50 protein-coding genes and 1 pseudogene (1 of these 51 only partly in view) are annotated in these 57,243 nt (G+C 64.3%); 29 read left to right on the top strand and 22 right to left on the bottom strand.

The features are described from left to right. From NJG22_RS00250 to NJG22_RS00165, 18 genes are all read left to right on the top strand, one after another. Positions 1–529: the 3' end of an IscS subfamily cysteine desulfurase gene (locus NJG22_RS00250; protein WP_217850040.1), read on the top strand. 686 nt of this gene lie to the left of the window's left edge; only the last 529 of its 1,215 coding nucleotides appear in the window; its start codon lies off the left edge, out of view; its stop codon occupies positions 527–529. 46 nt (positions 530–575) lie between these two features. Further along, entirely contained in the window at positions 576–962 is a 387-nt protein-coding gene (iscU, locus tag NJG22_RS00245) for a Fe-S cluster assembly scaffold IscU (protein ID WP_007929523.1), read from the top strand. Positions 963–996: 34 nt separating this feature from the next. Next, positions 997–1,320 (top strand): iron-sulfur cluster assembly protein IscA, encoded by a 324-nt coding sequence (gene iscA, locus NJG22_RS00240; protein WP_023630636.1) that lies wholly within the window; start codon positions 997–999, stop codon positions 1,318–1,320. Between the two features lie 8 nt (positions 1,321–1,328). Next, the gene (gene hscB / locus NJG22_RS00235) at positions 1,329–1,850 is read left to right on the top strand and encodes a co-chaperone HscB (protein WP_253091663.1); all 522 of its coding nucleotides are present in this window, start codon (positions 1,329–1,331) and stop codon (positions 1,848–1,850) included. A gap of 43 nt (positions 1,851–1,893) precedes the next feature. Then, positions 1,894–3,756: a Fe-S protein assembly chaperone HscA gene (hscA, locus tag NJG22_RS00230; protein WP_253091662.1), complete on the top strand. Its 1,863-nt coding sequence runs from the start codon at positions 1,894–1,896 to the stop codon at positions 3,754–3,756. 3 nt (positions 3,757–3,759) lie between these two features. After that, entirely contained in the window at positions 3,760–4,101 is a 342-nt protein-coding gene (fdx, locus tag NJG22_RS00225; RefSeq protein WP_134689986.1) for an ISC system 2Fe-2S type ferredoxin, read from the top strand. Positions 4,102–4,111: 10 nt separating this feature from the next. Then, positions 4,112–4,312: a Fe-S cluster assembly protein IscX gene (iscX, locus tag NJG22_RS00220; protein ID WP_027920277.1), complete on the top strand. Its 201-nt coding sequence runs from the start codon at positions 4,112–4,114 to the stop codon at positions 4,310–4,312. Positions 4,313–4,401: 89 nt separating this feature from the next. Then, positions 4,402–4,827 carry a nucleoside-diphosphate kinase gene (ndk, locus tag NJG22_RS00215; RefSeq protein WP_023630072.1) on the top strand — a complete coding sequence of 142 codons (426 nt, stop codon included), beginning with the start codon at positions 4,402–4,404 and terminating at the stop codon, positions 4,825–4,827. A gap of 28 nt (positions 4,828–4,855) precedes the next feature. Next, the gene (rlmN, locus tag NJG22_RS00210; protein WP_217850035.1) at positions 4,856–5,998 is read left to right on the top strand and encodes a 23S rRNA (adenine(2503)-C(2))-methyltransferase RlmN; all 1,143 of its coding nucleotides are present in this window, start codon (positions 4,856–4,858) and stop codon (positions 5,996–5,998) included. A 13-nt stretch (positions 5,999–6,011) separates the two neighbouring features. After that, positions 6,012–6,773 carry a type IV pilus biogenesis/stability protein PilW gene (gene pilW / locus NJG22_RS00205; protein ID WP_253091661.1) on the top strand — a complete coding sequence of 254 codons (762 nt, stop codon included), beginning with the start codon at positions 6,012–6,014 and terminating at the stop codon, positions 6,771–6,773. After that, positions 6,770–7,798: a RodZ domain-containing protein gene (locus tag NJG22_RS00200; protein ID WP_253091660.1), complete on the top strand. Its 1,029-nt coding sequence runs from the start codon at positions 6,770–6,772 to the stop codon at positions 7,796–7,798. Before pilW ends, NJG22_RS00200 begins: the two co-directional genes overlap by 4 nt. Positions 7,799–7,801: 3 nt before the next feature. Then, entirely contained in the window at positions 7,802–8,911 is a 1,110-nt protein-coding gene (gene ispG / locus NJG22_RS00195; RefSeq protein ID WP_134689982.1) for a flavodoxin-dependent (E)-4-hydroxy-3-methylbut-2-enyl-diphosphate synthase, read from the top strand. Positions 8,912–8,934: 23 nt separating this feature from the next. Beyond that, a complete protein-coding gene (gene hisS, locus NJG22_RS00190; protein WP_253091659.1) occupies positions 8,935–10,224 on the top strand; it encodes a histidine--tRNA ligase in 1,290 nt (429 codons plus the stop codon). A 39-nt stretch (positions 10,225–10,263) separates the two neighbouring features. Next, positions 10,264–10,905, top strand: a complete 642-nt coding sequence (locus tag NJG22_RS00185; protein WP_134689980.1) for a tetratricopeptide repeat protein — start codon at positions 10,264–10,266, stop codon at positions 10,903–10,905. Between the two features lies 1 nt (position 10,906). After that, entirely contained in the window at positions 10,907–12,049 is a 1,143-nt protein-coding gene (gene bamB / locus NJG22_RS00180) for an outer membrane protein assembly factor BamB (RefSeq protein ID WP_253091658.1), read from the top strand. A gap of 116 nt (positions 12,050–12,165) precedes the next feature. Continuing rightward, positions 12,166–13,629 carry a ribosome biogenesis GTPase Der gene (gene der, locus NJG22_RS00175; protein WP_253091657.1) on the top strand — a complete coding sequence of 488 codons (1,464 nt, stop codon included), beginning with the start codon at positions 12,166–12,168 and terminating at the stop codon, positions 13,627–13,629. 273 nt (positions 13,630–13,902) lie between these two features. Beyond that, on the top strand, positions 13,903–15,051 hold the full coding sequence (locus NJG22_RS00170; protein WP_253091656.1) for a pyridoxal phosphate-dependent aminotransferase: 1,149 nt from the start codon (positions 13,903–13,905) through the stop codon (positions 15,049–15,051). Beyond that, positions 15,039–15,830 carry an amidohydrolase gene (locus NJG22_RS00165; protein WP_253091655.1) on the top strand — a complete coding sequence of 264 codons (792 nt, stop codon included), beginning with the start codon at positions 15,039–15,041 and terminating at the stop codon, positions 15,828–15,830. The genes NJG22_RS00170 and NJG22_RS00165 overlap by 13 nt, the downstream gene beginning before the upstream one ends. A gap of 128 nt (positions 15,831–15,958) precedes the next feature. Here the strand turns inward: NJG22_RS00165 and NJG22_RS00160 are convergent, their stop codons facing one another. Further along, positions 15,959–18,514, bottom strand: coding sequence for a sulfite reductase flavoprotein subunit alpha (locus NJG22_RS00160; RefSeq protein WP_253091654.1), 2,556 nt, complete (start codon positions 18,512–18,514; stop codon positions 15,959–15,961). 102 nt (positions 18,515–18,616) lie between these two features. Next, positions 18,617–20,854 (bottom strand): TonB-dependent siderophore receptor, encoded by a 2,238-nt coding sequence (locus NJG22_RS00155; protein WP_253091653.1) that lies wholly within the window; start codon positions 20,852–20,854, stop codon positions 18,617–18,619. Positions 20,855–21,079: 225 nt separating this feature from the next. Between NJG22_RS00155 and NJG22_RS00150 the strand changes: the two genes are divergently transcribed. Together NJG22_RS00150 and NJG22_RS00145 are read left to right on the top strand one after the other, a co-directional pair. After that, positions 21,080–21,760: a Fe2+-dependent dioxygenase gene (locus tag NJG22_RS00150; protein WP_134689973.1), complete on the top strand. Its 681-nt coding sequence runs from the start codon at positions 21,080–21,082 to the stop codon at positions 21,758–21,760. Positions 21,761–21,763: 3 nt separating this feature from the next. After that, a complete protein-coding gene (locus tag NJG22_RS00145; RefSeq protein ID WP_253091652.1) occupies positions 21,764–22,519 on the top strand; it encodes a tetratricopeptide repeat protein in 756 nt (251 codons plus the stop codon). 197 nt (positions 22,520–22,716) lie between these two features. On the opposite strand, the gene NJG22_RS00140 is transcribed toward NJG22_RS00145, so the two are convergent. Continuing rightward, on the bottom strand, positions 22,717–23,880 hold the full coding sequence (locus tag NJG22_RS00140; protein WP_253091651.1) for a type III PLP-dependent enzyme: 1,164 nt from the start codon (positions 23,878–23,880) through the stop codon (positions 22,717–22,719). 642 nt (positions 23,881–24,522) lie between these two features. Here NJG22_RS00140 and NJG22_RS00135 point away from each other — a divergent pair. From NJG22_RS00135 to NJG22_RS00125, 3 genes are all read left to right on the top strand, one after another. Beyond that, on the top strand, positions 24,523–25,008 hold the full coding sequence (locus NJG22_RS00135) for a sigma-70 family RNA polymerase sigma factor (protein WP_253091650.1): 486 nt from the start codon (positions 24,523–24,525) through the stop codon (positions 25,006–25,008). A 17-nt stretch (positions 25,009–25,025) separates the two neighbouring features. Beyond that, entirely contained in the window at positions 25,026–25,979 is a 954-nt protein-coding gene (locus NJG22_RS00130; RefSeq protein ID WP_253091649.1) for a FecR family protein, read from the top strand. Between the two features lie 108 nt (positions 25,980–26,087). Beyond that, on the top strand, positions 26,088–28,505 hold the full coding sequence (locus NJG22_RS00125; protein WP_253091648.1) for a TonB-dependent siderophore receptor: 2,418 nt from the start codon (positions 26,088–26,090) through the stop codon (positions 28,503–28,505). A gap of 249 nt (positions 28,506–28,754) precedes the next feature. Here the strand turns inward: NJG22_RS00125 and NJG22_RS00120 are convergent, their stop codons facing one another. Genes NJG22_RS00120 through NJG22_RS00105 form a run of 4 tightly spaced genes read right to left on the bottom strand, consistent with a single transcriptional unit; the run spans position 28,755 to position 32,197 of the window. After that, entirely contained in the window at positions 28,755–29,912 is a 1,158-nt protein-coding gene (locus NJG22_RS00120) for an ABC transporter ATP-binding protein (protein ID WP_253091647.1), read from the bottom strand. Beyond that, entirely contained in the window at positions 29,909–30,562 is a 654-nt protein-coding gene (locus tag NJG22_RS00115; RefSeq protein ID WP_253091646.1) for an ABC transporter permease, read from the bottom strand. The genes NJG22_RS00120 and NJG22_RS00115 overlap by 4 nt, the downstream gene beginning before the upstream one ends. Continuing rightward, positions 30,559–31,470: a glycine betaine ABC transporter substrate-binding protein gene (locus NJG22_RS00110; protein WP_253091645.1), complete on the bottom strand. Its 912-nt coding sequence runs from the start codon at positions 31,468–31,470 to the stop codon at positions 30,559–30,561. The genes NJG22_RS00115 and NJG22_RS00110 overlap by 4 nt, the downstream gene beginning before the upstream one ends. 13 nt (positions 31,471–31,483) lie before the next feature. Next, on the bottom strand, positions 31,484–32,197 hold the full coding sequence (locus tag NJG22_RS00105; protein WP_217849982.1) for an ABC transporter permease: 714 nt from the start codon (positions 32,195–32,197) through the stop codon (positions 31,484–31,486). A 432-nt stretch (positions 32,198–32,629) separates the two neighbouring features. On the opposite strand from NJG22_RS00105, the pseudogene NJG22_RS24630 reads away from it, so the two are divergent. Beyond that, a pseudogene (locus NJG22_RS24630) lies at positions 32,630–32,773 on the top strand (type II toxin-antitoxin system RelE/ParE family toxin); the annotation flags it as partial. A gap of 96 nt (positions 32,774–32,869) precedes the next feature. Beyond that, complete coding sequence (locus NJG22_RS00100; protein ID WP_253091644.1) at positions 32,870–34,453, top strand: peptide chain release factor 3; 1,584 nt, start codon at positions 32,870–32,872, stop codon at positions 34,451–34,453. 158 nt (positions 34,454–34,611) lie between these two features. On the opposite strand, the gene NJG22_RS00095 is transcribed toward NJG22_RS00100, so the two are convergent. From NJG22_RS00095 to NJG22_RS00035, 13 genes are all read right to left on the bottom strand, one after another. Then, complete coding sequence (locus NJG22_RS00095) at positions 34,612–35,691, bottom strand: polyamine ABC transporter substrate-binding protein (RefSeq protein WP_253091643.1); 1,080 nt, start codon at positions 35,689–35,691, stop codon at positions 34,612–34,614. 52 nt (positions 35,692–35,743) lie between these two features. Beyond that, entirely contained in the window at positions 35,744–36,085 is a 342-nt protein-coding gene (locus NJG22_RS00090; RefSeq protein ID WP_253091642.1) for a cupin domain-containing protein, read from the bottom strand. 33 nt (positions 36,086–36,118) lie between these two features. Then, positions 36,119–37,525, bottom strand: a complete 1,407-nt coding sequence (locus NJG22_RS00085; RefSeq protein WP_253091641.1) for an FAD-binding oxidoreductase — start codon at positions 37,523–37,525, stop codon at positions 36,119–36,121. A gap of 64 nt (positions 37,526–37,589) precedes the next feature. After that, the gene (locus NJG22_RS00080; RefSeq protein ID WP_253091640.1) at positions 37,590–38,399 is read right to left on the bottom strand and encodes a nuclear transport factor 2 family protein; all 810 of its coding nucleotides are present in this window, start codon (positions 38,397–38,399) and stop codon (positions 37,590–37,592) included. Between the two features lie 381 nt (positions 38,400–38,780). Next, positions 38,781–39,749, bottom strand: coding sequence for a peptide ABC transporter ATP-binding protein (locus NJG22_RS00075; protein WP_253091639.1), 969 nt, complete (start codon positions 39,747–39,749; stop codon positions 38,781–38,783). Then, positions 39,749–40,717: an ABC transporter ATP-binding protein gene (locus NJG22_RS00070; RefSeq protein ID WP_217849972.1), complete on the bottom strand. Its 969-nt coding sequence runs from the start codon at positions 40,715–40,717 to the stop codon at positions 39,749–39,751. The genes NJG22_RS00075 and NJG22_RS00070 overlap by 1 nt, the downstream gene beginning before the upstream one ends. Before the next feature lie 10 nt (positions 40,718–40,727). Then, positions 40,728–41,654, bottom strand: coding sequence for an ABC transporter permease subunit (locus NJG22_RS00065; protein WP_134689957.1), 927 nt, complete (start codon positions 41,652–41,654; stop codon positions 40,728–40,730). Positions 41,655–41,664: 10 nt separating this feature from the next. Next, on the bottom strand, positions 41,665–42,675 hold the full coding sequence (locus NJG22_RS00060; RefSeq protein WP_253091638.1) for an ABC transporter permease subunit: 1,011 nt from the start codon (positions 42,673–42,675) through the stop codon (positions 41,665–41,667). A gap of 76 nt (positions 42,676–42,751) precedes the next feature. Beyond that, positions 42,752–44,347 (bottom strand): ABC transporter substrate-binding protein, encoded by a 1,596-nt coding sequence (locus tag NJG22_RS00055; RefSeq protein WP_253091637.1) that lies wholly within the window; start codon positions 44,345–44,347, stop codon positions 42,752–42,754. A gap of 72 nt (positions 44,348–44,419) precedes the next feature. Further along, positions 44,420–45,802, bottom strand: coding sequence for an OprD family porin (locus NJG22_RS00050; protein WP_253091636.1), 1,383 nt, complete (start codon positions 45,800–45,802; stop codon positions 44,420–44,422). A 158-nt stretch (positions 45,803–45,960) separates the two neighbouring features. Further along, complete coding sequence (locus NJG22_RS00045; RefSeq protein ID WP_253091635.1) at positions 45,961–47,553, bottom strand: ABC transporter substrate-binding protein; 1,593 nt, start codon at positions 47,551–47,553, stop codon at positions 45,961–45,963. Positions 47,554–47,767: 214 nt separating this feature from the next. Then, positions 47,768–49,393 (bottom strand): ABC transporter substrate-binding protein, encoded by a 1,626-nt coding sequence (locus NJG22_RS00040; RefSeq protein WP_253091634.1) that lies wholly within the window; start codon positions 49,391–49,393, stop codon positions 47,768–47,770. A 312-nt stretch (positions 49,394–49,705) separates the two neighbouring features. Then, entirely contained in the window at positions 49,706–50,431 is a 726-nt protein-coding gene (locus NJG22_RS00035) for an SIMPL domain-containing protein (protein ID WP_217849963.1), read from the bottom strand. A 195-nt stretch (positions 50,432–50,626) separates the two neighbouring features. Between NJG22_RS00035 and NJG22_RS00030 the strand changes: the two genes are divergently transcribed. Next, positions 50,627–51,886, top strand: a complete 1,260-nt coding sequence (locus NJG22_RS00030) for an ATP-binding protein (protein WP_253091633.1) — start codon at positions 50,627–50,629, stop codon at positions 51,884–51,886. Then, entirely contained in the window at positions 51,883–52,443 is a 561-nt protein-coding gene (locus NJG22_RS00025) for a response regulator transcription factor (RefSeq protein WP_186658669.1), read from the top strand. Before NJG22_RS00030 ends, NJG22_RS00025 begins: the two co-directional genes overlap by 4 nt. Positions 52,444–52,633: 190 nt before the next feature. On the opposite strand, the gene NJG22_RS00020 is transcribed toward NJG22_RS00025, so the two are convergent. Continuing rightward, entirely contained in the window at positions 52,634–52,825 is a 192-nt protein-coding gene (locus NJG22_RS00020; RefSeq protein ID WP_253091632.1) for a hypothetical protein, read from the bottom strand. A gap of 14 nt (positions 52,826–52,839) precedes the next feature. After that, the gene (locus tag NJG22_RS00015) at positions 52,840–54,474 is read right to left on the bottom strand and encodes a phospholipase (RefSeq protein WP_253091631.1); all 1,635 of its coding nucleotides are present in this window, start codon (positions 54,472–54,474) and stop codon (positions 52,840–52,842) included. Positions 54,475–54,664: 190 nt separating this feature from the next. Here NJG22_RS00015 and NJG22_RS00010 point away from each other — a divergent pair, with 190 nt between their 5' ends. Together NJG22_RS00010 and NJG22_RS00005 are read left to right on the top strand one after the other, a co-directional pair. Continuing rightward, entirely contained in the window at positions 54,665–55,606 is a 942-nt protein-coding gene (locus NJG22_RS00010) for an AEC family transporter (protein WP_253091630.1), read from the top strand. Positions 55,607–55,655: 49 nt separating this feature from the next. Next, complete coding sequence (locus NJG22_RS00005; protein WP_253091629.1) at positions 55,656–57,011, top strand: amino acid permease; 1,356 nt, start codon at positions 55,656–55,658, stop codon at positions 57,009–57,011. The last annotated feature ends 232 nt before the right edge of the window (positions 57,012–57,243 follow it).

Genomic DNA, 57,243 nt, shown 5'->3' with positions numbered 1-57,243 from the left:
CATTCACGGCGGTGGCCATGAGCGCGGCATGCGTTCGGGCACCCTGCCGACCCACCAGATCGTCGGCATGGGCGAAGCCTTCGCCATCGCCAAGCAGGAAATGGCCGCGGAAAACGTGCGCATCAAGGCCCTGAGCGACCGCTTCTTCAAGCAGGTTTCCAACCTCGAGGAGCTGTACGTCAACGGCAGCCAGACCCAGCGTGTGCCGCACAACCTGAACCTGAGCTTCAACTACGTCGAAGGCGAGTCGCTGCTGATGTCGCTCAAGGACATCGCCGTTTCGTCCGGTTCGGCCTGCACCTCCGCTTCGCTCGAGCCGTCCTACGTCCTGCGCGCCCTGGGCCGCAACGACGAACTGGCGCACAGCTCGATCCGCTTCTCCTTCGGCCGCTTCACCAGCGAAGAAGAAGTCGACTACGCCGCGCAGGAAGTCTGCAAGGCAGTCAACAAGCTGCGCGAACTCTCGCCGCTGTGGGACATGTACAAAGACGGCGTCGACATCTCCAAGATCGAGTGGGCCGCCCACTAAGCAGTCGCCGGCAAGAGCGGCTCCCTGATGAGGAAGGAATTGCACCATGGCATACAGTGAAAAGGTCATCGACCACTACGAAAACCCACGCAACGTCGGCAAGATGAACGCCGAGGACCCGGATGTCGGGACCGGCATGGTCGGCGCCCCGGCCTGTGGCGACGTGATGCGTCTGCAGATCAAGGTCAACGAGCAAGGCATCATCGAAGACGCCAAGTTCAAGACCTACGGCTGCGGTTCGGCCATCGCCTCCAGCTCCCTGGCCACCGAGTGGATGAAGGGCAAGACCCTGGACGAAGCCGAGACCATCAAGAACACCCAGCTGGCCGAAGAACTGGCGTTGCCGCCGGTCAAGATCCACTGCTCGGTACTCGCCGAAGATGCCATCAAGGCAGCCGTGCGCGATTACAAGCAGAAGAAAGGCTTGATCTGAGTCGACTGACGCAAGGTAGAGGTAAGGAGTTCCGATGGCTATCAGCATGACAGAAGCCGCCGCCAACCACATTCGCCGCTCCCTCGACGGGCGCGGCAAGGGTGAGGGCATTCGCCTGGGCGTGCGCACCACCGGCTGCTCGGGCCTGGCCTACGTGCTGGAGTTCGTCGACGAGCTGGCCGCAGAGGACCAGGTGTTCGAGAACCACGGCGTGAAGGTCATCATCGACCCGAAAAGCCTGGTGTACCTCGATGGCACCGAGCTGGACTTCGTCAAGGAAGGGTTGAACGAAGGCTTCAAGTTCAACAACCCCAACGTGCGCGGTGAGTGTGGCTGCGGCGAAAGCTTCAACGTCTGAGGCTGGCTGTGGGTACTCTTTGCCATTTCGCCCTGTTTGACCTGCAGCCGGGCTTCCGCCTGGACCTCGACCAGCTGGCCGCGCGTTATCGCGAGCTGGCCCGCGAGGTCCATCCGGACCGCTTCGCCGATGCTTCCGAGCGCGAGCAACGCCTCGCCCTGGAACAGTCCGCGGCCCTCAACGACGCCTACCAGACCTTGCGCAGCGCGCCCCGCCGTGCCCGCTACCTGCTGGCCATCGGTGGCCACGAAGTGCCCCAGGAAGTCACCGTGCACGACCCGGACTTCCTGCTGCAGCAGATGCAGTGGCGCGAAGAGCTCGAAGAGCTGCAGGACGAAGCCGACCTCGATGGCGTGGGGGTGTTCAAGAAGCGCCTCAAGGCCGCCCAGGACAAGCTCAACGAGGATTTCGCCGCCTGCTGGGATGTAGCTGCCGAGCGCGACCAGGCCGAGCGCCTGATGCGCCGCATGCAGTTCCTCGACAAGCTCGCCCAAGAAGTGCGCCAACTCGAAGAGCGCCTCGACGATTAACCCCGGCGTCGCCCGTGATGACGCCTAAGGTACTCAGATAAGCATGGCCCTACTGCAGATCGCCGAACCCGGTCAGAGCCCCCAGCCGCACCAGCGCCGCCTGGCGGTGGGTATCGACCTGGGCACCACCAATTCTCTCGTCGCCGCCGTGCGCAGCGGGCGCAGCGAACCGCTGCCCGATGCCCAGGGGCAGTTGATCCTGCCGTCGGCGGTGCGCTACCTCGAAGGCCGCAACGAAGTTGGCCAGGCCGCGCGCGACGCCGCCTCCAGCGACCCGCTGAACACCATCCTGTCGGTCAAGCGCCTGATGGGGCGTGGCCTGGCGGACGTCAAACAACTGGGCGAGCAGCTGCCGTACCGGTTCGTCGGTGGCGAATCGCACATGCCGTTCATCGATACCGTGCAGGGGCCCAAGAGCCCGGTGCAAGTGTCCGCCGATATCCTCAAGGTGCTGCGCCAGCGCGCCGAGGCCACCCTCGGTGGCGAGCTGGTCGGTGCGGTGATCACCGTGCCCGCCTACTTCGACGATGCCCAGCGCCAAGCCACCAAGGACGCTGCGCGCCTGGCCGGCCTGAACGTGCTGCGCCTGCTCAACGAGCCCACCGCAGCGGCCGTGGCCTATGGCCTGGACCAGAACGCCGAAGGCCTTGTGGCGATCTACGACCTGGGTGGCGGTACCTTCGATATTTCCATCCTGCGCCTGACCGGCGGTGTGTTCGAGGTGCTGGCCACCGGCGGCGACACCGCCCTGGGCGGTGATGACTTCGACCATGCCATTGCCGGTTGGATCATCGAGCAGGCCGGGCTGTCCTCGGACCTTGACCCGGCTACCCAGCGCCAGTTGCTGCAGGCCGCCTGCGCCGCCAAAGAAGCCCTGACCGATGCCGATGTAGTCGTCGTCAGCCACGGCGCCTGGCAAGGCGAGCTGAGCCGCGCCGCCTTCGAGGCGATGATCGAGCCGCTGGTGGCCCGTAGCCTCAAGGCCTGCCGCCGCGCCGTACGCGACAGCGGCGTGGAGCTCGAGGAGGTCGGCGCGGTGGTGATGGTCGGCGGTTCGACCCGCGTGCCGCGTGTACGCGAAGCGGTCGGCGCGCTGTTCGGCCGCACCCCGTTGACCTCGATCGACCCGGACCAGGTGGTGGCCATCGGTGCCGCCATCCAGGCCGACACCCTGGCCGGCAACCGCCGCGAAGGGGGCGAACTGCTGCTGCTCGACGTCATCCCGCTGTCCCTGGGCCTTGAGACCATGGGCGGGCTGATGGAGAAGGTGATCCCGCGCAACACCACCATTCCGGTGGCTCGCGCCCAGGAGTTCACCACCTACAAGGATGGCCAGTCGGCCATGATGATCCACGTGCTGCAAGGCGAGCGCGAGCTGATCAGCGACTGCCGTTCGCTGGCGCGCTTCGAGCTGCGCGGCATCCCGGCGATGGTCGCCGGCGCGGCGAAGATCCGCGTCACCTTCCAGGTCGACGCCGACGGCCTGCTCAGCGTGGCAGCCCGCGAACTGGGCTCGGGGGTCGAGTCGAGCATCCAGGTCAAGCCGTCCTATGGCCTGACCGACGGCGAGATCGCGCGCATGCTCAAGGACTCCTTCGAGCACGCAGGTTCCGACAAGCAGGCCCGCCAGTTGCGCGAGCACCAGGTCGATGCCGAGCGTCTGCTCGAAGCGGTGCAGGGCGCCCTCGATGCCGACGGTGAGCGCCTGCTCAGCAGCGACGAGCGCGAGGCCATCGCCTTCCAGATGCAAGAATTGCGTGATTTGCTCAGCGGCACCGATGGCGTCGCCATCGAGCAGCAGACCAAGCGTCTGTCGCAGGTGACCGATGCATTTGCCGCCCGTCGCCTTGATTCGACGGTCAAAGCCGCACTGGCCGGGCGCAACCTGAATGAGATCGAGGAGTAACCGATGCCCCAGGTGATTTTCCTGCCGCACGAAAAGTTCTGCCCGGACGGGCTGGTGGTTGAAGTGGAGCCAGGCACCAATATCCTGGAGCTGGCCCACGAGCATCACATCGAGATGGAAAGCGCCTGTGGCGGTGTGTGCGCCTGCACCACCTGCCACTGCATCGTGCGCGAAGGCTTCGACTCGCTCGAGGAAGCCGACGAGCTCGAGGAAGACATGCTGGACAAGGCCTGGGGCCTGGAAGCGCAATCGCGCCTGGCCTGCCAGGTGATCGTCGGCGACGAGGACCTCACCATCGAGATCCCCAAGTACTCGCTCAACCACGCCGCCGAAGCGCCGCACTGAGGTTTGCCCCATGAGCCTGAAATGGATTGATGTACTTGAGATCGCCATCCAGCTTGCGGAAAGCAAGCCGGACGTCGATCCTAAATATGTGAATTTCGTCGATCTGCACCGTTGGGTGCTGGCCTTGCCAGAGTTCAGCGACGATCCGTCACGCGGCGGTGAGAAAGTGCTCGAGGCCATCCAGGCGGCCTGGATCGAGGAAGCCGACTGAGCGCACGCTGCAGGTTAGGCAATCCCCTGGAACCCGCGTATAATTCGCGGGTTTAATTTTTCGCAATACTCAATATTCTGGAGTTTTCCATGGCTGTTCAACGTACTTTCTCCATCATCAAGCCTGACGCCGTTGCCAAGAACGTCATCGGCGAGATCACCACTCGCTTCGAGAAAGCCGGCCTGCGCGTCGTCGCTTCGAAAATGAAGCAGCTGTCCAAAGCCGAAGCCGAAGGCTTCTACGCCGAGCACAAAGAGCGTGGCTTCTTTGGTGACCTGGTTGCCTTCATGACTTCCGGCCCAGTCGTTGTCCAGGTTCTGGAAGGCGAGAACGCCATTCTGGCCAACCGTGAGCTGATGGGCGCTACCAACCCTAAAGAAGCTGCTGCCGGCACCATCCGTGCCGACTTCGCCGAGTCGATCGACGCCAACGCCGTTCACGGTTCGGACTCCGAAGCCGCCGCTGCTCGCGAAATCGCTTACTTCTTCGCTGCTACCGAGGTAACCACTCGCTAAGCGAAAGCTTACGGGTAAGGGTGAATCCATGACGACATCGACTGACAAGATCAACCTGCTGGGGCTGACCCTGGCGGAAATGGAACAGTTCTTCGACTCAATCGGGGAGAAGCGCTTCCGTGCCGGTCAGGTGATGAAATGGATTCACCATTTTGGCGTTGATGATTTCGCCGCCATGACGAACGTCGGCAAGGTCTTGCGCGAAAAGCTCGAGGCCGTTGCCGAGATTCGTGGTCCGGAGGTGGTCAGTGAAGACATTTCCGCCGACGGTACCCGCAAGTGGGTGGTCCGCGTTGCCTCCGGCAGCTGCGTCGAGACCGTCTACATCCCTACCGACGATCGCGGCACCCTGTGCGTGTCGTCGCAAGCCGGCTGCGCCCTGGACTGCAGTTTCTGCTCCACCGGCAAGCAAGGCTTCAACAGCAACCTCACCGCCGCCGAAGTGATCGGCCAGGTGTGGCTTGCCAACAAATCCTTCGGGACCGTCCCGGCCAAGATCGACCGCGCGATTACCAACGTGGTCATGATGGGCATGGGCGAACCCCTGCTGAATTTCGACAATGTCATCGCCGCCATGAAGATCATGATGGAAGATCTGGGCTATGGCATTTCCAAGCGTCGCGTGACCCTGTCCACCTCGGGCGTGGTGCCGATGATCGACGAGCTGGCCAAGCACATCGACGTGTCGCTGGCCCTGTCGCTGCACGCGCCGAACGACGAACTGCGCAACAAGCTGGTGCCGATCAACAAGAAGTACCCGCTGAAGATGCTGCTGGACTCGTGCATGGGCTACATGTCCACCCTGGGTGGCAAGCGTGTGCTGACCATCGAGTACACCCTGCTCAAGGACGTCAACGACCAGCCTGAGCACGCGGCGCAAATGATCGAACTGCTGCGCGACGTGCCATGCAAGATCAACCTGATCCCGTTCAACCCGTTCCCGCACTCGGGCTACGAACGGCCGAGCAACAACGCCATTCGTCGTTTCCAGGACCTGCTGCACCACGGTGGTTTCAACGTCACCACCCGCACCACCCGCGGTGACGACATCGACGCCGCCTGTGGGCAGTTGGTGGGCCAGGTCAACGACCGCACCCGTCGCAGCGAGCGCTACATCGCCGTGCGCCAGCTGGCCGCCGACGAGCCGCAAGACAGCGCCGCGCGCCCCTGACGAGCACCTGCCCATGACCTTGCGCGCCGCGCTGTCGATCCTGACGCTTTCGCTGCTGGCCGGCTGCGTGTCCGGCGGCGCGGGCGATCCCCTGGCCAGCCGCCAGGGGCGCGAGGACGCGGGTAGGGCCTATGTGCAGTTGGGCCTGGGGTATTTGCAACAAGGCTTGACCGAACAGGCCAAGGCGCCACTGGGCAAGGCCCTGGCCCTCGACAGCCGAGATGCCGATGCCCACGCCGCCCTGGCGCTGGTGTTCCAGGCCGAAGGCGAACCGGCCTTGGCTGGCCAGCACTTTGCCAAGGCGCTGGCGACCCAGCCGAATGACACACGAATCCGTAACAATTACGGCAGTTTCCTATATGCTCAGGGCCGTTTCGGCGAAGCCCAGGCGAACTTTCGCCAGGCCGCCGCCGATACCCTGTATCCTGAGCGGTCCCGGGTGTACGAGAACCTGGGGCTGACCGCCCTGAAGCTGGGGCAGGCGGCGCAAGCGCGCGACTATCTGGAAAAAGCCCTTCGGCTCAATCAGCGGCAACCGAAGGCTTTGCTCGAAATGGCTGAGTTGTCCTACGAAAACAGGCATTATGTGCCGGCCCGGGACTACTACGATCGATTCAGCCAACTGAGCGACCAGAACGCCCGCAGCCTGCTGCTGGGCAGCCGCCTGGCCCGTGCCCTCGACGAACAGGGCGACGCGGCCCGGTTGGGCCAGCAACTACAACGACTTTATCCCGGTACGCCGGAATATCAGCAATACCTGTCGGAGCAACGATGAAAGCCGCGCACACCGAAGTAGCAGCAGCGACTGGCCAGAACCCCGGTGACGTCTTGCGCCAGGCCCGCGAAAAGCGGGACTGGAGCCAGGCCGAGGTCGCTCGAAAGCTCAACCTCACGGTATCTTCGCTGAACAACCTGGAAAACGGCGCCTTCGACAAGCTGCCGGGGCACACCTTCGCCCGTGGCTACATTCGCGCCTATGCCAAGTTGATGGACATGGACCAGGCGCCGCTGGTCGAGGCTTTCGACCAGATCACCGGGAGCCACGCCAAGGGCAGCGAAGTGCATGCGCTGGGCCGTATCGAAGAGCCGGTGCGCCTGTCCCACAACATCCTGCGGGTGGTCAGCCTGCTGCTGCTGGTGGCCGTGGTCGGCGGTGGTTTCTTCTGGTGGCAGGACCAGAGCAGCCAGCGGGGCAAGGATCTGGCCAAGATCGCCCTGGAGCACGTCGAGGTCGAGAGCGCCGACGGCACCACCCAGATCCACCCGCTGGACGAGCCGGAAGACCAGGCCGTGAGCGAGGGCCAGCAAGCCGAGGGCCAGGCCCTGCCGCTGGAGCCCGCCAGCCCTGACGCGGCACCGGCCGAGGCTGCGCAAGCCCCGGCGGCGCCCGCCAGCGCTACCGCACCGGCCGCCCCTGTGGCGCCGAGCGCGCCGCTCGCCAGTGCCCCGGCCCCGGCCGTCGCCGGCACGCAGGCTGCCCCGGTCGCCCCCGTGGTGCCCGCTGCCCCCGTGGCCGCAGCGCCGGCGCCGGTCAGCGAGGCCGCTCCGGCCGCCGCCGGTGGCGCCAATGTACACATCCAGTTCACCGCCGATTGCTGGACCCAGGTCACCGACGGCAACGGCAAGGTGCTGTTCAGCGCCATCAAGCGCAAGGGCGACAGCCTGGAACTGACCGGCAAGCCACCGTTCGCGGTGCGCCTGGGCTTCGCCCGCGGCGCCCAGGTGAGCTACAACGGCCAGGCGGTCGATGTCGCCCCGTTCACCAGTGGCGAAACCGCTCGCCTGAAGTTGGGACAGTAAGTCATGCACGGCGAATCTCCGATCAAACGTCGCGAATCCCGCAAAATCTGGGTCGGCAATGTGCCGGTGGGTGGCGATGCCCCCATCGCGGTGCAGAGCATGACCAACACCGACACCAACGACGTGGCCGCCACCGTGGCGCAGATCCAGCGCCTGGTCGATGCCGGCGTGGATATCGTCCGCGTGTCGGTGCCGGACATGGACGCCGCCGAGGCGTTCGGCCGTATCAAGCAGCTGGTCAGCGTGCCGCTGGTCGCCGACATTCACTTCGACTACAAGATCGCCCTGCGCGTGGCTGAGCTGGGTGTCGACTGCCTGCGCATCAACCCGGGCAACATCGGCCGCGAAGACCGCGTGCGCGCGGTGGTCGATGCCGCCCGCGACCGTGGCATCCCGATTCGTATCGGGGTCAACGCCGGCTCCCTGGAAAAAGACCTGCAGAAGAAGTACGGCGAGCCGACCCCGGCCGCGCTGGTCGAATCGGCGCTGCGCCATGTCGAGCACCTCGACCGCCTCGACTTCCAGGACTTCAAGGTCAGCGTCAAGGCCTCGGACGTGTTCATGGCCGTCGAAGCCTACCGCCTGCTGGCCAAGCAGATCATCCAGCCGCTGCATCTGGGCATCACCGAAGCCGGTGGCCTGCGCTCGGGGACGGTGAAATCCGCCGTCGGCCTCGGTATGCTGCTGGCCGAAGGCATCGGCGACACCATTCGCATTTCGCTGGCGGCCGACCCGGTCGAGGAAGTGAAGGTCGGCTACGACATCCTCAAGTCGCTGCACCTGCGCTCGCGCGGCATCAACTTCATCGCCTGCCCGAGCTGCTCGCGGCAGAACTTCGATGTGGTCAAGACCATGAACGAGCTGGAAGGGCGCCTGGAAGACCTGCTGGTGCCGCTGGACGTGGCGGTGATCGGCTGCGTGGTCAACGGCCCGGGCGAAGCCAAGGAGTCGCACGTGGGCCTGACCGGTGGCACGCCGAACCTGGTGTACATCGATGGCAAGCCGTCGCAGAAACTGAACAACGACAACCTGGTCGACGAGCTGGAAAAGCTCATCCGCCAGAAAGCGGCCGAGAAGGCCGAGGCCGACGCGGCGCTGATCGCCCGCGGCTGAGCACAGATTCGTAAGGACTATTCGTGAGCAAATCGCTGCAAGCCATCCGTGGCATGAACGACATCCTGCCCGACCAGTCGCCGCTGTGGCGCTACTTCGAGGGCACCGTGGCCGGCTTGCTGGACAGCTACGGCTACAGCCAGATCCGCACGCCGATCGTCGAGTTCACCGAGCTGTTCAAGCGCTCGATTGGTGAAGTGACCGACATCGTCGAAAAAGAGATGTACACCTTCGAGGACCGCAACGGCGATTCGCTCACCCTGCGCCCCGAGGGCACCGCCGCCTGCGTGCGCGCCGTGCTCGAGCACGGCATCACCGGCAACGGCCAGGTGCAGAAACTCTGGTACATCGGCCAGATGTTCCGCCACGAGCGCCCGCAGAAAGGCCGCTACCGCCAGTTCCACCAGATCGGCGTGGAGGTGTTCAACCTCGACGGCCCGGACGTCGATGCCGAGCTGATCATGCTGACCTGGCGCCTGTGGGGCCTGCTCGGCATCCAGGATGCCGTCCAACTGCAGCTCAACAGCCTGGGCACCAGTGAAGCCCGCGCGCGCTACCGCGACGCGCTGGTCGACTACCTCAGCGCCCGCCTCGAGCAACTGGACGAAGACAGCCAGCGCCGCCTGAAGAGCAACCCACTGCGCATCCTCGACAGCAAGGACCAGAACACCCAGGCGGTGCTGGTCGGCGCGCCGAAGCTGGAAGACTACCTGGACGAAGCATCCCGCGTGCACTTCGAGGGCCTCAAGGCCCGTCTCGACGCCGCCGGCATTCCGTTCGTGATCAACACCAAGCTGGTGCGCGGCCTGGATTACTACAGCAAGACCGTGTTCGAGTGGGTCACCGATAAGCTCGGCGCCCAGGGCACCGTCTGCGCCGGTGGCCGCTATGACGGCCTGGTCGAGCAGATGGGCGGCAAGCCGACCCCGGGCGTTGGTTTCGCCATGGGCATCGAGCGCCTGATCCTGCTGCTGGAGACCCTGGGCAAGGTGCCCGAGTCGCTCAGCCGCACCCTCGATGTGTACTTGTGTGCCTTCGGTGAACAAGCCGAGCTGGCCGCCCTGCGCCTGAGCGAAGGCCTGCGCGATCGCCTGCCGGGCCTGCGCCTGGCGGTCAACGCCGGTGCAGGCAGCTTCAAGAGCCAGTTCAAGAAAGCCGACAAGAGCGGCGCCTTGTTCGCCTTGATCCTGGGTGACGACGAACTGGCCAAGCAAGAAATCGGCCTCAAGCCCCTGCGTGGCCAGGGCGACCAACAGAACATTGCCTGGGCTGCTCTGGCTGAGCACCTGGAAACCGCGATCGCGCAAGCGTAACGCGGTTCAACAAGCGAATAGGCGAAAAGGAGTATTGGGGTGTCGAGTACCGATGATGATGATCTGGCAGGGATCAAGGACTGGTGGAACCGCAACGGCAAGCCGCTGCTGACCGGTGCCTTGCTGGCCGGCGTGGTGGTGATGGGCTGGCAGACCTGGCACAAGTACCAGGCCAACCAGTCGCAGGGTGCCTCGGCGCTGTACCAGGCCTTGCTGGAAACCTCGCTGACCCCTGACGGCAAGCCGGATGCGACCAAGGTCGCCGAGCTGTCGAGCAAGCTCAAGAGCGAGTTTGGCGGCAGCGCCTATGCCCAGTACGGCAGCCTGTTCGTGGCCAAGGTCGCGGTCGAGAGCGGCAAGCTGGACGATGCTGCCAGCGAGCTCAAGGGCGTGATGGAAAAGCCGGCCGATGCCACCCTGGGCGAGATCGCCCGCCAGCGCCTGGCCCGCGTGCTCGCGGCCCAGGACAAGGCCGAGGACGCGCTCAAGCTGCTCGACGGTGATACCGACAAGGCCTTCCAGGCCAGCCGTGAAGAACTCAAGGGCGACCTGCTGGTACAGCTGGGGCGTGCCGACGACGCGCACAGCGCCTACGAAAAAGCCAAGGCCGCGCTGTCCGACGACGCCGCGATCGGTGGCCTGCAACTGAAGCTGGATGACCTGGCCAAAGGGGACGCCTGAAGTGAAGGGTTGGAAAACAGCAGCTGTGCTCACCCTCGCCGTACTGGCCGCGGGTTGCAGCAGCAACAGCAAGAAGGAACTGCCCCCGGCCGAGCTGACCAAGTTCACCGAGGAAGTGGTGCTCAAGAAGCAGTGGAGCCGTTCGATCGGTGATGGCCAGGGCGAAACCTACAACACCCTGGTACCGGCCATCGAGAACGATCGCATCTACGCGGCAGACGTCACCGGCAAGGTGTTCGCCCTCAACCGCGTCAACGGCGACGTGGTGTGGAAGCAGGACCTGGAGCTGCCGGTATCCGGCGCGGTCGGCGTCGGCTATGGCCTGGTCATGCTCGGCACCCTCAAGGGTGAAGTGGTTGCCCTGGACGCCAGCACCGGTGAGGAACGCTGGCGCGCCCGGGTCACCAGCGAAGTGCTGGCACCGCCGGCCAACAATGGCGACGTGGTGGTGGTACAGACCCAGGACGACCGCCTGATCGGCCTGGACGCCGCCACCGGCGACCGCCGCTGGATCTACGAGAGCAGCCCGGCGGTACTGACCCTGCGCGGCACCGGTGCCCCGGTGGTGACCAACCGCCTGGCCATCGCTGGCCTGTCCACCGGCAAGGTGGCGGCGGTGGACATCAGCAACGGCGTGCCAGTGTGGGAAAGCCGCGTGGCCATCCCGCAGGGCCGTTCCGAGCTGGACCGGGTGGTCGACATCGACGGCGGCCTGCTGCTGTCCGGCGGCACCCTGTACGTCAGCACCTATCAAGGCCGCGTCGCCGGCCTGGACGTGGACAGCGGCCGCGTGCTTTGGCAGCGCGATGCCAGCAGCTATGTCGGTGTCGCCCAGGGCTTCGGCAACGTCTACGTGAGCCTGGCTTCGGGCACCGTCGAGGGTGTCGATGAACGTTCCTCCAGCGCGCTGTGGAGCAACGACAGCATGGCCCGCCGGCAGCTGTCGGCGCCGGAAGTGTTCTCCAGCTACGTGGCGGTGGGGGACTTCGAGGGTTACCTGCACCTGCTCAGCCAGGTCGATGGTCGCTTCGTCGGCCGTGAGCGTATCGACAGCGATGGCCTGCGCGCCCGGCCCCTGGTGGTCGGCGACACCATCTACGTCTTTGGCAACAGCGGCAAGCTCGAGGCACTGACCATCCGCTGAAGCTAAGCTTGGGGCTCTGACCGGCCCCGGGCTGTGGCGCACGATGCGCCCCCGAATACCGGCCGCTGCCTTGCAGCGGCCTTTGCATTTTCAAGAATTCAAGAGTGGAGAGCCGCATGGTTCCCGTAATCGCCCTGGTGGGCCGGCCGAACGTCGGCAAATCCACCATGTTCAACCGCCTGACCAAGACCCGCGATGCCATCGTCGGCGACCTGTCGGGCCTGACCCGTGACCGCCAGTACGGCGATGCCAGCTGGCAGGGTCGTTCCTACATCCTCATCGACACCGGCGGTATCACCGGTGACGAAGTGGGCATGGACGAGAAAATGGCCGAGCAGTCGCTGATGGCCATCGAGGAAGCCGACTACGTGTTGTTCCTGGTCGATGCCCGCGCCGGCATGACCGCGGCTGACCAGATGATCGCCGACCACCTGCGCAAGCGGAACAAGGAAGCGGTGCTGGTCGCCAACAAGATCGACAACATCGACCCCGATATCGCCCGCGCCGAGTTCTCGCCGCTGGGCATGGGCAACGCCATCCCGGTGGCCGGATCCCAGGGCCGCGGCATCAACGCCCTGATGGAGTCGCTGCTCGGCCATATCCCGCGCGACCCTGAGGAAGAAGCCCTCGACGAGGACGTCGCCGAAGGCGAGGAAGCTACGCGCATTCCAGGCCCGAGCGAGAAGGATGGCATCAAGATCGCCATCATCGGCCGCCCCAACGTCGGCAAGTCGACCTTGGTCAACCGCATGCTCGGCGAAGAGCGCGTGGTGGTATACGACCAGCCGGGCACCACCCGCGACAGTATCTACATCCCGTTCGAGCGTGATGGCGAGAAGTACACCTTCATCGACACCGCCGGCGTGCGCAAGCGCGGCAAGATCCACGAGGAAGTCGAGAAGTTCTCGGTGGTCAAGACGTTGCAGGCGATCAAGGACGCCAACGTGGTGATCTTCGTCATGGACGCCCGCGAAGGCGTGGTCGACCATGACCTGAACCTGCTGGGCTTCGCCCTGGACGCCGGCCGTGCCGTGGTCATCGCCCTGAACAAGTGGGATGGCATGGAGCCGGGCGAGCGCGACTACGTGAAGACCGAGCTGGAGCGCCGGCTGTTCTTCGTCGACTTCGCCGACATCCACTTCATTTCTGCGCTGCATGGCACCGGCGTGGGCCACCTGTACAAGTCGGTGCAGGCCGCGTTCAAGTCGGCGGTCACCCGCTGGCCGACCAGCCGCCTGACGCAGATTCTCGAAGACGCCATCAGCGTGCACCAGCCGCCGCTGGTCAACGGCCGCCGGATCAAGCTGCGCTATGCCCACCTCGGTGGCGCCAACCCGCCGCTGATCGTGATCCACGGCAACCAGACCGACAAGATCCCCAACTCCTACTCGCGTTACCTGGAGAACACCTACCGCCGGGTGCTCAAGCTGGTCGGCACGCCGATCCGCATCGAGTACAAGGGGGGGGACAACCCGTACGAGGGCAAGAAGAACACCCTCACCGATCGCCAGGTCAACAAGAAGCGCCGCTTGATGTCGCACCACAAGAAAGCCGAGAAGAAGCGCCGCGACAAGCGCTGATAAGCGCGCGCAATCTTTGTAGGAGCGGCCTTGTGTCGCGAAAGGGCTGCATGGCAGCCCCGGCTATCTTGCGGTCCTGCTGAACCCTGGGGCTGCTGCGCAGCCCTTTCGCGACGCAAGGCCGCTCCTACAGGGAAGCGCGTGGACATTCATCTCCCGGCTACGCGTTGACCCAGCGCAATCCCCCTATTGTTTCAACCTTTTTCCTGACTGCTCGATCCGCTATGCTCGGATTCCACCCCGTGCCGGACCAACCCCAGGAAAGAGGGCTTCATGATCCGCAGCAAACTGCCGAACGTCGGCACGACCATCTTCACCACCATGTCGCAACTGGCCATGCAAACCGGTGCGCTGAATCTTTCCCAGGGCTTCCCTGACTTCAACGGCCCCCAGGCCTTGCTCGATGCCGTTGGCCGCCACGTGGCCGCCGGGCACAACCAGTACTCGCCGATGACCGGCTTGCCGGCCCTGCGCCAGCAGGTGGCGGCGAAGATCGCCCGGTTGTATGGCGCGCAGGTGGACGCCGACCAGGAAGTGACCATCACCCCAGGTGCCACCGAGGCGATCTTCTGCGCGATCCAGGCGGTGATCCACCCCGGCGACGAGGTGATCGTCTTCGACCCCAGCTACGACAGCTACGAACCCTCGGTAGAGCTGGCGGGCGGGCGCTGCGTGCATGTGCCACTGCGCGACGGCAGCTTCAGCATCGACTGGCAGCGTTTCAGCGACGCCCTCAGCCCGCGCACGCGCATGGTCATCCTCAACTCGCCGCACAACCCCAGTGGCGCGCTGATCAGCCGCGACGACCTGGACCAGCTGGCGCGGCTGATCGAGGACCGCGACATCTACCTGGTCAGCGACGAGGTGTACGAGCACCTGATCTACGACGGCGTGCGCCACGCCAGCGTGCTGGCCCACGCGCAACTGTACGCCCGCGCCTTCGTCATCAGCTCGTTCGGCAAGACCTACCACGTCACCGGCTGGAAGACCGGCTACGTGGTCGCGCCGCCGGCCCTGAGTGCCGAGCTGCGCAAGGTGCACCAGTACGTCAACTTCTGCGGCGTCACGCCGTTGCAGTGCGCCCTGGCCGACTTCATGGCCGAGCACCCCGAGCATATCGATGAACTGCCGGGCTTCTACCAGGCCAAGCGCGACTTGTTCTGCGACTTGCTGCAAGGCTCGCGTTTCACCTTCACCCGCACCCCGGGTACCTATTTTCAACTGGTCGACTATTCGCAGATCCGCCCCGACCTCAACGATGTCGACATGGCCCTGTGGCTGACCCGCGAGCATGGCGTGGCCAGCATCCCGGTGTCGGTGTTCTACCAGCAACCCATCCCCGAGCAACGCCTGGTACGCCTGTGCTTTGCCAAACGTGAGGAGACGCTGCGACAGGCGGCGGAACGACTATGCGCGATCTGAGCGAACTAGCGAACCTGAAAATCGCCCTGGTGCAGACCACCCTGGCCTGGCACGACCGCGAAGCGAACTACGCGCATTTCGAGGAGATGATCGCGCAGGCCGGCGAGGTCGACCTGGTGATCCTGCCAGAGATGTTCACCACCGGTTTTTCGATGGACTCCGAGCAGCTCGCCGAGCCGGAGAACGGCCCCACCTACAAGTGGCTCAAGGCCCAGGCGAAAAAGGCCAATGCGGTGATCACCGGCAGCGTGATCATCCAGGCCGCCGACGGCAGCCACCGCAACCGCCTGCTGTGGGCGCGGCCCGATGGCGAAATCCTGCACTACGACAAGCGCCACCTGTTCCGCATGGCCGGCGAACACAAGCACTACACCCCAGGCGAGCGCCAGGTGCAGTTCGAGCTCAAGGGCTGGCGCATCCGGCCGCTGATCTGCTACGACCTGCGTTTCCCGGTGTGGAGCCGCGACGCCCAGGACACCGACTTGCTGCTGTACACCGCCAACTGGCCGGCGGCGCGCCGTCTGCACTGGAACCGCCTGTTGCCGGCGCGGGGCATCGAGAACCTGTGCTTCGTGGCGGCGGTGAACCGGGTGGGCACCGATGGCAAGGGCTTTGCCTATTCAGGCGACAGCCAGGTGCTCGACTTCCAGGGCGAGAGCCTGTTGAGCGCGGGCGAGGCCGATGGTGTGTTCACCGTGGTGCTGCGCGCGGCGGAGCTGGCGGCGTACCGCGCGCGCTTCCCGGCCAACCTGGATGCCGATACCTTCGAATTGCATTGAGCTTCTGTGGGAGCGGCCTTGCGTCGCGATGGGCCGCGTAGCGACCCCAGCAACTTTGAATGCTTGCAATATCCTGGGGCTGCTTCGCAGCCCATCGCGACACAAGGCCGCTCCTACAGGGCCTGTGGTCAGTAGACATCCCGCCGATACCGCCCATCCTCGATCAACTGCTGCACGACCGTTTCACCGAGGATCCCCTGCAACGCCGCATCCACCCCCGCGGCCATCCCTTGCAGGCTGCCGCAGACGTACACGCACGCGCCAGCGTCGATCCAGCGCTTGAGCTCGGCGGCCTGCTGCAACAGCACATCCTGCACATAGATCTTCTCGGCCTGGTCGCGGGAGAACGCCAGGTCCAGTCGTTGCAGGTCGCCGCGCTCCAGCCAGGCGTGCAACTCGTCGCCACACAGCAGATCGTGGGCGCGGTTGCGTTCGCCGAACAGCAGCCAGTTGCGCTGCTCGCCGGCAGCGATGCGCGCCTTGAGCAGGCTGCGCAGACCAGCCAGGCCGGTGCCGTTGCCGATCAGCACCAAGGGCGCCGACTCGGCGGGCAAGTGGAAGCCGCTATTGCGACGCAAGCGTGCGCTGACACTGCGTTCCAATGGTAGGTACTCGGTCAGCCAGCCGGAGCCCAGGCCCAGGTTGCCATCGGCGTGACGCTCCTGGCGCACGATCAGCTCCAGCACGCCATCGCTGGCGATGGAGGCAATCGAGTATTCACGGGCACTCAGCGGGATCAGGGCGTCGACCAGGGCCTGGGCATGCAGGCCGATCAGGTGTTCGCGGCTGACCGGCAACTGACGGCTGGCCAGGGCCTGCGCCAGGGTTTCCTGCAGGCCGTCGAGTTGCACCGGGCTGCGTGGATCAAGGCCCAGGCCGGCAAGGAAGGCATCGACGCGGGGCTGGCCGTTGCGTGGCAGGATCTCGATCAGGTCACCGGCATCCCACGCGCAGGGTGTTTCGGCTTGCAGGCCCAGCAGGTAGACCGCTGCGCCCTGACTGCCAGGGTTGAGTAGGTCACGGCTTGCCAGGCGCCAGTTGCCGAAGCTAGGCGGTTGCCAGGCGGCGACCGGGCGGGCGCCGGTCAGTTGCGCCAGTTCTTGTTGCCACAGCTGCAGCGCGGCGGGATCGGCGTTGTCCACCTCCACCGGGCTGAAGGCGCTGCTGGCGCCACGTTCGCCGAGCCAGGCCTGGAGCCGCCGGGCGAAGCCGCAGAAGTGCGGGTACTGGCGGTCGCCCAGGGCCAGCAGGGCGTAGTTGAGGTGTTCCAGCGCCCAGGGTTGGCCCAGTACCTTGCGTTCAAAGCCACGAGCGCTGTCCGGCGCTTCGCCGTCGCCGAAGGTGCTGACCACGAACAAGGCGCGCTTGGCCTGGCGCAACTCGGGCTCGCCCAGTTCGGCCAGTGGACGCACCTGGACCGGCAAGCCTGCGGCCTGCAACTGGCCAGCGCTCTGCCAGGCCAGTTGCTCGGCCAGCCCGCTCTGGCTGGCGAAGCCGATCAGCCAGCTGTCGCCAGTGCTGGCCGTGCTCCCCACCGCGCCGCGGGCGGCACGGACCTGGCGTTTCTTGCGGCGGCGGTCGAGGTACAGCAGCCAGCCGGTGACGAAGAACAACGGCATGGTCAGGCTGGCCAGGGTGACGATGATGCGCCCCGGCAGGCCGAAGTAGCTGCCCACGTGCAGGGCGTAGACGCTCTGCAGCAACTGGGCCTTGAACGATTTGTCGGTATAGCGCTCGTGGCGCTTGATCACGCCGGTGGCCGGATCAAGGGTGAGGGTGTTGAAGGCCCGCTCATGCTCGGCGCCTTGCAGCAGGTAGAACAGGGTCGCCGGTTGGCCGCCAACCGGCGGCAGGCGCAGGTTATAGCTGGCAAGGTTCGGGCCGGCGGCCTCCTTGAGGTTTGCCCAGATGGCGTCGTAGTCGACCAGCAACGGCGGCGCGTTCTTGTCCGCCTTGGGTGGCCCATGGCGTCCGCCACGGCCTTCACCGCGTTTCTGTGCCCCGGCGGTTGGCTGGTCGGCCAGCAGGCGGTTCAGGCCTTCGCGGTACCACTCGTAGGACCAGAACAGCCCGGTCAAGGCGAACAGCAGGTAGAACAGCAGGCACCAGGTGCCGAACACCGCATGCAGGTCCCAGTTGAACGCGCGGCCTTTCTTGGCCCAGTCCAGGGTCAGCCAGGTGCGCCAGTTCAAGGCCTTGCGCGGCCAGCGCAGGTACAGGCCGGACAGGCAGAAGAAGATCAGCATCAGGGTGCAGGCGCCGGTGATCTGGCGGCCGCTGTCGCCCATCGCCAGGAAACGGTGCAGGTTGAGCATGAGGTTGAAGAAACCCAGCCCGGCGACTTCGCCCTTGAGCTCGCCGGTGTACGGGTCGGCATAGCGCAGCTGGCCGCGGCGCTCGCCGGGCGCGGGCATGAAGAAGATCCGCGCGGCGTTGCCTTCGCGGGTATCGACCCAGAGCATCGACACCTTGTCGCCTTCGGCGGCCTCGACCCGGCGTACCAGCTCGGCCGGTGGCAGCACGCCTTGCTCGCGCACCTCGACCTTGAGCACTTCGGCGTTGAACGCGCGCAGCAGCTCTTCCTGGAACGACCAGATGGCCCCGGTGATGCCCATCAGCGCCAGCACCAGGCCGGCGCTGATGCCAAAGAACCAGTGCAGTTGGAACAGTGTCTTCTTCACCACGTCGATTACCTTGTCTGGCCGCCAGCTACCGCGCGGCGTGCATTATGCCTTGATATGCGAAAGCCCCGTTCATGGGAATGAACGGGGCTTTTTGTCACACCATCAGAAGTGGAAGTTGGCGCTCATGAGTGCTGTACGACCCGCTGCAACGTGTGCGTAGTGGGTGGAAAACACTTGGTCGAAGTAGCGTTTGTCCGTAAGGTTTTGCAGATTCAACTGCAGGTCGACGTTCTTGGTCAGACGATAGGTTGCCATCGCGTCATAACGCCAGTAGGACGGCACCTCGACAGAGTTGGCCTCATCCCCGAAGCGTGAATCGACGAAGGTGGCGCCGGCGCCGACAGTCAGTTGAGGAACAATGTCGTAGGTTGACCAGAAGGTGAAGTTGTTCCGCGGCGTGCTTGGCATGTGGTTGCCTTGGTTTGCAGCGGTGGTGGTCTTGACGATTTCACTTTCCATGTAGGTGTAGCCGCCATAGACCTTCCATTTGCTGGTCAGATTGCCGGCATAGGTCAGTTCCAACCCTTGGACGCGTTGTTCTCCGTCCAGTACCTGGTAGGTGGCGTTGTCTGGGTCGGTCACGCGTGCGTTGGTCTTGTCGGTCCGGAACAGCGCTGCTGTCAGCGAGAGGTTCTCGTCGAAGAAGTCCCACTTGGTTCCGATCTCATAGTTGCGGTTGCGTTCTGGATCGAGGTTGCTGTTGTTGGCCGCGAGTTCTAAGCCGCCATTGCCGCTGGTCTCACCCGATGGGTTGCTGGAGGTCGACCAGGCTGCGTAGATGCTGCCATTGGGCAGCGGTTTGTAGACTACACCCAGTTGGTAGTTCCACAGGTGCGCATTGTTCTCACGGGAGAAGTCACCGGCCACTGAGCCGCGTCCGCCGGTGCTGTAACCGCTGGATTTGGTCTGGTAATCGTCATAGCGCAGACCAAGGTTCAGCGACCACTGCTCATTGAATGTCAGCGTATCGAAAACGTAAGCGGCGCGGGTTTTGGTGTCGGTGTCGGTATAGGCCGGGCTGTCGGTAATGGTGCCCGACCAACCGTCCTTCGGAGACGGATCGTACAGGCTGGTGCAGTCACCTGAACCTAGCAGAGCAGGGTTGCAGGTTGTGCCTGTACCGGCACTGGAGGTGATTACATAGCCACGGTTGTGTGTGTCGCTGTAGGTGAACTCCAGGCCTGTAACCAGGCTGTGTTCGATGAACCCGGTGTTGAATTTGGCGCTGAGGTCGGTCTGGTTGACCCAGCCCTTAGAGGTGGAGTTGCGGTTCTTGGTGGACCGATAGACGGTGCCGTTGGCAACGTTGCCCTTGCTGTCATCAGGGTTGGTCACGATGTAGTCGAGCGTCGAGCGCGACATCCGGAAGCTATTGGACAGCGTCAAGTTGTCGTTCAGATCGTGCTCGATCCGGATGGTCCCGCTGTCGTTGCTGGTCTTGCGGTAGTCACGGCTGTTGAGACCGTAGAAGTTGTCACGGTCGACATGCGCGGGCTTGTCCACGTTGTATTTGCTGCGCGTGGCGCTGCGCGTCAGTGGGATACCGTAGTCCGGCATATCGTCGGTCTTGAGGTGGTAGTAGCCTACCGTCACGCGGGTATCGGTACCCAGGCCAAAGGCGAAAGACGGGGCAACACCCCAACGGCTTACATCCACGCCATCGCGACCCGCGACGTTGGCTTCGTGCTTCATCAGGTTCAAGCGAAATGCCGAACTGTCGGTTATTTGCTTGTTCAGATCCAGCGTGGTGCGCTTGGTTTGATCGCTACCCCAGGTGAACCCACCGTTATAAGCATCACCCAGCTTTGCTGTTTTGGTGACCAGGTTCAGGCTGCCACCTGTGGAGCCCGCGCCAGTGAAGGCCGAACCAGGACCTTTACTGACTTCGACCGATTCGACGTTGAAGATTTCCCGGCTTTGCGAGGCGACGTCTCGCATGCCGTCGACGAAAACGTCGCTCTCGGCGTTGAAGCCACGGATGATCGGGCGGTCGCCGGCAGGGTTGCCGCCTTCGCCAGCGCCGAAGGTGATGCCTGGCGTCGTACGCAGCGCATCTACCAAGGTGGTTGCGCCGGTATCACGAATCACTTGTTGCGGAATTACGGTGACACTCTTTGGGGTTTCGCGCAGTGGCGCCGTGTACTTTTTCGAGCTGGCAGTATCGGCCTTGTAGCTGGTGGTGTCCTGCGTCGCGTTCACGCTGGTCGCATCTAGCGAAATGGCAGCATCGTTGGCTTGCGCGGCGGATGCAACCTGAGCCGCAGCGGCGGTGGTAACGGCGACGCCAATGGCGGAAACGAGCAGGCGTGGTGAACTCACAGCGGTTGGCACGTGGCGCATGGTGATGGACCTTCCCCAAGGTATGAAGGCCGCGGATGATAATGTAAGCGAATGTAAGGAACAATTGAGAAGCGTTACCATTCGCTAGAAATTTACATTCTTTACAATTTCACCTTACGGTTTTTGCGGGGTCATACGTCGTGGATCAATGCCGGGGGCTTGTCCTGCGTAAAAGGTAATCAATATCATTGCGCCCTTACTCCATGCCCATCAGGTGCCGTTGCCATGCTGCTTCATATTCCCGGGCTGTTCGATGCCGACGAAATCTTGCGTATCCGCCAGGCCCTGGAGCAGGCCGACTGGGCCGATGGCAAGGTCACCGCGGGCTATCAGTCGGCCAAGGCCAAGCACAACCTGCAACTGCCCGAGGGCCATGCGCTGGCCAAGGAGATCGGCGGCGCGTTGATCGACCGCCTGTGGCGCAACCCGCTGTTCATGTCGGCGGCGCTGCCGCACAAGGTGTTCCCGCCGTTGATCAATTGCTATCGCGAGGGCGGCAGCTTCGATTTTCATATCGACAATGCCCTGCGCCAGCCCAAGGGCAGTGCCGAGCGGGTGCGCACCGACCTGTCCTCGACGCTGTTCCTGAGCGACCCGCACAGCTACGACGGCGGCGAACTGGTGATCCAGGACACCTATGGCGTGCGCGAGGTCAAGTTGGCCGCCGGCGACCTGGTACTGTACCCCGGCACCAGCCTGCACAAGGTCAACCCGGTGACCCGGGGCGCGCGCTATGCCGCGTTCTTCTGGACCCAGAGCCTGGTTCGCGAGGACAGCCAGCGCACCTTGCTGTTCGAGATGGACAATGCTATCCGCCAGCTCGGCGCCGATGTGCCCGAGCACCCCTCGCTGCTGCAGCTGACTGGCACCTACCACAACCTGCTGCGCCGCTGGGCCGAGGTCTGAATCGTGTCTTATCAATTGCGCCGTGAACAGGTGGTGGACGCGGCCGGGCTGCGGACAATGCTCGAGCACAGCCCGGGCCAGGCGGCCCAGGCGATCCTCGCCGCAGCCGGGCAGGGAGTGCTCGAGGCCCAGCTGTTGCTGGGGCAGATCCTGCTCGATGGGCAAGGCATCGAAGCTGATGAAGTGGTCGCCCGGCGCTGGTTCGGCATTGCCGCCCAGGGCGGCAGCGCCATGGCCCACAACATGCTCGGGCGTTGCCTGGAGCACGGCTGGGGCGGCGAGGTGAACCTGGCGCAGGCCGCTATTCACTACGCCCACGCGGCGGATGCCGGGCTGGACTGGGGCATGTACAACCTGGGCAACCTGCTGGCTACCGGACGTGGCGTGCCGGCCAACCAGGCCCAGGCGCTGGGCTGCTACGAACAGGCGGCCCAGTTGGGGCATGCCAAGTCGATGAACCTGTATGGGCGTTACCTGGAGCAGGGCATTGCCACCACCGCGAGCCCGGCGCGGGCGGTGCGCTGGTATCGCCGTTCAGCCGAGGCGGGGGATTTTCGCGGGATGTTCAGCCTGGCGCTGGTGCTGGTCGAGCGCGGCGAGGTTGCCGAAGCCGGGCCGTGGCTGGAGCGGGCGCGGGTCGAGGGTAACCTGAACTTCCTGCGTAGCGCGCTGGTGACGTTGCAGGGCGCGGGGCCGGTGCTGGAGGCCTTTGCGGCGCGGTATGCCGAGGAGATCGAGCAGCGCAGATTTCAGGACTGACGCAATCCCTGTAGGAGCGGCCTCGTGTCGCGAAAGGGCCGTGCAGCGGCCCCAGGATTTCATTGCTGATGCAAAGATCGCCGGGGCCGCTCTGCGGCCCTTTCCGACCGGTCCGACGCCTCGGCAAGGCCGCTCCTACAGGGGGCGAGGTAGTTTGAAACGGCAAAAGAAACGGGGCCTTGCGACCCCGTCGTGCATTACAGGTAGTAGGCCTTCAAGGGCGGGAAGCCATTGAACTCCACCGCACTGTAGCTGGTGGTGTAGGCACCGGTGGACAGCCAGTACAGGCGGTCGCCGATGGCCAGGTTCAGCGGCAGGCCGTACTTGTAGTTCTCGTACATGATGTCGGCGCTGTCGCAGGTCGGGCCGGCGATCACCACTTCCTCGGTTTCACCTTTCTTCTCGGTCCAGATCGGGAACTTGATCGCCTCGTCCATGGTTTCGATCAGGCCGGAGAACTTGCCCACGTCGGTGTAGATCCAGCGCTCGACGGCGGTGCGCGACTTGCGCGCCACCAGCACCACTTCGCTGACCAGGATACCGGCGTTGGCGATCAGCGAGCGGCCTGGCTCGAGGATGATTTCCGGCAGGTCGTCGCCGAAGTCTTCCTTGAGGAAGCGGATGATTTCCTCGGCGTAGGTTTCCAGGCTGTTGGTGCGGGTGATGTAGTTGGCCGGGAAGCCACCGCCCATGTTGATCAGCTTCAGCTCGATTCCGTCTTCTTGCTTGAGGCGCTCGAAGATCACCTTGACCTTGGCGATGGCCGCGTCCCAGACGCTGATGTCACGCTGCTGGGAGCCGACGTGGAAGGAGATGCCGTATGGCACCAGGCCCAGGTCGCGGGCGAGGATCAGCAGGTCCATGGCCATGTCGGTCTGGCAGCCGAACTTGCGCGACAGCGGCCAGTCGGCGGTGGTGGAGCCTTCGGTGAGGATGCGCACATAGACTTTCGAGCCCGGCGCGGCCTTGGCGATGTTGCGCAGGTCGGCTTCGGAGTCGGTGGCGTACAGGCGCACGCCCTTGTCATAGAAGTAGCGGATGTCCTTGGACTTCTTGATGGTATTGCCATAGCTGATGCGCTCGGCGCTGACACCACGGCCGAGGACCTTGTCCAGCTCGTAGATCGAGGCGATGTCGAAGCTCGAACCTTTCTCTTTGAGCAGGTCGATGATTTCCACGGCCGGGTTGGCCTTGACCGCGTAGTAGACCTTGGCGAATTCGAAACCTGCGCGCAGGTCGTCATAGGCCTGGCTGATCATCTGGGTATCGATGAGTACGAACGGGGTTTCCTGCTTGTCGGCGAACGCCTTCATCTTCTGGAAGGTGTCACGCGCGAAATAGTCTTCGACCTGGATCGACATGCTCGAGGGCTCCATGGGCAAACTGAAAAGGTAAGTGGCAGCAAACTGAACGTCCTCCGTATCCCCACTTTGGTTCGCCTACTTCCCAAGGCATGTCGCCGAAAGCAAAAAGGTCAACCGTGCCGGAAAGGGCGGCGGGTGACCTTGCTGTCTCGTCGTCAGTACTTGAGCCGGATGGATCGTTTCCAGCATGGACGTTCGGCGCGCACTTTAGGACGTGAAACCGGCAAGATCAACAGCCGAGGAGGGGGGGTTGGCCTGGTTTGGCCACCCTGTGCCTGCAATAACCGACCAGCCTGGGGCGCTGATGTTCCTTGGCGGTGGCAAAGCGTAAAAAATTGTGGAACAGGTGGCGATCTGGCTGCGATTGGCTGGAAGCTCCGTTCTTTGCACGATGGCTTGGGTTTCGCTGCGAAAGCCCATCAGAATGGCTCGGTAACCGTTGGTCGGGGGGCGCTCACTGGTTGTGTTCGCCAGGCGGGTGTTCATATTTATGACCACATTGCGTAACGCGGTTTTTTTCTCAAATCAGCGATAAATTTTTTGTTACTGGCCCACTGGGTCGCTAGCGGATTGGGGTGGATTGCTGTCCTTTATGAGAAATATTACTATTCGCGCCCCTGCCTCCCTGACGAACCGACCGTGTCCGGACACAAAGGCTTCCTCGACCACTACCACGAGCTGATCGGCACCTGGACGCGCAAGTTGCGCAGTCGTCAGCAGGCCGAGGACCTCACCCACGATGCGTTCGTCCGCGTGCTGGAAAACCCGCGCGAACAGGTCGAGCAGCCGCGCGCCTACCTGCACCAGACCGCGCGCAATATCGCCGTGGACGGCTATCGCCGCGAGGACCGGCGCCAGGCCCTGGCGCTGGAGGCCTTCACGCAACCCGCCGAGGCTTGCGACCCGGAAGCCTACATGCACGCCCTGGAGCTGGCCGACCGCGTCGAGCGGGCGCTGGCCGAGCTGCCGTTGAACTGCCGGCGGGTGTTCATCTGGCAGAAACTGGAGGGGCTGACCCAGGCGGAGATCGCCGAGCGCATGGGTTTGACCAAGAACATGGTCGAAAAGTATATGATCCGCACGCTCCGACATCTGCGTGAGCACCTGGATGTGTCGGCCGGATGAGTCAGGAGACCCCATTGATGAAACAGCACCCCGTGGGCGAGCAGGCGGCCGCCTGGTTCGCCCGGGTCCAGGATGCGCCACAGGACCCGGCCTTGCGCCTGGCCTTGGAGCAGTGGCTGGCGCAGGACCCTCGGCACGCCGAGGAGTATGCGCGCCTGGACCGCTTGTGGCGGGCGGCCGGCTTGATTCCGCGCCAGCGCCTGGCTGCGCTGTGTCAGGCGCAGCCGGTGCGCCAGTTGCCGCGTCGGCGGCTGTTGCGCCAGGCCCTGGCGGCGGGTGTCGCGCTGGCGGCGTTGGGGCTGGGCTGGAGTGGTTGGCAGTACCGGCAGCTCAATCACCACGACAACTTGAGCACCGCGCTGGGTGAACGCCGCCGGGTCGAGTTGCCCGACGGTTCGCAGCTGGAACTCAACAGCGCCACCCAACTGCAGGTGGCGTTCTCGGCTGGCCGTCGCCATGTGCAACTGAGCCAGGGCGAGGCGATGTTCATCGTCGCCCATGACAGCAGTCGGCCATTCGTGGTCAGTACCGCGCAAGGCCAGGTGATCGTTACCGGGACTCGCTTCGACGTGCGCCAGGATGCGCACAGCACCCGGGTGGCGGTTGAGCAGGGCTCGGTGCAGGTGCAGGGCGCCGGAGCCTCGCGGGCACGACTGACGGCGGGCCAGGGGTCGCATATCGACCCGCAGGGCGAGGTCGCCGCGCCCTATGCCATCGATGCCAATGCGCTGACCGCCTGGCGCCACGGCAAGCTGGTGTTCGACAACGCCCCGCTTGGCGAAGTGGTGGCCGAAGTGTCGCGCTACCGCGCCCAGCCACTGCGGGTGGCGCCGGGCAAGGTGGCCGACCTGCGCCTGTCGAGCACCTTCAGCAGCGATGACCCGGATGCCTTGTTGCGGGCCCTGCCGAACATTCTGCCGGTGGCTGTGCGCCAGCACGCGGACGGCTCCAGCGAAATAATCGCAAAATAGATTCAGGTTTTTATCCGTTCGTTCGTCTTCCCCGCCAGCTGCAACTGCCAAGCATTTACATTCGCATGCAGTTGGCGTTCATCCCGACTCTCAGGACCCCTCGAAGACGTGAACAACAATAAGCCCCTTCTCCCGCTGCGCCGCCTGGCGCTGGCCCTGGCGGTCAGTGCCGCGGCAGGCAACAGCTATGCCGATACCTTGCAGATCGCGGCCCAGCCACTGGCTGGCGCCTTGCAGCAACTCGGCCAGCAGACCCACCTGCAACTGTTCTTCAGCCCGCAACTGGTGGCCGGCAAGCAGGCCCCGGCGGTGTCGGGCGAGTGGGCGCCGGAACAGGCGCTGCAGCAACTGCTGCAAGGCAGCGGGCTGACCTTCGAGCAATCCGCCGACACCGTGGTGCTCAAGCCTGCCGAAAGCGTCGGCGCCCAGGCCACCGGCAGCCTGGAGCTGGCGCCTACCGACATCAAGGTGGTGGGTGACTGGCTGGGCGATGCCGACCAGAGCGTGGTGCAGAACCACCCTGGCGCGCGCACCGTGGTCCGGCGCGAGGCGATGGTCGAGCAGGGCGCGATGAACGTACGCGATGTGCTGCGCGGCATTCCGGGCGTGCAGGTGCAGGACTCCAACGGCACCGGCGGCAGCGACCTGTCGCTGAACGTGGGGGTGCGTGGCCTGACCTCGCGCCTGTCGCCACGCTCCACGGTGCTGATCGACGGCATCCCGGCGGCCTTCGCCCCCTATGGCCAGCCGCAGTTGTCGATGGCGCCGATCTCCTCGGGCAACCTCGACAGCATCGATGTGGTACGCGGCGCCGGGTCCGTGCGCTATGGCCCGCAGAACGTCGGTGGGGTGATCAACTTCGTCACGCGGGCGATTCCCGAGAAGGCCACCGGCGAGCTGTCGACCAGCGTGGAAACCTCGCGCCACGGTGGCTGGAAGCACACCGAGTCGGCCTTCGTCGGTGGCACCGCCGACAACGGCATGGGCGTGGCCCTGCTGTACACCGGGGTCAACGGCAATGGCTATCGCGAGCGCAACAACGGCAATGACATCGACGACGTGATGCTCAAGACCCACTGGGCACCGACCGATGTCGACGAGTTCTGGCTCAATTTTCACTACTACGATGGCCGCGCCGACATGCCCGGCGGCCTGACCCAGGCCCAGAACGACCATAACCCCTACCAGTCGCTGCGCGACTACGACTACTTCAGTGGCCGGCGCAAGGATGTGTCGTTCAAGTGGCTGCGGCAGATCGACGACGCCACCCAGTTCGAGGTACTGACCTACTACACCGACAGTTTCCGCGGCAGCGCCATCGCCGCGCGCGACATGAAGACCCTGTCGGCGTATCCGCGCAACTACCATACCTTCGCCATCGAGCCGCGGCTGTCGCGGATCTTCTTCGTCGGCCCGACCACCCAGGAAGTCAGCGTCGGCTATCGCTACCTGAAGGAAGCGATGCGCGAGCAGTCCACCCGCCTGGCGCTGATCGACAATGTGCCGACCGCGACCCCGAGCTCCGATGGCCATGTGTTCCAGGACCGCAGCGGCGGCACCGAGGCCAGTGCCTACTACATCGACGACAAGATCGACGTGGGCAACTGGACCATCACCCCGGGCATACGCTTCGAGCACATCAACACCGACTGGCGCGATCGCCCGGTGCTGGACGCCAACCAGCGCCCGGTGGCGGAGAAGAACCGCAGCATCACCAGCAACGAGCCGCTGCCGGCATTGAGCGTGATGTACCACCTGTCCGACGCCTGGAAGCTGTTCGCCAACTACGAGACCTCGTTCGGCAGCCTGCAGTATTTCCAGCTCGGCCAGGGCGGCAGCGGCGACAGCACTGCCAACGGCCTGGAGCCGGAGAAGGCCAAGACCTATGAGATCGGCACGCGCTATGACAACGGCCATTGGGCGGGTGAACTGACTGCGTTCTACATCGATTTCGACGATGAGTTGCAGTACATCAGCAACGATGTCGGCTGGACCAACCTCGGCGCCACCAAGCACCAGGGCATCGAGGCTTCGGCGCGCTACGACCTGTCCGGCCTGGACCCGCGCCTGCAAGGGATGTCGGTGAATGCCGGGTACACCTATACCCGTGCCACCTACGAAGGCGAGATTCCCGGGTTCAAGGGCCGCGACCTGCCGTTCTATTCGCGCCAGGTGGCCACCGCCGGGTTGCGCTACCAGGTCAACCGCTGGACCTGGAACCTGGATGCCTACGCCCAGTCGAAGCAGCGCGCGCCGGGCACCGGGATGAACGCCAATGGCAGCTTCAACGGCAACTACATCACCGAGCCGAGCGCCGACGGGCAGTATGGCGATATTCCGGGGTACGTGACCTGGCATGCCCGTGGCGGGTATGAATTCGGCCCGCAGCTGTCGAACCTGAAGCTGGCGGCGGGGGTGAAGAACCTGTTCGACAAGCAGTATTTCACCCGCTCCAGCGACAACAATGCCGGCATCTATGTGGGTGAGCCGCGCACGTTCTATGTGCAGGCCAGTGTAGGGTTCTGATTCACGATTGCCGGGGGCGCTTTGCGCCCCTTTCGCGACACAAGGCCGCTCCTACAGGTACGGCATCAGCCTTCAGGGCGGCGCCGCGTTTGTGGGCGGGGGCTGATTTGCTATTGCCGGGGGCGCTTTGCGCCCCTTTCGCGACACAAGGTGCGCTCCTACAGGTACGGCATCAGCCTTCAGGGCGGCGCAGTGCCTGTGGGAGCGGCCTTGTGTCGCGATGGGCCGCACAGCGGCCCCGGCTTTCTATCAGGAGGTCACGGCTTCGGCAGGCGACACGATACTGGTCTTCGCCCCCCGCGAGCGCCCCGAACTCAGGTACGCCGCAATCGACTCCTGCGTCACCTCGCCGAGGAACACCTGTTCGGCATCCAGCACCGGCAACCAGGCCCGGTTGAACTCGTACATCCGCGACAACAGGATGCGCAGGTGCTCGTCATGGGCTGCGGTGGCATTGAACGGACGCAGGAAATCGCCGCAGGTCCCCTGCTGGCGGTGCATGTCGCGCCGGCGCACATAGCCCAGCGCCTTGTTCTGCCCATCGGTGACCACCACGTAGCGGCGGTCATGCTCGTCCAACAGTTCCAGCGCATCGCTCACCGGGGTTTGCGGGCTCACCGATGGCGCGTTGTCCGCAGCATCCTCGGCCCGCACCAGCAACAGGCGCTTCAACGTGCTGTCCTGGCCGACGAAATTGCTGACGAAATCATCCACTGGGTGCGCCAGCAGGGTGTCCGGATGGTCCAGCTGCAACAGTCGGCCCGCGCGGAAGATGGCGATCTTGTCGCCGAGCTTGATCGCCTCGTCGATGTCGTGGCTGACCATGATCACGGTCTTGTTCAGTGCCCGCTGCATCTCGAAGAATTCGTTCTGGATCATCTCGCGGTTGATCGGGTCGACCGCACCGAACGGCTCGTCCATCAGCAGCACCGGCGCTTCGGCAGCCAGGGCGCGGATCACGCCGATGCGTTGCTGCTGGCCGCCGGACAACTCGCGTGGGTAGCGTTGCAGGTACTGCTTGGGCTCGAGCTTGATCATGCTCATCAGCTCGCGGGCGCGGTCGTGGCAACGCTGCTTGTCCCAGCCCAGCAGGCGCGGCACCACGGTGATGTTCTCCTCGATGGTCATGTTGGGGAACAGGCCGATCTGCTGGATCACATAACCGATGTGCCGGCGCAGCGTCACCTCGTCCAGGCCGGTGGTGTCCTCGCCGTTGATGAACACCTGGCCGCTGGTTGGCGTGATCAGGCGGTTGATCATCTTCAGCGTGGTGCTCTTGCCACAGCCCGAGGGGCCGAGGAACACGCAGATCTCACCTTCGTTGACGGTGAGGCTAACCGAGTCGACGGCTTTGACGTCCTTGCCGTTGACGTTGAAGGTCTTGCTGAGGTTCTTCAATTCGATCATGAGCGCAGTCCTTCCGGAGTCAGGGCACGTTGCAGGGTTTGCAGAAGCAGGTCGGCGATGATCGCCAGCAGGCTGACCAGCACGGCGCCGACCAGCAGCATCGACATGTCGCTGCGGCTGATGGCGGTGAGGATGAGCACGCCCAGGCCACCGGCGCCGATGGTGGCGGCGATGGTCATCACGCCGATGTTCATCACCACGGCGGTGCGCACCCCGGCGAGGATCACCGGCACCGCGATGGGCAGCTCGACCATGCGCAGGCGCTGGCCGAAGGTCATGCCGATGCCGCGGGCGGCTTCGCGGATGCCAGGCTCGACGTTGGTCAGGGCCAGGTAGGTGTTGCGCAGGATCGGCAGCAGCGAATACAGGAACACCGCGGTGATCGCCGGCAGCGGGCCGAGGCCCTGGCCGAACTTGGAGTAGAACGGCAGCAGCAGGCCGAACAGGGCGATCGAGGGGATGGTCAGCAGCACCGTGGCGCTGGCCTGCAGGGGCCCGGCGAACACAGGGAAGCGGGTCATCAGGATGCCCAGCGGCACGCCGACGACGATGGCCAGGCCCACGGCGATGCCGACCAGGGTAACGTGCTGGCCGGTCAGTTGCAGGACCTGGGTCCAGTCGAGGTGGGCGAAGGTGTCGAGCAGGTTCATGGCTGCACCTCGCTGAGTGAATGCTCGCGCAGGAAGGCGGCGGCTACCCGGGTCGGGCTCTGGTGCTCGACATCGACCTGGGCGTTGAGCTGGCGCATGGTCTGGTCGTCCAGTCGTTCGGCCAGCGGCTTGAGCAGCCCGGCCAGCTGCGGGTGGGCGTCGAGCACGGCCTTGCGCACGACCGGGGCGGCGGTGTAGTCGGGGAAGTAGTGCTTGTCGTCTTCCAGCAGCTTGAGCTCGAAGGCGTTCAGGCGGCCGTCGGTGGTGTACACCAGCCCGGCGAATACCTGGTTGTTGCGCATGGCGGTGTACACCAGGCCGCCGTCCATCTGGCGGATGTTGCGGCGGTCCAGCGGCAGGCCGTACAGCTCGCGCAGGCCGACCAGGCCATCGGGGCGGTTGGCGAACTCGGTGTCCAGCGCCACCAGGTGGGGGCGCTGGTGTTCGTCACGCAGCACCTGGTTGAGGTCGCTGATCGAGTTGATCTGCGGGTAGGCGGCGGCGACCGCTTTGGGCAGGCCCAGGGCATAGGTGTTGCTGAAGCGCGACGGAGCCAGCCAGATGAGGCCCTTCTGCGCATCCAGGGCCTTGACCCGGGCATAGGTGGCTTCGGCGTCGGGCATGCGCTCGTCGATATGGTTGTACGACACCAGCGAGACGCCGGTGTATTCCCACATCAGGTCGAGCTGGCCGGTCTCCTGGGCCTGGCGTGCGATGTTGCTGCCAAGGCCGCTGGTCACGCGCACGTCGAAGCCATTGGCGCGCAGGTATTGGGCGGTGATTTCGGCGAGCACGGTCTGTTCGGTGAACACCCGCGCGCCGATGCGTACCAGCGGTTTCTCCGCTGCCTGGGCAAATCCTGCGTATAGCAGGGCCGCGCCCAGCAGCAAGGCGATGATTCTTTTCATGGGTTCCCTCTTGTTATCCGGCCAGGCCGCGTTCCAGCCAGCGCTTGCTGGAGAAGCTCACCAGGGCATCCAGCACCAGGGCCAGCAGCGCTGTGCACGCGGCGCCGAGCAACAGTTGCGGCTGGTTGTTCAGGGCGATGCCGGGGAAGATCAGGCTGCCCAGGCTGTTGGCGCCGATCAGGAATGCCAGGGGCGCGGTGCCGACGTTAAGTGCCAGGGCCACGCGCACGCCGCCGACGATGATCGGCACGGCATTGGGCAGTTCCACCTGCCACAGCTGCTGGCGCGGGGTCATGCCGATGCCGGTGGCGGCTTCCTTGAGCGCGGCGGGGACGTTCTTCAGGCCTTCGTAGGTGTTGCGCACGATGGGCAGCAGGGAGGCGAGGAACAGCGCGAAGATCGCCGGGCCTGCGCCGATGCCCAGGATACTCAGGGCGATGGCCAGGACGGCCAGGGGAGGGATGGTGTTGCCTACGTTGAAAAACTGCATGAAGCGTTCGGCTTTGTCGACCCGCTGCGGTCGACTCAAGGCAATGCCGGCGGGGATGCCCACGGCCAGCGCCGCCGCCATCGAAGCCAGCACCAGGACCAGGTGCGCTTGCAGGTAGAAACCAAGATCGTCGCGATAGCGCGCGATCGTGTCGATGCCGATCCAGTGGACCAGCAGGGCCAGGATGACGAGCACGGCGGCCCATCCCAACAGCCCTTTTCCGTAGCGTGCAGCCACAGGCGGACTCCTTTTTTATAGTCGGCGATCACACCCCCGTGCGGCCGGCCATTCCTGGCGGCGGGCAGCGTGGTCGCGAGTAGCAGCGCGATGCGTGGCATCAGGCCATGAGCCGAACCCCGTCGGGCTCGTGAAGCAGGTGAAACCAGCCCTGAACCGAAGCGGGTTGCAGGGGAGTGGACGTCTCCGTGGGCGTAAAGGTTCCCATCTGGGGCGGCATTTGGCCAGTGCTAATCACTGGGTTGTAGGAATTTTCACGCGAAAAACAAGCGTAGATATTACGTTGGGGCGTTGAAGCACCTGCTATCGAGGCGTTTCACAGGTGTTCAGAATTTCTTCTCGAATCATCTGGGTATGCGCTTGAGGGAATATTCCCTTGGAGGTGTTTTAATGCGGTGGTCAATTGGAATGTGCCGAGAGTTCAGCGCCTAACTGCAAGCGCTGACCGAGGTAGTCCAGGATGAACTGCTGGCTCAGCTTCATCTGCTCAAGCATTTTGGCCCCGCATTGGGTCGTCCACATGTGGACACGCTGAAGGGCTCGAGGCATTCGAACATGAAAGAGTTGAGGTTCAACGCAGATAGCGGGGAGCCGTTGGGGCTTGTTTTGGCCTGTCGCCCGACTTCAGGTATGATATCGCCCCTTTTTGAATCCCCAGTCAGGCGATTTCCCATGACCAACCAGGCCGCCGAAGTCGCGAAGCGCCGCACTTTCGCAATCATTTCCCACCCCGACGCCGGTAAGACCACCATCACCGAGAAGCTCCTGCTGATGGGCAAGGCGATCTCCGTCGCGGGTACCGTGAAGTCGCGCAAGTCCGACCGCCACGCCACCTCCGACTGGATGGAAATGGAGAAGCAGCGCGGCATCTCCATCACCACCTCGGTGATGCAGTTCCCCTACCGCGAGCACATGATCAACCTGCTCGACACCCCCGGCCACGAGGACTTCTCGGAAGACACCTACCGCACCCTGACCGCGGTGGACTCGGCGCTGATGGTGCTCGACGGCGGTAAGGGCGTAGAGCCGCGGACCATCGCCCTGATGGACGTGTGCCGCCTGCGCGACACGCCGATCGTCAGCTTCATCAACAAACTCGACCGTGACATCCGCGACCCGATCGAACTGCTCGACGAAATCGAGGCGGTATTGAAGATCAAGGCCGCGCCGATCACCTGGCCGATCGGTTGCTACCGCGACTTCAAGGGTGTCTACCACCTCACCGGCGACTACATCATCGTCTACACCCCGGGCCACGGCCACGAGCGCACCGAAGCCAAGATCATCCAGAAGCTGGATTCCGACGAGGCCCGCGCGCACCTGGGCGACCAGTACGACAGCTTCGTCGAGCAGCTCGAGCTGGTGCAGGGCGCTTGCCACGAGTTCGACCAGGACGAGTTCATCCACGGCCAGCTGACCCCGGTGTTCTTCGGTACCGCCCTGGGCAACTTCGGTGTCGACCACGTGCTCGACGCGGTCGTCGACTGGGCGCCGCGCCCGCTGGGCCGTGTCGCCCACGAGCGGACCGTGGAGCCTGTTGAAGAGAAATTCACCGGCTTCGTGTTCAAGATCCAGGCGAACATGGACCCGAAACACCGCGACCGCATCGCCTTCATGCGTATCTGCTCGGGCAAGTACGAGAAGGGCATGAAGATGCGCCATGTGCGCCTGAACAAGGACCTGCGCATCGGTGATGCGCTGACGTTCTTCTCCTCCGAGCGTGAGCAGCTGGAAGAGGCCTTTGCCGGCGACATCATCGGCTTGCACAACCACGGCACCATCCAGATCGGCGACACCTTCACCGAAGGCGAGGCGCTGGGCTTCACCGGTATCCCGCACTTCGCCCCGGAGCTGTTCCGCCGCGTGCGCCTGAAGGACCCGCTCAAATCCAAGCAGCTGCGCCAGGGCCTGCAGCAGCTGGCCGAAGAGGGCGCCACCCAGGTGTTCTTCCCCGAGCGCAGCAACGACATCATCCTGGGTGCGGTCGGTGTGCTGCAGTTCGACGTGGTCGCCAGCCGCCTGAAGGAAGAGTACAAGGTCGAGTGCGCCTATGAGCCGATCACCGTGTGGTCGGCGCGCTGGATCGCCTGCGACGACAAGAAGAAGCTCGAGGAATTCCAGAACAAGGCCATGGAGAACCTGGCTATCGACGGTGGCGGTCACCTGACCTACCTGGCCCCGACCCGGGTCAACCTGTCGCTGATGGAAGAGCGCTGGCCGGATGTGAAATTCCGCGCGACTCGCGAGCACCACTGATTCCGCAGGCCTGTACTTGACCCTGTAGGAGCGGCCTCGTGTCGCGAAAGGGTCGTGTAGCGGCCCCAGGGTTCAGTGTTAGACAAAGATTCTGGGGCCGCTTTGCGGCCCTTTCGCGACGCAAGGCCGCTCCTACAGGGGCCGCGTAATGCCTGCAATCAATTCCCGGCCTTGATACTGGTCCAGATGCGTGTGCGAATGCGGTCGATCTTCGCCGGCATCGCCTCCAGGGCATACAGCTTGCCCATCACATCCGCGCTTGGGTAAATCATCGTGTTGCCCTTGAGTGCCGGGTCCACCAGGGCATCGGCCTGCTGGTTGCCGTTGGCGTACTGCACGAAGTTGCTGATCTGCGCCATCACCTCGGGCTGCAACAAGTAGTTCATGTAGGCATACCCGGCCTTCTCGTTGGGCGCATCGGCCGGCATGGCGACCATGTCGAACCACATCGGCGCGCCTTCCTTCGGGATCGAGTAGCCCACCCTCACCCCGTTGTTCGCCTCCTCGGCACGGTTCTTCGCCTGCAGCACGTCACCCGAGAAACCCACCACCACGCACACATCGCCATTGGCCAGGTCGCCGGTGTACTTCGAGGAATGGAAGTAGCTGATGTACGGGCGTACCTGCATCAGCAACGCCTTGGCCTTGTCGTAGTCCGCCGGGTCCTGGCTATGGTGCGGCAGGCCCAGGTAGTGCAGGGCGATCGGCAGCAGTTCGGGGCCGTTGTCCAGCACCGCCACGCCGCAGCTCTTGAGCTTGGCGAGGTATTCGGGCTTGAAGAACAGGTCCCACGAGTCGATGGGCGCATGGTCGCCGAGCACCGCCTTGACCTTGTCGATGTTGTAGCCGATGCCGGTGCTGCCCCACAGGTAGGGGAAGCCGTACTGGTTGCCCGGGTCGTTGACCTCCAGCGCCTTGAGCAGTACCGGGTTGAGGTTCTTCCAGTTCGGCAATTGCGCCTTGTCGAGTTTCTTCAGGGCCTTGCCCTGGATCTGCCGGGCCATGAAATGGTTGGAGGGAAACACCACGTCGTAGCCGGAATTGCCGGTCATCAGCTTGCCGTCGAGGGTTTCGTTGCTGTCGAACACGTCGTAGGTAGGCACGATGCCCGTGGCCTGCTGGAACTGCTTGAGGGTATCGGGGGCGATGTAGCTCGACCAGTTGTAGATCTTCACCGAGTCGGCGGCGCTGGCAACGCTTGCGGCCAGCATCATGGGGACGATCAGGACGGTGCGCATGTCGGGGTTACCTTGCTTTGTCTGTTGTTATCGAAGGCAGGCGATCAGCGGATCAGAAAATGAGGACGTAGGTCTTGCGCACGGTCTCCTGGATATCCCAGGTGCCGAGGCTGTTGGCCGGTAGCATCAGTGCGTCTCCGGCTTCTATGATCAGGGGCTCGCCACCGTCGGGAGTGAAGGTGCAGCGGCCCTTGATGAAGTGGCAGAACTCCTGCTGCACGATCTGCCGCCGCCAGCGTCCCGGGGTGCATTCCCAGATACCGGTCTCGACGCCGTCGCTGCGCTCGACGCAGCTGACCGAGGTGATCGCGACCGGCTCGCCGAGGGGCACGGCGACCGGGCTGGAGGTGGTCAGGGGAGCGCTGTCGGTGCGCTTGAACTGGGTGATGCTCATGACCGGTGGATCCTCTGTGATGGTGAAGGGAAATCAGTGCATGAAACCTTCCATGAGGTCGGCCAGCCCGCTGGCCAGGCGTCGCCGCCAGGGCGCGCTGGCGGGGTTGGCGAGGGTCCGGTCCTCGTGCACGAAGCTCTGGATGATCGCGTTGTAGCCCAGCCAGCGGCAGGGCTCGGGGGGCCAGCTGGCCAGGCTCGACAGCGGGCGGTTGTCGTGCACCCAGGGCTGCGCGGTCAGTTCGTTGTGCTGGCCGAGGATCAGCGCGGCGAGGGTGCGTCCACCGAGGTTGCTGGCGCCGACACCCTCGCCGCCATAACCGCCGGCCAGGGCGATGCCGCGCTGGCGGTCGCACAGCATGTGCGGGCGAAAGCGCCGGGCCATGCCCAGGTTGCCCCCCCACGAGTGGGTGATGCGCACGTGCTTGAGCTGCGGGAACAGCTCGCCGAACAGGTAGCGGCGCAGTTCGATTTCGTTGCCGCTGAGGCTGAAGTCTTCGCGCAGGCGGCCGCCGAAGCGGTAGCCGCCACGGGCGCCGAACACCAGGCGGTTGTCGGCGCTGCGCTGGCCATAGGTGACCTGGCGGCTGCTTTCGCTGAAGGCCTGGCCCTGGCTCAGGCCGATCTGTTCCCAGGTCGACTCCGGCAGCGGCTCGGTGGCCACCAGCAGGCTCTGCACCGGCAGCTGATGCCGCCCGAGCGGTGGCAGGCTGGCGGCGTAGCCTTCCACGGCCGGGACCAGCCAATGGCTGCGGATGCGTGCCAACGGCGTGCGCACCTCGCCGGTCTGCCAGTCGATGGCCGGGGTGTTCTCATAGATCGGCACACCCATGGCCTCGACCGTCCGTGCCAGGCCGCGCACCAGCTTGGCCGGTTGAATCGTGGCGACGTGCGGGCTGTAGAGGGCGCCGTAGGGGGTGCTGACCTTCAGTTGGGCATCCAGCTGTTCCGGGCGCAGCCAGCGGTAGTCGTCTTCATTCATGCCCTGGCGATAGAGGTCGTCGAGCCAGGCGCGCAGGCTGCGTTCCTGTTCCGGGTAGCGGGCGGCGCAGTAGAGCACGCCGCCTTTGCGGTAGTCGCAGGCGATGCCTTCGCGCAGGAGCACATCGTGGACTTCGTCGGGGATGCCGTGCAGCAGGTCGATGCTGGCGCGCCGTTGTTGCGGCGACAGGCTGGCAAGCAGGCGGTCCTCGCCCAGCAGGTTGCCCATCAGCCAGCCGCCGTTGCGCCCGGAAGCGCCGTAACCGGCGATATTCGCCTCGATGATGGCGATGTTCAGCTGCGGCGCCTGGCGCTTGAGGGAGTAGGCCGTCCACAAGCCGGTGTAGCCGGCGCCGATGATGCACACATCGACGTCCAGGTCCTGGCGCAGGGCCGGGCGGGCACACAGCGGCTCGTCGAGCTGGTCCATCCACAGGCTGATGGTGCGTGGGGGTTGCATCGGGTCTTGCTCCACATCCGTCAAGGTCTGTGGGCGATGCTAGTGGTGTCGGTCCGCGCCTGTCCTACGTGCGTGCACGCAGGGAAATTTGCTTGAGATAGGCCTTGGGGGTAAGGCCGGTGTGTTCGCGAAAGCACTTGTAGAACGCCGAGAGCGAGTTGAAGCCGGCGTTGAACGCCAGGTCGTCGATCGGCGCCTGGACGCTGTCGTCGTCGAGGCTGGCCATCAGGTGGTGCAGCCGCGCCTGGTTGACGTAACGGTAGAAGCTTTGCCCGAGCACCTGGTTGAGCAGGTAGGAAATCTGGTTGCGACTGTAGCCGCTGGCGTCGGCCACCTGTTGCAGGTCCAGTTCCGGGTCGAGGTAGGGGCGCTGGCGCTGGAAGTAATGCTCCAGGTCCTGGGCCATGGTCGACAGTTGCCGTGGCGACAGGCCCAGGCGGCTGGTGGCCGGGCGTGGGCCGCCGCTGACTTGGCCTTTGTCGTTCTGGCGAACCAGGGTGGCGTATTCGTTGACCCGCCAGATCAGGCCGTCCCTGACCGTGATCGCTTCGCTGGACTGGAACGCCACCAGCCCGTCGCCGCCCTGCACGGTGACCTGGTACTGGATGAACGCGGTACAGCCATCGACGCGGATGCGGTCGCTGTGGACGATGTCCTCACCGGCTTCATGGGGCAGGCAGGCGCGCACGTAGTCGCGCAGCTCGACATAGCCGAGCACGCGGTTTTGGAAGAAGTCGTGGTACTGGATGTGCGGGTGGTATAGCGCCATGACCCCGTCCAGGTCGCGATGCTTCCAGCACAGGTGGTAGCGCATGACGGTGTCGGCGGTGAGCGGGGTTTGCTCGCAGCCGTCGGGGAGGGTGGTGGCGGTCATGGGGTCGATAGTGCATTGCAGAACACCCACGTGCAAGGGTGGGGATCTGGCAATTTGCACGGTTTTGGCAAGCGGCTCAGGGGGTAAGCCGTTGATTCATATAAGGGTATTTTTTTGATACGAGTGGCATGGGCGATGCACCTGTCTTGTCACCCTCGAACAAGGAGAAAGGCCATGCGCTCGATACTGCTTTGGATGATTGGGGTGCCGATTCCGGTGATTATCCTGATCTGGTTCTTTATGCATTGAGATTGCCGGGGCTGCTTTGCGCCCTTTCCGACCGGTCCGACGCCTCGGCAAGGCCGCTCCTACAAGGGACCGCGATGTAGGAGCGGCCTCGTGTCGCGAAAGGGCTGCGCAGCAGCCCCAGCGATCTAGAACCTAGAGAAACTGCTCGGCATAGTGACAAGCCACCTGCCGCGTACTCACCTGCCGTAATGCCGGCACTTCCTTGGCGCAGCGCTCGGTCGCATACGGGCAGCGCTTGTGGAACGCACACCCATCTGGTGGATTCAGCGGGTTGGGCAGCTCCCCGGCAATGCGGATCTTCGGCTTCAGCGGGTCTGGATGAATCGCCGGGGTCGCCGACAGCAGCGCCTGGGTATACGGATGCAACGGTTTGTCGTAAATGTCCTGCTTCGGCCCCATCTCGGCCGGCCGGCCCAAGTACATCACCAGCACCTGGTCCGCCACATGGCGCACCACCGCCAGGTTGTGCGAGATGAACACGTAGGCGGTGTTGAACTCTTTTTGCAGGTCCATGAACAGGTTCAGCACCTGGGCCTGGATCGACACGTCCAGCGCCGAGGTCGGCTCGTCCGCCACCAGCACCTTGGGTTGCAGCATCATCGCCCGGGCCAGGGCGATGCGCTGGCGCTGGCCGCCGGAGAACATGTGCGGGTAACGCTGGTAGTGCTCCGGGCGCAGGCCCACCTGCTCCATCATCTTCTGCACTTTGGCGCGGCGCTCGGCCTTGCTCAGCGAGGTATTGATCAACAGCGGCTCGGCCAGCTGGTCGCCGATCTTCTGCCGTGGGTTGAGCGAGGCGTAGGGGCTCTGGAACACCATCTGCACGTCGCGGCGCAACTGCTTGCGCTGCTCCTTGCTGGCGCCGTTGACCTCGTGGCCGGCGATCTGCAGCGAACCGGAGGAGGGGTCTTCGATCAGGGTCAAGGCGCGGGCCAGGGTGGACTTGCCACAACCGGACTCGCCAACCACGGCCAGGGTCTTGCCGGCCTCCAGCTCGAACGACACGCCATTGAGCGCGCGTACCAGCGCATGCCCCTTGAACAGGCCGCGGGAGACTTCGTAGTGGCGGGTCAGTTCGCGGGCGGAAAGTACGACGGCCATCACGCCACCTCCTGGTTCAGCGGATAGAAGCAACGCACCAGGCTATGGGCCTGGGGATCGAGGGCCGGGCGCTGCCGCCGGCAGTTTTCCTGCACATAGGGGCAGCGCGGCGACAGTAGGCAACCTTGTGGCCGGTCATAGCGGCCAGGCACGATGCCCGGCAGCGTGGCCAGACGCTCGGCGCCGATGCTGTGCTCGGGGATGGCCGCCAACAGCGCTTCGCTGTAGGGATGGGCGGGGATGTCGAACAGCTCCGGCACCTGGCCGACCTCGACCGCCTGCCCTGCGTACATCACGCACACGCGCTTGGCGGTCTCGGCGACCACGGCCAGGTCGTGGGTGATCAGGATGAGCGCCATGTTGCGCTCCTTCTGCAGGTTGACCAGCAGCTCCATGATCTGCGCCTGGATGGTCACGTCCAGCGCGGTGGTCGGTTCGTCGGCGATCAGCAGCTTGGGCTCGCCGGCAATCGCCATGGCGATGGCGACGCGTTGGCTCATGCCGCCGGACAGCTGGTGCGGGTAGGCATCCAGGCGGCTTTCGGCGGCGGGGATCTCGACCTTCTTCAGCAGCTCCAGCGCGCGCTGGCGCGCCGCTTTACCTTTGAGGCCCAGGTGCTGGCGCAGCACTTCCTCGATCTGGTAGCCGACGGTGTAGCTGGGGTTGAGCGCGGTCATCGGGTCCTGGAAGACCATGGCGATGTCCTTGCCCACCACCTTGCGCCGTTGCCGGCCGCTGAGCTTGAGCATGTCGATGCCGTCGAAGTTGAGCACGTCGGCGGTGATGCGCCCGGGGGCGTCGATCAGGCCCATCAGGGCCATCATGGTGACCGACTTGCCGGAGCCGGACTCGCCGACGATGGCGAGGATCTCGCCGGCGTCCACCGCAAGCTCCAGGCCGTCGACCACGGGCACGGCATTGGCGTCGCCGAAGCGCACGTTCAGGTTGTTGATCTGCAACAGTGACATGGCGGTCTCCTCAGGCGGCATTCTTGAGTTTCGGGTCCAGCGCGTCGCGCAGCCCGTCGCCCATCAGGTTGATTGCCAGCACACTGAGCAAAATGGTCAGGCCCGGCAGGCTCACTACCCACCAGGCGCGTTCGATGTAGTCGCGGGCCGAGGCCAGCATGGTGCCCCACTCGGGGGTCGGCGGTTGCACGCCGAGGCCGAGGAAGCCCAGGGCGGCGGCGTCGAGGATCGCCGAGGAGAAGCTCAAGGTGGCCTGGACGATCAGCGGCGCCATGCAGTTGGGCAGCACGGTGACGAACATCAGCCGCGGCAGGCCGGCACCGGCCAGGCGCGCGGCGGTGACGTAGTCGCGGTTCAGCTCGCCCATCACCGCGGCGCGGGTCAGGCGCACGTAGGACGGCAGCGAGACGATGGCGATGGCGATCACGGTGTTGATCAGGCCAGGGCCGAGGATGGCGACGATGGCCACGGCCAGCAGCAGCGAGGGCAGGGCCAGCATCACGTCCATCAGGCGCATGATCGACGGGCCGAGGATCTGCGGGAAGAACCCGGCCAGCAGGCCCAGGAGGATGCCCGGGATCAGCGACATCACCACCGACGACAGGCCGATCAGCAGCGACAGGCGTGAGCCCTGGATCAACCGTGACAGCAGGTCGCGGCCCAGTTCGTCGGTGCCGAGGATGAATTGCCAGGTGCCGCCTTCGAGCCACACCGGCGGGGTCAGCAGGAAGTCGCGGTACTGCTCGCTGGGGTTGTGTGGCGCCACCCAGGGGGCGAACAGCGCACAGAACACGATCAGGCACATGAAGGCCAGGCCGGCCACCGCGCCCTTGTTGCGCGAGAAGGCCTGCCAGAACTCTTTGTATGGCGAGGGGTAGAGCAAGCTTTGGTCAACCGCGCTGGTCGGTGTGACGGATTTCGGAATCGGGCTGGTCATGATGGAATCCTCAGCGCTGGTGACGGATGCGTGGGTTGGCCAGGCCGTAGAGGATGTCCACGACGAAGTTGACCAGGATCACCAGGCAGGCGATCAACAGGATGCCGTTCTGCACCACGGGGTAGTCACGGGCGCCGATGGCCTCGATCAGCCATTTGCCGATGCCCGGCCAGGAGAAGATGGTCTCGGTGAGCACGGCGCCTGCCAGCAGCGTGCCGACCTGCAGGCCGAACACGGTCAGTACCGGAATCAGCGCGTTGCGCAGGCCATGGATGAACACCACGCGCGACGGCGACAGGCCCTTGGCGCGGGCGGTGCGGATGTAGTCCTCGCGCAGCACCTCGAGCATCGAGGAGCGGGTCATGCGGGCGATCACCGCCAGCGGGATGGTACCCAGCACGATGGCCGGCAGGATCAGGTGCATGACCGCGTCCTTGAAGGCGCCTTTCTCGTCGCTGAGCAGGGTGTCGATGAGCATGAAGCCGGTTTTCGGCTCGATGTCGTAGAGCAGGTCGATGCGCCCGGAAACCGGGGTCCAGCCCAGGCTCACGGAGAAGAACATGATCAGGATCAGGCCCCACCAGAAGATCGGCATCGAGTAGCCGGCCAGGGAGATGCCCATCACCCCGTGGTCGAACAGCGAGCCGCGCTTGAGCGCGGCGATCACCCCGGCCAGCAGGCCGATCACCCCGGCGAACAGCAGGGCGGCCATGGCCAGCTCCAGCGTGGCGGGGAACAGGGTGAGGAATTCGTTCCACACGCTCTCGCGGGTGCGCAGCGACTCGCCCAGGTCACCCTGGGCGAGCTTGCCGACGTAGTCCAGGTACTGGACCGGCAAGGGCTTGTTCAGGCCCAGGCGCTCCATGGCCTGGGCGTGCATCTCGGGGTCGACCCTGCGCTCGCCCATCATCACTTCCACCGGGTCGCCGGGGATCAGGCGTATGAGCGCGAAGGTCAGCAGGGTGATACCGAAGAAGGTCGGGATCAGCAGGCCCAGGCGCCGGGCAATAAAACTCAACATGTTCGTGGGTACCTCATCCAGCCGGTAAAGGCAGTGCCGCCGGCTCCCGTACAGGCTGCCGGCGGTCGTTGTTGTTCTACTTCACCTTGGTGGTGGCGAAGTTGTTGTTGGTCAGTGGGTTGATGACATAGCCCTCGACGTTCTCGCGCATGGCGGTGAACATCTTCGGATGGGCCATGCTGATCCACGGTTGGTCCTCATCGTACACCGCCAGGGCCTCGCTATAGAGCTTGGCGCGTTCGTCGTTGTCGATGATCTCGCGGGCGCGGGTGATCAGCTCCTGGAATTTCGGGTTGCACCAACGGGCGTAGTTCTCGCCGCTCTTCACTGCGTCGCAGCTGAGCATCGGCGTAAGGAAATTGTCCGGGTCGCCGTTGTCGCCGGCCCAGCCGGCCGAGACCAGGTCGGCCTCGCCCTTCTTGGCGCGGCGCAGCATTTCGGCCCATTCCAGCACCCGGATATCGAGCTTGATGCCGATCTTGGCCAGGTCGGCTTGCAGCATTTCGGCGGACAGGCGTGGGTTGGGGTTGGTCGGGCCACCGCCATTGCGGGTGAACAGGGTGATCACCGTGCCCTCCGGCACACCGGCTTCCTTGAGCAGGGCGCGGGCCTTGTCCAGGTCGTGGGGCGGGTTCTTGTTGTCGGTGTTGTAGCCGATCATGGTCGGCGGGTAGGGATTGATCCCGACCAGCGCGTTGCCCTTGCCGAACAACTGGTCGACGTGGGTCTGGCGGTCGAAGGCCATGTTGATCGCCTTGCGCACGCGCACGTCGCTCAGGTACTTGTGCTGGGTGTTCATGGAGATATAGCCGGTGACCAGGGCCTCGATCTCGGCGACCTTGAGCTTGGGATCGGTCTTGATGCCCGGCACGTCGTCAGGCTTGGGGTACAGGGCGATCTGGCATTCGTTGGCGCGCAGTTTCTGCAGGCGCACGTTGCTGTCGGTGGCGATGGCGAAGATCAGGGCGTCGGCTGGTGGCTTGCCGCGGAAGTAGTCCGGGTTGGGCTTGTAGCGAACCTGGGCGTCCTTGTTGTAGCGCTGGAACACGAACGGGCCGGTGCCGATCGGCTTGCTGTTGAGATCGCCGGTCTTGCCGGCCTTGAGCAACTGGTCGCCGTATTCGGCGGAGTAGATCGAGGTGAAGGCCATGGCCAGGTCGCGCAGGAAGGGGGCTTCCGGGCGGGTCAGGGTGATCACCACGGTGTGCTGGTCGGTTTTTTCCACCGACTTGAGCAGGTCCTTGAAGGCCATGCTCTCGAAATAGGGGTAGCCGACGCTGGTCTTGTCGTGCCACGGATGATCTTTGTGCAACTGGCGGTTCAGGCTCCACAGCACGTCGTCGGCGTTGAAGTCGCGGGTGGGCTTGAAGTAGTCGGTGGTGTGGAACTTGACGCCTTCGCGCAGGTGGAAGGTGTAGACCAGGCCATCGGCGCTGACCTCCCAGCGTTCGGCCAGGGCCGGCTGGATCTCGGTGGTGCCGGGCTTGAAGTCGACCAGGCGGTTGAAGATGGCCTCGGCCGTGGCGTCGGCGGTGACCGCGGTGGTGTACTGGACGATGTCGAAGCCTTCCGGGCTGGCCTCGGTGCATACCACCAGCGGCTTGGCCGCCAGGTTCGATGCGGCGCCCAGGATGACCGCTGCCAGGGCAGCGCGTAACGGTAGCGATTTCATGGAACCTCCCTGCAGTGCTAGTTCCAGCCTAGCCGCCACGGCCCGTGGGGAGTCGGGCCGTGGCGGCGACGGTCAGAGGATGTTGAACGGAATGGTGGTCACGATCCGCAGCTCGTCCAGGCTGCCATCGGCTTGTGCCTTGCTGGCGCGGTGGGCGGTGTAGGTGGCACGGATGGTGGTGTCCTTGAGCATGCCGCTCTGTACCGCATAGCTGGTGCCGATGCCCCACTCATAATGGTTTTCACCGTCCATGCCGCGCACGTCATAGGCGACACCTTTGTAATGGGTGCCGTCGATGCCCCAGCCGCGGGCGTTGTACAGGTTGAACTTCAGGCCTGGCACGCCGTAGGGCGCCATGTTCAGCACATAGCTGATCTGCAGCGACTTTTCGTTCGGGCCGTTGAAGTCCGACAGCAGGGAGTTGGCCAGGTAGATGCCGTTGGTTTCGTGCAGGTAGTCGAAGTACTCGTTGCCGTTGACCTGCTGCCAGGAGGCACTGAGCGTGTGGGCCTGGTGGGTCAGGCCGAACGACAGGCTGTAGGTGTCGTTGTCGATCTCGCCCATTTTCTTGCTGCCGGCGTCGACGGTCTTGTAGTAGTTCAGGCCGGTGCTCAGGCTCAGCACCGCGCTGTCGCCCAGCACATGGTTGGCGCCGAAGTAGTACTGGTTCCAGAAGTCATCGACCTTGGTGGCGTAGAGACTGGTGGTCAGGCTCTTGAACGGCTGGTAGTTGATACCGGCGGTGCTGGCGCGGTCGGTCTCGACCCCCTCGGCGCCATACTCGCTGCGGAACTTGCTCAGGCTCTGCTCGGTACGCGGCGAGACGCGGTCGAAGGTGCCCAGGTCGAACGACAGGTTGTCGAACTCGGCGCTGTGCAGGAACGCGCCCTGGAAGCTCGACGGCAACGCACGGTTGCCAATGTAGGCGATCATCGGCGTGTCCACCGACTGGCGACCCAGGGTCAGGGTGGTGTTGGACATCCGCGCCTTGACGTTGCCCAGGCCCATCTTGCTCCACTGGCCGATCGGATCACCGTCGCTGTGGGTCAGGGTACGGTTGTTCGGCCCCGCCACCGCAGCGCGTCCGCGCTCCAGGGCGATGGCGTTGTAGGCCGCGGCCTCGACGGCGAAGCCCACGGTGCCTTCGGTGAAGCCCGAGCTGTAGTTGAGGATGGTGCCCTGCACCCAGTTGTCACGGCTGTGGGTGGCGCGGCGAGTGCCGTCGCTCTTGGTGTATTTCCACAGCGGCGCGCGGGTGGCACGTTCGCGGGCATACCAGTTGCGGGTGCTGCCGGACAGGCTCTGGCCGTCGATGAAGCCTTTGGCCTCGGCCTGTTCACTGCTGGACTTGAGCGTGATCGGCACATAGTCCTGGCTGGCGGGTTCGGCCTGGGCGAGGGCGCAGAAGGCGCCGACGGACAAGGCCAATGCGGTGGTTGCGGTACGTCTCGACATGAAAGCTCCCTTTCTTTTTTTTAGTTATCACCCGGCTTCGTGGGCCGGGCTTGTCACGGTGACGCGGTACTGCGGGTATCTGCCTGGGGGTTGCCAGGCAAATCCGGGCTGCACGCGGTCGCGGGAGTGGGTTGCACCCCCGGCCTGACGTTGCAGGGTCAATCGATACTGACGCCGGAGAAAACGTTGCGTCCGAAGGGGCTGACCTTGAAGTCTTTCACGCTGATGCTCAGTGGCTGGTTGACCGTCGAGTGCGCCACTGGGGTGATCGGTACCTGTTGCTTGAGGCGTTGTTGGGCTTGCTGATACAGGCTGGTGCGCTGTTCGCGGTCGGTGACTTGCTTGGCTTTTTTCACCAGCGCGTCGTACTGCGTATCGCACCACAAGGAGTAGTTGTTGCTGCCGATGGCGTCGCAGCTGAACAGGGTGCCGAGCCAGTTGTCCGGGTCACCGTTGTCGCCGGTCCAGCCGATCAGGGCGATGTCATGCTCGCCGTTCTTCATGCGCTTGAGGTACTCGCCCCATTCGTAGCTGACGATGCGCACCTTGAAGCCCAGCTTGCTCCAGTCGGCCTGGAGCATTTCGGCCATCAGCTTGGCGTTGGGGTTGTAGGGGCGCTGCACCGGCATGGCCCAGAGGGTGATCTCGGTGCCGTCCTTGACCCCGGCCTGCTTGAGCAGGTGCTTGGCCTTTTGCGGGTCGAAGGGGGCGTCCTTGAGCGACGTGTCGTAAGACCACTGGGTCGGCGGCATGGCGTTGACCGCCGGCTGGCCGGCGTCCTGGTACACGGCCTGGATGATCGCCTGCTTGTTCACCGCCATGTCCATGGCCTGGCGCACCTCGAGGCGGTCGAACGGCGGGTGCTGGGTGTTGTAGGCGATGTAGCCGAGGTTGAAGCCCGGTTGGGTCATGACCTGCAGCTTGTCATCCTGCTTGAGCGCCGGCAGGTCGGCGGGGCGCGGGTGCAAGGTGACCTGGCATTCGTTCTTGCGCAGCTTCTGGATGCGTACCGACGGGTCGACGTTGATGGAGAAGATCAGGTTGTCGATCTTCACCCGCTCCGGCGCCCAGTAGTCCTTGTTGCCCTTGAAGCGGATCTGCGAGTCCTTTTGGTAACGCTGGAACACGAACGGCCCGGTGCCGATCGGCTTCTGGTTGATGTCGCTGGGCTTGCCGCTGGCCAGCAGGTGTTCGGCGTATTCGGCGGAGAGGATCGAGGCGAAGGCCATGGCGATGTTCTGGATGAACGCGGCATCGACGCTGTTGAGGGTGAAGACCACGGTCAGCGGGTCGGTCTTCTCGACCTTGGCGATGTTCTTGTCCAGGCCCATGCTGACGAAGTAGGGGAACTCGGTGGGGTAGGCCTGGCGGAACGGCTGCTGCTTGTCGAGCATGCGGTTGAAGGTAAACAGCACGTCGTCGGCGTTGAAGTCGCGGCTGGGCTTGAAGTCCTTGTTGCTGTGGAACTTCACCCCGGGGCGCAGGTGAAAGGTGTATTTCAGGCCGTCCTCGGATACCTGCCAGTCGGTGGCCAGGCCGGGTTGCACGGCGGTGCCGCCGCGCTCGAACTCGACCAGGCGGTTGTAGATGGGTTCGGCGGCGTCGTTGTCGGTGGCCGCGGTGTACTGGGCGGTGTCGAAGCCCGCCGGGCTGCCCTCGGAGCAGAACACCAGGTTGCTGGCCAGGCTGGTCGATGCCTGGCCCAGCAGGCCAAGGGCGATCAGGGTGGAACTGAGCAGGGTGAGGCGCATGGCAGATCCTTTGTCCGTGTAGTTTTGGCCGCGCAGGCAATATGCGGCTGTGACGTCCCGGTCCTGACGATAGAGGCGTCAGGATGCGGGAGCCAGGGATCAGAGACTGGTATGGGGGCGGGACGGTTCTGGCGAGCGTGCGGGAATAGCCCTACGTATCGCCAAGTCGCGTGATCGCCCTGTCGCCACTACGGCAACAGGGCGATCACGGCCGTTACTTGTCCACGCTGACCCCGTAGAAGGAGTTCAGGCCGAAGGGGCTGATCTTGAAGTCCTTCACTTTCGCGCTCATGGGCTGATACACGGTGGAGTGGGCGATCGGGGTGATCGGCACCTGTTCCTTGAGGATATGTTGCGCCTGCTTGTACAGCTCGGTGCGCTTGGCCTGGTCGGAGGTCGCCTTGGCTTGCTTGATCAGGTCGTCGTAGGGCTTGTAGCACCACTTGGAGAAGTTGTTGCCGTCCATGGCATCGCAGCCATAGAGGGTGCCCAGCCAGTTGTCCGGGTCACCATTGTCGCCACTCCAGCCAATCAGCATGGCGCCCTGCTCGCCGCCCTTGGAGCGCTTGATGTACTCGCCCCATTCGTAGCTGACGATCTTGGCCTTGATGCCGATCTTGGCCCAGTCGGACTGGAGCATCTCGGCCATCAGCTTGGCGTTGGGGTTGTAGGGGCGCTGCACCGGCATGGCCCACAGGGTGATCTCGGTGCCTTCCTTGACGCCGGCTTCCTTGAGCAGTTGCTTGGCCTTCTCTGGGTCGTACGCGGCGTCCTTGATGGTGTCGTCATAGGACCATTGGGTGGGTGGCATGGCGTTGACCGCCAGCTGGCCTGCGCCCTGATACACCGATTCGATGATCTGTTTTTTGTTGACCGCCATGTCCAGGGCCTGGCGGACCTTGAGCTGGGACAGGGGGTTTGCTTGGTTGCTGCCCTTGACCTTGTCCATCACGTTGTAGGCGATGTAGCCGAGGTTGAAACCGGCCTGGTCGGGCATCTGCAGCTTCTTGTCCGCCTTCAGCGGCTCGATGTCGGCAGGGCGCGGGAACAAGGTGACCTGGCACTCGTTCTTCTTGAGCTTTTGCATGCGCACCGAAGCGTCGGTGCTGATGGCGAAGATCAGGTTGTCGATCTTCACGTCCTCAGGATTCCAGTAGCTCTTGTTGCCGGTAAAGCGAATGTTCGAGTCTTTCTGATAGCTCTTGAACACGAACGGCCCGGTGCCGATCGGCTTCTGGTTGATGTCGGCGGGCTTGCCCTGCTTGAGCAGCTGGTCGGCGTATTCGGCCGACTGGATCGAGGCGAAGTGCATGGCCATGTTCTGGATGAACGCGGCGTCGACTTGCGCGAGGGTGAACTTCACCGTGTGGTCGTCGAGCTTCTCCACCTGGGTGATGTTCTTGTCCATGCCCATGTCGGTGAAGTACGGGAACTCGGTGGGGTAGGCCTTGCGGAAGGGCTGGTCCTTGTCGAGCATGCGGTTGAAGGTGAACAGCACGTCGTCGGCGTTGAAGTCGCGGCTGGGCTTGAAGTAATCGGTGGTATGGAACTTGACGCCTTCACGCAGGTGGAAGGTGTAGGTCTTGCCGTCATCGGAGACGTCCCAACGGGTGGCCAGGCCGGGGATGACCTTGGTGCCACCGCGTTCGAATTGCGTCAGGCGGTTGAAGATGGTCTCGGCGGAGGCGTCGAAGTCGGTTCCGGTGGTGTATTGCCCCGGGTCGAAACCGGCCGGGCTGCCTTCGGAGCAGAACACCAGGTTGGACGCGGCGTGGGCGATCGGTGCGCCGGCTAGCAAGCCTGCGCCTACCAGGAACGGAATGACTGCGTGTTTGAGCATGGTGGCCTCATTGTTGTCATTTTTCGAATTGAGGCGGCCTCGTGAGCCGACCTGCGGATACTTATGCAGGGGGTATTCCCAATGCAACACTCAGCAGGATGGTTGACGGCAAAAACGTGGTACGGACGTACATGGATGTCGCATCCGTATAACTTTGGCGAATGTTGATCGTTTGCGTCGTCAAACGAAGCGAAATTTTCAGGATATTTCGCACTTTATGTGACAAGCGGATGCACCCGTTTGGTGCGTAGGAAGGGTCTGAAACAGTTGTCCGAGACGGTTTTGACCGCCTCGGATATTCAAATGGAGTGTTCAGGGCACCTGGACTTCGATCAGGCCGTCGGCGCTCATGCTGACTTCGCTGGTACCGGCCTCGATATCCGGTGCTGGCGCGGCTTCGTCGGCGGCGCCCTTGGCCATCATCGCCATTGGCGCGTTGCGCAGGTACGGGCGTGGGTAGCCGCTGCTGTTGAGGTTCAGGCTGACCACTTTGTAGCCCTTGCCGCCGAGGGCCTCGGTGGCCAGTTGGGCGCGGGCCTTGAAGGCGGCGACGGCGTCCTTGAGCAGGGCGTCCTCGCTGCTCTTGCGCGTGGCCGGGGCGATGGAGAAGTCCATGCCGCCCATTTTCAGGTCTTGCAGCAGCTCGCCGGTGAGCTTGGACAGGGCTGGGAAGTCGGCGCTTTCCAGGCGCAGTTCGGCGCGCTCGCGCCAGCCGGTGATCTTCTGCCCCTTGGTGTCGTAGATCGGGTAGCTGTTGCGGCTGCCTTGGCTGATCTTCACGTCCTTGACCTGGCGGGCCTGCTGCACGGCTTTGTTCATGGCCTCGGTGATTTCCTTGGCCAGTTTGCCCGGGTCGCTGTTCTGCGCTTCGCTGTACAGGGTCACGACCATCAGGTCGCGGGCCACTTCCTTGCTCACTTCGGCGCGCAGCGACACCTGGTTGTAGTAGCGCGGCTCGTCGGCGGCCAGGGCGGGCAGGCTGGCGAGCAGGCCGCAGGACAAGGCAACGGCGGCGGCGCCGCGACGGGGAATATGCATGTGGAGCTCCTTGGCAAGATAAGGCGTGGCATCGAGACCACGCATGGCCGATCAGACCGTGAAACAGTGTAGTGGGTTCAAAAGTGCCATCATGTACCTGTGACAAAGTGTGGCGCTTTGCCGCATTGCTGCAGCGAGGCGCCCGGCTTCGGTATACTCCAGCCGATTTTCCTGGAGCACTCATCGGGAGAGCTCATGCTCGCCGCCGCACATCCGCTGTCCGCTACACGCCAGAACCTCTGGCGCCTGACCTTCATTCGCATCCTCGTCCTGGCCGCCCAGGCCGGCTCGGTGGGCGTGGCCTACTGGACCGAGCTGCTGCCGCTGCCATGGTTCTCGCTGGCGGTGACCCTGGCCCTGTCGTCGTTGCTGTGCGCCTTCACCGCCCTGCGCCTGCGCCTGTCGCTGCCGGTCACCGAGCTCGAGTATGCCCTGCAGCTGGCCTGCGACCTGTTGATCCACAGTGCCCTGCTTTATTACTCGGGCGGTTCGACCAACCCCTTCGTCTCCTATTACCTGGTGCCGCTGGCGATCGCTGCGGTGACCCTGCCGTGGATCTATTCGCTGGTGCTCTCGGGCATCGCCCTGGTGGCCTACAGCCTGTTGCTGGTGCAGTACTACCCGCTGGAAACGCTGCCGCTGGCCCGCGACACCATGCAGGTCTACGGCATGTGGCTGAGCATCGCCCTGGCCGCCGGGGTGATCACCTTTTTCGCCGCGCGCATGGCCGAGGAGTTGCGTCGGCAGGAGAACCTGCGGGCCGAGCGGCGCGAGGAGAGCCTGCGCGACGAGCAGTTGCTGGCGGTGGCCACCCAGGCGGCCGGTGCCGCCCATGAGCTGGGCACGCCGCTGGCGACCATGAGCGTGCTGCTCAACGAAATGCGCCAGGACCACGCCGACCCGCAGTTGCAGGAAGACCTGCAGATCCTTCAGGACCAGGTCAAGCTGTGCAAGGAGACCCTGCAGCAACTGGTGCGCGCCGCCGAGGCCAATCGCCGCCTGGCGATCATCGAGCAGGAGGTCACCGCCTGGCTCGACGAGGCGCTCAACCGCTGGCACCTGATGCGCCCCGAGGCCAGCTACCGCTTCCAGCGCCTGCGCGATGGCGCGGTGCCGCGCCTGACACCGCCGCCGGACCTGACCCAGGCCCTGCTGAACCTGTTGAACAATGCCGCCGATGCCTGCCCGGACGACCTGGAGGTGCGCCTGGACTGGGACGCCCAGGACATCGTCATCAGCATCCGTGACCATGGCCCCGGCGTGCCGGCGGCCATCGCCGAGGCGATCGGCAAACCCTTCATTACCACCAAGGGCAAAGGCTTCGGCCTGGGCCTGTTCTTGAGCAAGGCCAGCGTGACCCGTGCGGGCGGTTCGGTGAAACTCTATAGTCATGAGCAGGGTGGCACCCTGACCGAATTGCGCCTGCCCCATGGCAAGCGAGGAGATGAACGATGAGCGAAGAAATCCAGGTCGAAGGCGAAGAACTGCCGCACCTGTTGCTGGTGGACGACGACGCCACCTTTACCCGGGTCATGGCCCGTGCCATGAGCCGCCGGGGTTTCCGTGTGAGTACCGCCGGTTCCGCCGAGGAAGGCCTGAAGCTGGCCGAGCAGGACCTGCCGGACTACGCCACGCTGGACCTGAAGATGGAAGGTGACTCGGGCCTGGTGCTGCTGCCCAAGCTGCTGGAACTGGACCCGGAGATGCGGGTGGTGATCCTGACCGGCTACTCGAGCATCGCCACGGCGGTCGAGGCGGTCAAGCGCGGCGCCTGCAACTACCTGTGCAAGCCGGCCGACGCCGATGATGTGCTGGCGGCGCTGCTCTCGGAGCACACCGACCTGGACACCCTGGTGCCGGAAAACCCGATGTCGGTGGATCGCCTGCAATGGGAGCATATCCAGCGCGTGCTGGGCGAGCACGAAGGCAATATCTCCGCCACCGCGCGGGCACTGGGCATGCACCGGCGCACCCTGCAGCGCAAGCTGCAGAAGCGCCCGGTACGGCGCTGAGATCACGCGGTCTTGTCTGCTGAGCAGGTGACACGCATCCTTGTAGGAGCGGCCTTGTGTCGCGAAAGGGCCGCAAAGCGGCCCCGGCGGTTTCAGGGCTTCACCGGGCCTGGGGCTGCTGTGCAGCCCTTTCGCGACACAAGGCCGCTCCTACAGGGATCGCGCATGGCTTGATCAGCGGCCACGCCCGCTATCGGGCTTGCAGCCCCGAGCGGTCAACCCGCACCGCCAGTTGCCCCGCACCTGCTGGCGCCTCGAACGCCACCAGTCCACCTGCCGGCACCTTGGCCCGGCCGATCACCTTGCCATCACGCAGCAACTCCAGCGGCATCCCTGCCATCGACTGGCCCGACGCCAGTTCCAGCTTGATCTTGATTGTCATGAGTGACCTCCCTGTCACGCGTTGCGATCGATGTAAGTGGTTGCCACGCCATCCAGGCTGGCGATCAGTTCCGGCGAGCCGCCACGGAACTGACGGAACAGGTTGCGCCCGCGCTGCTTGCCATCCACCGGCACCTGCACGCTGGGATGGAACTGATCGGTCAGTTCGGCATAGGCGCTCCAGGGGCCGATGTACGACTCGTTGAGCACATCGGTGATGCTGTAGGCATAACGCACCGCATTGCCCGCTTGCCAGTTCAGGCCATCCGGCTCGCGGCGCTGCCAGCCGGTGATGACCGGCGACCCGGCAGGTGGGGCGAGGAAGCCGGCTGGCGTGTTCGGCTTGTAGTCCTTGAGCAGCAGGTAGGTGCTCCATCCCCACCAGTCGGCAATGCGCTTGCGGTCGTTGAGGTCGTTGACATCCTTGCGTCGCAGCACGGCCTTGCCGTCCAGGAAGTACAGCGGGGCGAAGTTGCCCGGCACCAGGTCCTGTTCGGCGGCGCGCAGGTCCGGGGCCAGGCGCAGCGCGCCATAGTCCTTGGCCAGTGGCACGTGGCCATCGACAAAGGCCTGGAACACCTCATCGGCCGAGCGCTGCACGGCGCGGCCCACCTGGCGGCGGTTGGCCACATCCACCGTGTCGAAGTAGCGCTTGTCGCCGTAGGCGCGCCATTGCTCGCCCTCGGCGTTGCGCACCGCCAGGCCGTACTTGCTGTCCTCGTCGTGCATGAAGCGCGAGATCAGCGAACCGACATCGCTGGGGGTGACGGTGTCGGCCAGGGCCTTGCGCGGCACCCGCAGGTGGCCGGCGGAGAACAGGTCGGTGAGGAAGTGGTCGGCGAAGGCGTTCATCGCATAGGCCAGTTGCAGGTCGCGCTCGTTGCCACTGGCGCGGGCCTTCACGGCTTGCTGCAGGGCGGCGGCGTGGCCTGCCTGGTAGGCCAGCAGCGCCCAGGGGCCGAAGTGGTCCCAGTTGCTGGCGGCCAGCTTCAGGTAACGCCCCAGGGGGAACAGGTCGGAGGCAAAACTGCCGCCGCCGGTGATGCGGTTCCAGCGCGCCGACAGGCTGTCGCCCAGCGCATCGTAGGCTTCGTGGGGCTGGCGCCCGTCCTTGATGGCCTGGTTGGCGGCGCGGATTTCTTCCTGCATGACTGCGAGGATCTGCTCGGCTTCGGCCTTGGCCGCCGGCAGGCGGGCCAGGGAATCGAACGCCTGGGTGAAGCGCTCGAGGCGTTCGGCGTCGGTGCTGCCATCGGCGATGGGGCGCTCGGGCAGGCCGAAGAAGTCGCCACCCAGGGCGATCACCTGGCCGTAGGTCAGGCTCAAGCCATTGGGTAGCGGCAGCGGCGCTTGGTGGGCGAGGATGCCCGCTTGGCCGGGCGCGAAGCGCAGCAGGGTGTTGTCGCCGATAGCGGTGTGCTCGGCGCCTTCGAAGTACAGCTCAGGGCCCCGTTGCTCGGCCTTGGCGCTGCTCGGCGGCACGCCGAAGCGGTGGTACTTGAGGGTGTGGTGGCCGTGCATGACCAGCACCAGGTGGCTGTCCGGGCCGGGGAGGGCGACGCCTTGGGGGTCGAACAGCTGGTCGAGGTCGGCGACCACCAGGGTGGCCGGGGCTTTGGCGGGCGCAGGCGCAGTGTGTGTTCCTGACATGATTTGCTCCTTGCAATGTCGGGATAATCCATTTTTATACTGTATGCATATACAGTAATTACTATCATATTCAGGAAATTTCCTACGTCAAGGTCTGTTTGTGCAGGCAACTGGCAGCTACGGCGGGCGCAAGCCCCCGGCACTGGCGTATGATTGCCCCCCTCGACACCCAGCCTCAGGATTGCGCTGCATGCTCGCCCTTCTTATCCAGACACTGAACATCACGGCCCCTGTGTTCGCCATGCTGTTCATGGGCGTGTTGCTCAAGCGCGTTGGCTTGATCGACGACAATTTCAACCGGGTCGCCTCCAAGCTGGTATTCAACGTGTGCATGCCGGCGCTGTTGTTCCTCGGCATCTACCACGCCGACCTGGCGACGGCGGTGCAACCCGGGGTGATCCTCTACTTCGTCATCGCCACCCTGGCGGGCTTCGCCCTGGCCTGGGGGCTGGCCATCTGGCGCTGTCCGCGGGCTGACCGTGGCATCTATACCCAGGGCGCGTTTCGCGGCAACAACGGCGTTATCGGCCTGGCCCTGGCGGCCAGCCTGTATGGCGACTACGGTATCTCCCTTGGCGCCGTGCTCGCGGGCCTGGTGATCCTGCTGTACAACTCGCTGTCGGCGGTGGTGCTGGCGGTGTACAGCCCGGACTTGAAGTCCGACCCGTTGAGCATCGGCAAGAACATCCTCAGCAACCCGTTGATCATCAGCGTGCTGCTAGCCACGCCCATGGCCTACGGCCAGGTGCCGCTGCCCAACTGGCTGCTGACCAGCGGCGACTATCTGGCGCAGATGACCCTGCCGCTGGCGCTGATCTGCATCGGCGGCACCCTGTCGCTGGCCGCGCTGCGCGACAGCGGCCGGCTGGCGCTGGATGTCAGCCTGGTGAAGATGGTCTGGCTGCCGGTACTGGGCACTCTGGGTGCCTGGTTGTGCGGTTTTCGCGGCGCCGAGCTGGGCATCCTGTTCCTGTACATCGGCAGCCCGACCGCCGCGGCCAGCTACGTGATGGCGCGTGAGGCCAACGGCAACCACGAACTGGCGGCGTCGATCATCGTGGTCACTACACTGATGGCGGCTGTCACCACCAATATCGGGATCTTCTTCTTGCAATGGGGTGGATGGATCTAGCCCAGTTGCAAGCAAAACCAACAATACTGCCTCACCTAAAGGACACTTCATGCAAGACCAGAGCACGCCCGAGCGCTTGCAGCGCGGGCTGAAGAATCGCCATATCCAGCTGATCGCGCTGGGCGGAGCCATCGGCACCGGGCTGTTCCTGGGCATCGCCCAGACCATCCAGCTGGCCGGCCCCTCGGTGCTGCTGGGCTACGCCATCGCCGGCCTGATGGCCTTCCTGATCATGCGCCAGCTGGGCGAGATGGTGGTCGAGGAGCCGGTCGCCGGCAGCTTCAGCCACTTCGCCCACCAGTACTGGAGCGAGTTCGCCGGGTTCGTCTCGGGCTGGAACTACTGGGTGGTGTACGTGCTGGTCGGTATGGCCGAGCTCACCGCGGTGGGCATCTACGTGCAGTACTGGTGGCCGGACTTCCCCACCTGGGCCACGGCGGCGATCTTCTTCGTGGTGATCAACGCCATCAACCTGACCCAGGTGAAGGTCTACGGGGAGATGGAATTCTGGTTCGCCCTGGTCAAGGTGGTGGCGATCGTCAGCATGATCGCCTTCGGCGCGTGGCTGCTCGCCAGCGGTGATGGCGGGCCGGATGCCAGCGTTGCCAACCTCTGGCAGTACGGCGGTTTCTTCCCCAATGGCGTGGTCGGGCTGGTCATGGCGCTGGCGGTGATCATGTTCTCGTTCGGCGGCCTGGAGCTGGTGGGCATCACCGCCGCCGAAGCGGCCAACCCGCGCGAGAGCATTCCCAAGGCCACCAACCAGGTGGTCTACCGCATCCTGATCTTCTACATCGGTGCGCTGGCGGTACTGTTGTCGCTATACCCCTGGCAGAAGGTGGTGCAGGGCGGCAGTCCGTTCGTGATGATCTTCCACAACCTCGATAGCGACCTGGTGGCGACCATCCTCAATATCGTGGTGCTGACGGCGGCGCTGTCGGTGTACAACAGCTGTGTGTATGCCAACAGCCGCATGCTGTTCGGCCTGGCGGCCCAGGGTGATGCGCCGCGCCAGTTGCTCAAGGTCAGCCGTCGTGGGGTGCCGCTGACGGCGCTTGGGGTATCGGCGTTCGCCACTGGCCTGTGCGTGCTGATCAACTACCTGATGCCGGGTGAGGCGTTTGGCCTGCTGATGGCGCTGGCGGTGTCGGCGCTGGTGATCAACTGGGCGAGCATCAGTATCACCCACCTCAAGTTCCGCAAGGCCAAGCTGGCGGCAGGGATCACGCCGTTCTACCAGAGCTTGTGGCACCCGCTGAGCAACTACCTGTGCCTGGCGTTCATTGTGCTGATTCTGGTGGTGATGTATCTCACCCCGCCGATTCGTATTTCGGTGATGTTGATTCCGGCGTGGATTGCTGTGTTGTGGGTGGCGTTTCGGATGAAGAAGGCGCGGCAGGCCTGATTTGATCCAGTTCGGTTTCGGGATATTACGGTATCCTGAAACCGAGTTGGTTGGATGGCGTATTATTATTCAAGCCTGTTTCAATCTCTCGGTTGCCCTCCGAGGCAGTCAACACATTGCCAACTGTCCAACCACTAACTCCGTATCTCTTGATCTTGATCTTGATCTTGATCTTGATCTTGATCTTGATCTTGATCTTGATCTTGATCTTGATCTTGATCTTGATCTTGAT

The sequence above is a fragment of the Pseudomonas sp. VA159-2 genome (assembly GCF_024126635.1).
GTDB classification, from domain to species: Bacteria; Pseudomonadota; Gammaproteobacteria; order Pseudomonadales; family Pseudomonadaceae; genus Aquipseudomonas; species Aquipseudomonas muyukensis.
The sequence above is the reverse complement of the archived record's forward strand: the minus strand, read 5'-3'. Positions and strand labels throughout refer to the sequence as shown.

What these genes read in the sequence shown, in the direction of transcription:
- NJG22_RS00130 (WP_253091649.1), top strand. Translation starts at nt 25,026, where the DNA reads ATGAAACAGCACCCCGTGGGCGAGCAGGCGGCCGCCTGGTTCGCCCGG.
- ndk (WP_023630072.1), top strand. Translation starts at nt 4,402, where the DNA reads ATGGCTGTTCAACGTACTTTCTCCATCATCAAGCCTGACGCCGTTGCC.
- NJG22_RS00165 (WP_253091655.1), top strand. Translation starts at nt 15,039, where the DNA reads ATGCGCGATCTGAGCGAACTAGCGAACCTGAAAATCGCCCTGGTGCAG.
- NJG22_RS00155 (WP_253091653.1), bottom strand. Translation starts at nt 20,854, where the DNA reads ATGCGCCACGTGCCAACCGCTGTGAGTTCACCACGCCTGCTCGTTTCC.
- NJG22_RS00030 (WP_253091633.1), top strand. Translation starts at nt 50,627, where the DNA reads ATGCTCGCCGCCGCACATCCGCTGTCCGCTACACGCCAGAACCTCTGG.
- NJG22_RS00090 (WP_253091642.1), bottom strand. Translation starts at nt 36,085, where the DNA reads ATGAGCATCACCCAGTTCAAGCGCACCGACAGCGCTCCCCTGACCACC.
- der (WP_253091657.1), top strand. Translation starts at nt 12,166, where the DNA reads ATGGTTCCCGTAATCGCCCTGGTGGGCCGGCCGAACGTCGGCAAATCC.
- hscA (WP_253091662.1), top strand. Translation starts at nt 1,894, where the DNA reads ATGGCCCTACTGCAGATCGCCGAACCCGGTCAGAGCCCCCAGCCGCAC.
- NJG22_RS00095 (WP_253091643.1), bottom strand. Translation starts at nt 35,691, where the DNA reads ATGCGCACCGTCCTGATCGTCCCCATGATGCTGGCCGCAAGCGTTGCC.
- iscX (WP_027920277.1), top strand. Translation starts at nt 4,112, where the DNA reads ATGAGCCTGAAATGGATTGATGTACTTGAGATCGCCATCCAGCTTGCG.
- NJG22_RS00010 (WP_253091630.1), top strand. Translation starts at nt 54,665, where the DNA reads ATGCTCGCCCTTCTTATCCAGACACTGAACATCACGGCCCCTGTGTTC.
- rlmN (WP_217850035.1), top strand. Translation starts at nt 4,856, where the DNA reads ATGACGACATCGACTGACAAGATCAACCTGCTGGGGCTGACCCTGGCG.
- NJG22_RS00085 (WP_253091641.1), bottom strand. Translation starts at nt 37,525, where the DNA reads ATGCAACCCCCACGCACCATCAGCCTGTGGATGGACCAGCTCGACGAG.
- NJG22_RS00050 (WP_253091636.1), bottom strand. Translation starts at nt 45,802, where the DNA reads ATGTCGAGACGTACCGCAACCACCGCATTGGCCTTGTCCGTCGGCGCC.
- NJG22_RS00005 (WP_253091629.1), top strand. Translation starts at nt 55,656, where the DNA reads ATGCAAGACCAGAGCACGCCCGAGCGCTTGCAGCGCGGGCTGAAGAAT.
- NJG22_RS00100 (WP_253091644.1), top strand. Translation starts at nt 32,870, where the DNA reads ATGACCAACCAGGCCGCCGAAGTCGCGAAGCGCCGCACTTTCGCAATC.
- ispG (WP_134689982.1), top strand. Translation starts at nt 7,802, where the DNA reads ATGCACGGCGAATCTCCGATCAAACGTCGCGAATCCCGCAAAATCTGG.
- NJG22_RS00065 (WP_134689957.1), bottom strand. Translation starts at nt 41,654, where the DNA reads ATGACCAGCCCGATTCCGAAATCCGTCACACCGACCAGCGCGGTTGAC.
- pilW (WP_253091661.1), top strand. Translation starts at nt 6,012, where the DNA reads ATGACCTTGCGCGCCGCGCTGTCGATCCTGACGCTTTCGCTGCTGGCC.
- NJG22_RS00040 (WP_253091634.1), bottom strand. Translation starts at nt 49,393, where the DNA reads ATGCTCAAACACGCAGTCATTCCGTTCCTGGTAGGCGCAGGCTTGCTA.
- NJG22_RS00060 (WP_253091638.1), bottom strand. Translation starts at nt 42,675, where the DNA reads ATGTTGAGTTTTATTGCCCGGCGCCTGGGCCTGCTGATCCCGACCTTC.
- NJG22_RS00140 (WP_253091651.1), bottom strand. Translation starts at nt 23,880, where the DNA reads ATGTCGATCCAGGTCGAAGACTATTTCGCGCGTGACACCTTCCAGAAG.
- NJG22_RS00035 (WP_217849963.1), bottom strand. Translation starts at nt 50,431, where the DNA reads ATGCATATTCCCCGTCGCGGCGCCGCCGCCGTTGCCTTGTCCTGCGGC.
- NJG22_RS00150 (WP_134689973.1), top strand. Translation starts at nt 21,080, where the DNA reads ATGCTGCTTCATATTCCCGGGCTGTTCGATGCCGACGAAATCTTGCGT.
- NJG22_RS00115 (WP_253091646.1), bottom strand. Translation starts at nt 30,562, where the DNA reads ATGAACCTGCTCGACACCTTCGCCCACCTCGACTGGACCCAGGTCCTG.
- NJG22_RS00080 (WP_253091640.1), bottom strand. Translation starts at nt 38,399, where the DNA reads ATGACCGCCACCACCCTCCCCGACGGCTGCGAGCAAACCCCGCTCACC.
- NJG22_RS00110 (WP_253091645.1), bottom strand. Translation starts at nt 31,470, where the DNA reads ATGAAAAGAATCATCGCCTTGCTGCTGGGCGCGGCCCTGCTATACGCA.
- NJG22_RS00015 (WP_253091631.1), bottom strand. Translation starts at nt 54,474, where the DNA reads ATGTCAGGAACACACACTGCGCCTGCGCCCGCCAAAGCCCCGGCCACC.
- fdx (WP_134689986.1), top strand. Translation starts at nt 3,760, where the DNA reads ATGCCCCAGGTGATTTTCCTGCCGCACGAAAAGTTCTGCCCGGACGGG.
- iscU (WP_007929523.1), top strand. Translation starts at nt 576, where the DNA reads ATGGCATACAGTGAAAAGGTCATCGACCACTACGAAAACCCACGCAAC.
- NJG22_RS00170 (WP_253091656.1), top strand. Translation starts at nt 13,903, where the DNA reads ATGATCCGCAGCAAACTGCCGAACGTCGGCACGACCATCTTCACCACC.
- NJG22_RS00120 (WP_253091647.1), bottom strand. Translation starts at nt 29,912, where the DNA reads ATGATCGAATTGAAGAACCTCAGCAAGACCTTCAACGTCAACGGCAAG.
- NJG22_RS00070 (WP_217849972.1), bottom strand. Translation starts at nt 40,717, where the DNA reads ATGTCACTGTTGCAGATCAACAACCTGAACGTGCGCTTCGGCGACGCC.
- NJG22_RS00055 (WP_253091637.1), bottom strand. Translation starts at nt 44,347, where the DNA reads ATGAAATCGCTACCGTTACGCGCTGCCCTGGCAGCGGTCATCCTGGGC.
- iscA (WP_023630636.1), top strand. Translation starts at nt 997, where the DNA reads ATGGCTATCAGCATGACAGAAGCCGCCGCCAACCACATTCGCCGCTCC.
- NJG22_RS00045 (WP_253091635.1), bottom strand. Translation starts at nt 47,553, where the DNA reads ATGCGCCTCACCCTGCTCAGTTCCACCCTGATCGCCCTTGGCCTGCTG.
- NJG22_RS00025 (WP_186658669.1), top strand. Translation starts at nt 51,883, where the DNA reads ATGAGCGAAGAAATCCAGGTCGAAGGCGAAGAACTGCCGCACCTGTTG.
- NJG22_RS00200 (WP_253091660.1), top strand. Translation starts at nt 6,770, where the DNA reads ATGAAAGCCGCGCACACCGAAGTAGCAGCAGCGACTGGCCAGAACCCC.
- NJG22_RS00020 (WP_253091632.1), bottom strand. Translation starts at nt 52,825, where the DNA reads ATGACAATCAAGATCAAGCTGGAACTGGCGTCGGGCCAGTCGATGGCA.
- NJG22_RS00075 (WP_253091639.1), bottom strand. Translation starts at nt 39,749, where the DNA reads ATGGCCGTCGTACTTTCCGCCCGCGAACTGACCCGCCACTACGAAGTC.